The sequence below is a fragment of the Algoriphagus sp. genome, from assembly GCF_030694375.1.
Lineage (GTDB): Bacteria > Bacteroidota > Bacteroidia > Cytophagales > Cyclobacteriaceae > Algoriphagus.
In genome coordinates this window covers 517,941-575,611 of record NZ_JAUXYL010000038.1, presented here as the reverse complement: position 1 = coordinate 575,611, position 57,671 = coordinate 517,941, and the positions used below count along the sequence as shown (strand labels likewise).

At 42.3% G+C, this 57,671-nt stretch carries 50 protein-coding genes and 1 tRNA gene (2 of these 51 cut by a window edge); 22 read left to right on the top strand and 29 right to left on the bottom strand.

Features of this window, described 5'->3' with window-relative positions:
* A protein-coding gene (gene rimO, locus Q8M62_RS14390) for a 30S ribosomal protein S12 methylthiotransferase RimO (protein ID WP_304901936.1) crosses the window boundary here: on the bottom strand, positions 1-1,236 show its 5' portion. It extends 78 nt beyond the left edge of the window; only the first 1,236 of its 1,314 coding nucleotides appear in the window; it begins with the start codon at positions 1,234-1,236; its stop codon lies off the left edge, out of view.
* Positions 1,237-1,707: 471 nt separating this feature from the next.
* On the opposite strand from rimO, the gene Q8M62_RS14385 reads away from it, so the two are divergent.
* Positions 1,708-3,711 (top strand): dehydrogenase E1 component subunit alpha/beta, encoded by a 2,004-nt coding sequence (locus Q8M62_RS14385; protein ID WP_304901937.1) that lies wholly within the window; start codon positions 1,708-1,710, stop codon positions 3,709-3,711.
* 115 nt (positions 3,712-3,826) lie between these two features.
* Here Q8M62_RS14385 and Q8M62_RS14380 read toward each other — a convergent pair whose 3' ends face one another.
* On the bottom strand, positions 3,827-5,062 hold the full coding sequence (locus Q8M62_RS14380) for a HAMP domain-containing sensor histidine kinase (protein ID WP_304901938.1): 1,236 nt from the start codon (positions 5,060-5,062) through the stop codon (positions 3,827-3,829).
* A gap of 295 nt (positions 5,063-5,357) precedes the next feature.
* On the opposite strand from Q8M62_RS14380, the gene Q8M62_RS14375 reads away from it, so the two are divergent.
* Entirely contained in the window at positions 5,358-5,828 is a 471-nt protein-coding gene (locus Q8M62_RS14375; protein ID WP_304901939.1) for a Dps family protein, read from the top strand.
* 98 nt (positions 5,829-5,926) lie between these two features.
* On the opposite strand, the gene Q8M62_RS14370 is transcribed toward Q8M62_RS14375, so the two are convergent.
* The 9 genes from Q8M62_RS14370 to Q8M62_RS14330 form a co-directional block, all read right to left on the bottom strand.
* Positions 5,927-7,237 carry an ABC transporter permease gene (locus Q8M62_RS14370; protein ID WP_304901940.1) on the bottom strand — a complete coding sequence of 437 codons (1,311 nt, stop codon included), beginning with the start codon at positions 7,235-7,237 and terminating at the stop codon, positions 5,927-5,929.
* Entirely contained in the window at positions 7,230-8,123 is an 894-nt protein-coding gene (locus tag Q8M62_RS14365; RefSeq protein ID WP_304901941.1) for an ABC transporter ATP-binding protein, read from the bottom strand. The genes Q8M62_RS14370 and Q8M62_RS14365 overlap by 8 nt, the downstream gene beginning before the upstream one ends.
* Before the next feature lie 7 nt (positions 8,124-8,130).
* On the bottom strand, positions 8,131-9,015 hold the full coding sequence (locus tag Q8M62_RS14360) for a hypothetical protein (protein WP_304901942.1): 885 nt from the start codon (positions 9,013-9,015) through the stop codon (positions 8,131-8,133).
* A gap of 80 nt (positions 9,016-9,095) precedes the next feature.
* Positions 9,096-10,202: a molecular chaperone DnaJ gene (gene dnaJ / locus Q8M62_RS14355; RefSeq protein ID WP_304901943.1), complete on the bottom strand. Its 1,107-nt coding sequence runs from the start codon at positions 10,200-10,202 to the stop codon at positions 9,096-9,098.
* Between the two features lie 6 nt (positions 10,203-10,208).
* Positions 10,209-10,766, bottom strand: coding sequence for a nucleotide exchange factor GrpE (locus tag Q8M62_RS14350; RefSeq protein ID WP_304901944.1), 558 nt, complete (start codon positions 10,764-10,766; stop codon positions 10,209-10,211).
* A 77-nt stretch (positions 10,767-10,843) separates the two neighbouring features.
* Positions 10,844-11,836, bottom strand: coding sequence for a GTPase ObgE (gene obgE, locus Q8M62_RS14345; RefSeq protein WP_304901945.1), 993 nt, complete (start codon positions 11,834-11,836; stop codon positions 10,844-10,846).
* Between the two features lie 76 nt (positions 11,837-11,912).
* A complete protein-coding gene (locus Q8M62_RS14340; RefSeq protein ID WP_304901966.1) occupies positions 11,913-12,485 on the bottom strand; it encodes an adenylate kinase in 573 nt (190 codons plus the stop codon).
* A gap of 8 nt (positions 12,486-12,493) precedes the next feature.
* Positions 12,494-13,039, bottom strand: coding sequence for a hypoxanthine phosphoribosyltransferase (hpt, locus tag Q8M62_RS14335; RefSeq protein WP_304901946.1), 546 nt, complete (start codon positions 13,037-13,039; stop codon positions 12,494-12,496).
* 8 nt (positions 13,040-13,047) lie between these two features.
* The gene (locus Q8M62_RS14330; protein WP_304901947.1) at positions 13,048-13,956 is read right to left on the bottom strand and encodes a M20/M25/M40 family metallo-hydrolase; all 909 of its coding nucleotides are present in this window, start codon (positions 13,954-13,956) and stop codon (positions 13,048-13,050) included.
* A gap of 172 nt (positions 13,957-14,128) precedes the next feature.
* Between Q8M62_RS14330 and Q8M62_RS14325 the strand changes: the two genes are divergently transcribed.
* From Q8M62_RS14325 to Q8M62_RS14305, 5 genes are all read left to right on the top strand, one after another.
* Positions 14,129-15,409 carry an OmpA family protein gene (locus Q8M62_RS14325; RefSeq protein ID WP_304901948.1) on the top strand — a complete coding sequence of 427 codons (1,281 nt, stop codon included), beginning with the start codon at positions 14,129-14,131 and terminating at the stop codon, positions 15,407-15,409.
* A 275-nt stretch (positions 15,410-15,684) separates the two neighbouring features.
* Positions 15,685-16,980 (top strand): OmpA family protein, encoded by a 1,296-nt coding sequence (locus tag Q8M62_RS14320; protein ID WP_304901949.1) that lies wholly within the window; start codon positions 15,685-15,687, stop codon positions 16,978-16,980.
* A gap of 54 nt (positions 16,981-17,034) precedes the next feature.
* The gene (gene upp, locus Q8M62_RS14315) at positions 17,035-17,676 is read left to right on the top strand and encodes a uracil phosphoribosyltransferase (RefSeq protein ID WP_304901950.1); all 642 of its coding nucleotides are present in this window, start codon (positions 17,035-17,037) and stop codon (positions 17,674-17,676) included.
* A 3-nt stretch (positions 17,677-17,679) separates the two neighbouring features.
* A complete protein-coding gene (locus Q8M62_RS14310) occupies positions 17,680-18,633 on the top strand; it encodes a calcium/sodium antiporter (RefSeq protein ID WP_304901951.1) in 954 nt (317 codons plus the stop codon).
* Entirely contained in the window at positions 18,618-19,076 is a 459-nt protein-coding gene (locus Q8M62_RS14305; RefSeq protein WP_304901952.1) for a hypothetical protein, read from the top strand. Before Q8M62_RS14310 ends, Q8M62_RS14305 begins: the two co-directional genes overlap by 16 nt.
* Here the strand turns inward: Q8M62_RS14305 and sdaAA are convergent.
* Together sdaAA and Q8M62_RS14295 are read right to left on the bottom strand one after the other, a co-directional pair.
* The gene (gene sdaAA / locus Q8M62_RS14300) at positions 19,065-19,973 is read right to left on the bottom strand and encodes an L-serine ammonia-lyase, iron-sulfur-dependent, subunit alpha (protein WP_304901953.1); all 909 of its coding nucleotides are present in this window, start codon (positions 19,971-19,973) and stop codon (positions 19,065-19,067) included. The two genes, Q8M62_RS14305 and sdaAA, sit on opposite strands and share 12 nt — an antisense overlap.
* Positions 19,974-20,024: 51 nt before the next feature.
* Positions 20,025-20,429, bottom strand: a complete 405-nt coding sequence (locus Q8M62_RS14295) for an OsmC family protein (RefSeq protein ID WP_304901954.1) — start codon at positions 20,427-20,429, stop codon at positions 20,025-20,027.
* A gap of 70 nt (positions 20,430-20,499) precedes the next feature.
* Between Q8M62_RS14295 and Q8M62_RS14290 the strand changes: the two genes are divergently transcribed.
* Positions 20,500-21,228, top strand: a complete 729-nt coding sequence (locus Q8M62_RS14290) for a hypothetical protein (protein WP_304901955.1) — start codon at positions 20,500-20,502, stop codon at positions 21,226-21,228.
* Between the two features lie 55 nt (positions 21,229-21,283).
* On the top strand, positions 21,284-22,162 hold the full coding sequence (gene lipA, locus Q8M62_RS14285) for a lipoyl synthase (protein WP_092729720.1): 879 nt from the start codon (positions 21,284-21,286) through the stop codon (positions 22,160-22,162).
* A gap of 54 nt (positions 22,163-22,216) precedes the next feature.
* Here the strand turns inward: lipA and gcvP are convergent, their stop codons facing one another.
* Complete coding sequence (gene gcvP, locus Q8M62_RS14280) at positions 22,217-25,111, bottom strand: aminomethyl-transferring glycine dehydrogenase (RefSeq protein WP_304901956.1); 2,895 nt, start codon at positions 25,109-25,111, stop codon at positions 22,217-22,219.
* 190 nt (positions 25,112-25,301) lie between these two features.
* On the opposite strand from gcvP, the gene Q8M62_RS14275 reads away from it, so the two are divergent.
* Positions 25,302-26,798 carry a M28 family peptidase gene (locus tag Q8M62_RS14275; RefSeq protein ID WP_304901957.1) on the top strand — a complete coding sequence of 499 codons (1,497 nt, stop codon included), beginning with the start codon at positions 25,302-25,304 and terminating at the stop codon, positions 26,796-26,798.
* Positions 26,799-26,825: 27 nt separating this feature from the next.
* On the opposite strand, the gene Q8M62_RS14270 is transcribed toward Q8M62_RS14275, so the two are convergent.
* Positions 26,826-28,184 (bottom strand): DEAD/DEAH box helicase, encoded by a 1,359-nt coding sequence (locus Q8M62_RS14270; RefSeq protein ID WP_304901958.1) that lies wholly within the window; start codon positions 28,182-28,184, stop codon positions 26,826-26,828.
* A 47-nt stretch (positions 28,185-28,231) separates the two neighbouring features.
* Between Q8M62_RS14270 and Q8M62_RS14265 the strand changes: the two genes are divergently transcribed.
* The 5 genes from Q8M62_RS14265 (at position 28,232) to Q8M62_RS14245 (ending at position 34,493) form a co-directional block, all read left to right on the top strand.
* On the top strand, positions 28,232-29,575 hold the full coding sequence (locus tag Q8M62_RS14265) for a dihydroorotase (RefSeq protein WP_304901959.1): 1,344 nt from the start codon (positions 28,232-28,234) through the stop codon (positions 29,573-29,575).
* Positions 29,576-29,652: 77 nt separating this feature from the next.
* A tRNA-His gene (locus Q8M62_RS14260) sits at positions 29,653-29,728 on the top strand.
* A 344-nt stretch (positions 29,729-30,072) separates the two neighbouring features.
* Complete coding sequence (locus Q8M62_RS14255; protein ID WP_304901960.1) at positions 30,073-31,989, top strand: amylo-alpha-1,6-glucosidase; 1,917 nt, start codon at positions 30,073-30,075, stop codon at positions 31,987-31,989.
* Between the two features lie 12 nt (positions 31,990-32,001).
* Positions 32,002-33,291 (top strand): glycosyltransferase family 4 protein, encoded by a 1,290-nt coding sequence (locus tag Q8M62_RS14250; protein ID WP_304901961.1) that lies wholly within the window; start codon positions 32,002-32,004, stop codon positions 33,289-33,291.
* Entirely contained in the window at positions 33,288-34,493 is a 1,206-nt protein-coding gene (locus Q8M62_RS14245; protein WP_304901962.1) for a glycoside hydrolase family 57 protein, read from the top strand. Before Q8M62_RS14250 ends, Q8M62_RS14245 begins: the two co-directional genes overlap by 4 nt.
* 69 nt (positions 34,494-34,562) lie before the next feature.
* Here the strand turns inward: Q8M62_RS14245 and Q8M62_RS14240 are convergent, their stop codons facing one another.
* The 5 genes from Q8M62_RS14240 to Q8M62_RS14220 form a co-directional block, all read right to left on the bottom strand.
* On the bottom strand, positions 34,563-36,458 hold the full coding sequence (locus tag Q8M62_RS14240; protein WP_304901963.1) for a PQQ-binding-like beta-propeller repeat protein: 1,896 nt from the start codon (positions 36,456-36,458) through the stop codon (positions 34,563-34,565).
* Between the two features lie 126 nt (positions 36,459-36,584).
* A complete protein-coding gene (panB, locus tag Q8M62_RS14235) occupies positions 36,585-37,406 on the bottom strand; it encodes a 3-methyl-2-oxobutanoate hydroxymethyltransferase (RefSeq protein WP_304901964.1) in 822 nt (273 codons plus the stop codon).
* Positions 37,407-37,410: 4 nt separating this feature from the next.
* On the bottom strand, positions 37,411-37,902 hold the full coding sequence (locus tag Q8M62_RS14230; protein ID WP_092729711.1) for a phosphoribosyltransferase family protein: 492 nt from the start codon (positions 37,900-37,902) through the stop codon (positions 37,411-37,413).
* A gap of 54 nt (positions 37,903-37,956) precedes the next feature.
* Positions 37,957-38,880, bottom strand: coding sequence for a ribosome small subunit-dependent GTPase A (rsgA, locus tag Q8M62_RS14225; protein ID WP_305668184.1), 924 nt, complete (start codon positions 38,878-38,880; stop codon positions 37,957-37,959).
* Between the two features lie 17 nt (positions 38,881-38,897).
* On the bottom strand, positions 38,898-40,124 hold the full coding sequence (locus Q8M62_RS14220) for a 3-deoxy-D-manno-octulosonic acid transferase (protein WP_304899925.1): 1,227 nt from the start codon (positions 40,122-40,124) through the stop codon (positions 38,898-38,900).
* 186 nt (positions 40,125-40,310) lie between these two features.
* Here Q8M62_RS14220 and Q8M62_RS14215 point away from each other — a divergent pair, with 186 nt between their 5' ends.
* Genes Q8M62_RS14215 through Q8M62_RS14205 form a run of 3 tightly spaced genes read left to right on the top strand, consistent with a single transcriptional unit; the run spans position 40,311 to position 42,167 of the window.
* Positions 40,311-40,796 (top strand): low molecular weight protein-tyrosine-phosphatase, encoded by a 486-nt coding sequence (locus Q8M62_RS14215; RefSeq protein ID WP_092729708.1) that lies wholly within the window; start codon positions 40,311-40,313, stop codon positions 40,794-40,796.
* Complete coding sequence (locus tag Q8M62_RS14210; protein ID WP_304899926.1) at positions 40,789-41,661, top strand: fructosamine kinase family protein; 873 nt, start codon at positions 40,789-40,791, stop codon at positions 41,659-41,661. The genes Q8M62_RS14215 and Q8M62_RS14210 overlap by 8 nt, the downstream gene beginning before the upstream one ends.
* Complete coding sequence (locus Q8M62_RS14205; RefSeq protein ID WP_304899927.1) at positions 41,661-42,167, top strand: GNAT family N-acetyltransferase; 507 nt, start codon at positions 41,661-41,663, stop codon at positions 42,165-42,167. The genes Q8M62_RS14210 and Q8M62_RS14205 overlap by 1 nt, the downstream gene beginning before the upstream one ends.
* Here Q8M62_RS14205 and Q8M62_RS14200 read toward each other — a convergent pair.
* Positions 42,164-43,267: a Gfo/Idh/MocA family protein gene (locus Q8M62_RS14200; protein WP_304899928.1), complete on the bottom strand. Its 1,104-nt coding sequence runs from the start codon at positions 43,265-43,267 to the stop codon at positions 42,164-42,166. The two genes, Q8M62_RS14205 and Q8M62_RS14200, sit on opposite strands and share 4 nt — an antisense overlap.
* 89 nt (positions 43,268-43,356) lie before the next feature.
* Positions 43,357-44,625 (bottom strand): aspartate kinase, encoded by a 1,269-nt coding sequence (locus Q8M62_RS14195; protein WP_304899929.1) that lies wholly within the window; start codon positions 44,623-44,625, stop codon positions 43,357-43,359.
* Between the two features lie 56 nt (positions 44,626-44,681).
* Between Q8M62_RS14195 and fbp the strand changes: the two genes are divergently transcribed.
* The 3 genes from fbp to Q8M62_RS14180 all read left to right on the top strand — a co-directional run bounded on the left by fbp (position 44,682) and on the right by Q8M62_RS14180 (position 48,313).
* On the top strand, positions 44,682-45,728 hold the full coding sequence (gene fbp / locus Q8M62_RS14190; protein ID WP_304899930.1) for a class 1 fructose-bisphosphatase: 1,047 nt from the start codon (positions 44,682-44,684) through the stop codon (positions 45,726-45,728).
* Positions 45,729-45,791: 63 nt separating this feature from the next.
* Positions 45,792-46,952 carry a PQQ-dependent sugar dehydrogenase gene (locus Q8M62_RS14185; protein ID WP_304899931.1) on the top strand — a complete coding sequence of 387 codons (1,161 nt, stop codon included), beginning with the start codon at positions 45,792-45,794 and terminating at the stop codon, positions 46,950-46,952.
* A 194-nt stretch (positions 46,953-47,146) separates the two neighbouring features.
* Positions 47,147-48,313, top strand: a complete 1,167-nt coding sequence (locus Q8M62_RS14180; RefSeq protein WP_304899932.1) for a PQQ-dependent sugar dehydrogenase — start codon at positions 47,147-47,149, stop codon at positions 48,311-48,313.
* Between the two features lie 115 nt (positions 48,314-48,428).
* Here the strand turns inward: Q8M62_RS14180 and Q8M62_RS14175 are convergent, their stop codons facing one another.
* The 3 genes from Q8M62_RS14175 to Q8M62_RS14165 all read right to left on the bottom strand — a co-directional run bounded on the left by Q8M62_RS14175 (position 48,429) and on the right by Q8M62_RS14165 (position 51,725).
* Positions 48,429-49,487, bottom strand: a complete 1,059-nt coding sequence (locus Q8M62_RS14175) for an NAD(P)H-dependent glycerol-3-phosphate dehydrogenase (RefSeq protein WP_304899933.1) — start codon at positions 49,485-49,487, stop codon at positions 48,429-48,431.
* Positions 49,465-51,162 (bottom strand): 1-acyl-sn-glycerol-3-phosphate acyltransferase, encoded by a 1,698-nt coding sequence (locus Q8M62_RS14170; RefSeq protein WP_304899934.1) that lies wholly within the window; start codon positions 51,160-51,162, stop codon positions 49,465-49,467. Before Q8M62_RS14170 ends, Q8M62_RS14175 begins: the two co-directional genes overlap by 23 nt.
* An 80-nt stretch (positions 51,163-51,242) precedes the next feature.
* On the bottom strand, positions 51,243-51,725 hold the full coding sequence (locus tag Q8M62_RS14165) for a DUF4199 domain-containing protein (RefSeq protein WP_371134663.1): 483 nt from the start codon (positions 51,723-51,725) through the stop codon (positions 51,243-51,245).
* Positions 51,726-51,879: 154 nt separating this feature from the next.
* On the opposite strand from Q8M62_RS14165, the gene Q8M62_RS14160 reads away from it, so the two are divergent.
* Complete coding sequence (locus Q8M62_RS14160) at positions 51,880-52,854, top strand: polyprenyl synthetase family protein (RefSeq protein ID WP_304899936.1); 975 nt, start codon at positions 51,880-51,882, stop codon at positions 52,852-52,854.
* A gap of 21 nt (positions 52,855-52,875) precedes the next feature.
* Here the strand turns inward: Q8M62_RS14160 and Q8M62_RS14155 are convergent, their stop codons facing one another.
* From Q8M62_RS14155 to thrA, 4 genes are all read right to left on the bottom strand, one after another.
* Positions 52,876-53,952: a glycoside hydrolase family 43 protein gene (locus Q8M62_RS14155; protein ID WP_304899937.1), complete on the bottom strand. Its 1,077-nt coding sequence runs from the start codon at positions 53,950-53,952 to the stop codon at positions 52,876-52,878.
* A 289-nt stretch (positions 53,953-54,241) separates the two neighbouring features.
* Entirely contained in the window at positions 54,242-55,540 is a 1,299-nt protein-coding gene (gene thrC / locus Q8M62_RS14150; protein WP_304899938.1) for a threonine synthase, read from the bottom strand.
* 3 nt (positions 55,541-55,543) lie between these two features.
* Positions 55,544-56,479 carry a homoserine kinase gene (locus Q8M62_RS14145; protein ID WP_304899939.1) on the bottom strand — a complete coding sequence of 312 codons (936 nt, stop codon included), beginning with the start codon at positions 56,477-56,479 and terminating at the stop codon, positions 55,544-55,546.
* Positions 56,479-57,671 carry the 3' portion of a bifunctional aspartate kinase/homoserine dehydrogenase I gene (gene thrA / locus Q8M62_RS14140; protein WP_304899940.1) on the bottom strand. 1,258 nt of this gene lie beyond the right edge of the window, so the window shows 1,193 of its 2,451 coding nt (coding positions 1,259-2,451); the start codon falls outside the window, past its right edge; its stop codon occupies positions 56,479-56,481. The genes Q8M62_RS14145 and thrA overlap by 1 nt, the downstream gene beginning before the upstream one ends.

Sequence of the window (57,671 nt, the reverse complement as noted above, 5' to 3'; positions counted from 1 at the left end):
GTAGAACTTGGAAGCATCGATCAGCACTTCATTATCTACTTCGACAGAGTCAAATTCGGTTCGGCCCACAAAATGTCCGCCTTCTTTTTTATCGATTAGCACTTTGAAGGTTTTGCCGATTTTCTCCTGATTGAGGTCGTAGCTGATTTGCTCCTGTACTTCCATCAGGTGATTGGCCCGACTTTGCTTTTCCTCTTGTGAAAGCTTGTCCTCCATGGAGAAAGCATGGGTATTTTCTTCGTGAGAATAAGTAAACACACCCAATCGCTCAAACTTCATCCGCTCCACAAAGTCCACCATCTCCTGAAATTCCTTTTCTCCCTCACCTGGATGTCCAGCAATCAAGGTGGTTCGAATAGCAATCTCAGGAATCATTTCCCGGATACTGTGAATAAGTTCTTCCTGCTTTTCGCGGGTAGTCCCACGTCGCATGGCCTTCAGCACATCAGTCGAACCGTGCTGTAATGGGATATCCAGATACTTGCAGATATTCGGACGCTCCTTCATCACCTCGATCACATCCATTGGAAATCCTGTAGGATAGGCATAATGCAAGCGGATCCAGTCGATACCCTCCACGTCGGAAAGATTTCGAAGCAATTCTGCTAGGTTTCGCTTCTTATAGATATCCAAGCCGTAGTAGGTGGAATCCTGTGCGATCAAAAGCAGTTCTTTGGTTCCCCCTGCAGCTTTATGCTTGGCTTCTTTGACTAAATCCTCGATCGGTCGTGAAATATGCCCGCCACGCATAATAGGAATGGCACAGAAGGAACATGGCCTGTCGCAACCCTCGGAAATCTTCATGTAGGCATAGTGGGCCGAGTGAGTCAAAAGACGCTCACCCACCAACTCATGTTTATAGTCCGCTTTGAATTTCTTCAAAATCGCAGGCAAATCTCGCGTGCCAAAAAAAGCATCTACCTGCGGAATTTCCTTTTCCAAATCGTCCTTGTAGCGCTGTGAAAGACATCCGGTCACATATACTTTATCCACCAACCCTTGCTCCTTGGCATCGACATATTGCAAAATCGTATCGATCGATTCCTGCTTGGCGTTATCGATAAATCCGCAGGTGTTGATGATGATGATATTGTTGTCCTGAGCGTTAGACTCGTGGAGGGCATTGATTCCGTTGCCTCTGAGTTGGGTTAAAAGCACTTCTGAATCCACCAGGTTTTTGGAGCAACCCATGGTGATGATATTGACCTTGTCTTTCTTTAATGTTCTCGCTTTCACTGATATTCCTTGAATTTGGGTGGGCAAAGGTAGGTAAAATTGGGTTGAAAAGTGAAGAAAGTTGGAAAGTTGCAAAGTTCGGTAGCCTCAACTTTTCAACCTTCAAACCTTACCACTTTCCAACTCCCCGCTTAACACTTTGATAAAACAACCTTAACGTAGGACTTGGCGCTGCGGAAAATGCTTTGTCTAATTTTGAACCGTACAGCAAATACTTTTTAACTCCTTGCATTTACTTTTTGCCCCGACGAAAGTCGGGGCGCTATGCAAGGGAGGCCATTTGTCAGGCTGAGCGAAGTCGAAGCCTCGGATTTCAAATCTTTGAACAAACCTGTTTTTTTAAATCTGTCAAAATCTGTGGTTTTATCTGTGTTCATCTGTGAGAAGTTGGCCTAATCAAATTTCTCCAAATCCAAAATCCTTTTGCCGAATTCAAGCCTTCTCTTACCTTAGATTCGAAAATCGATCTAAATGGAATTCACAGCCCCAAATGCCCAAACATTAACTTTTGACAGAAAGAATCACTCGGATGAAACACTGCTAAAACTTTACGAGTCCCTGATCATGCCACGTCGGATCGAGGAGAAAATGCTCATTCTCCTTCGTCAGGGAAGAATCTCGAAATGGTTTAGTGGTTGGGGTCAAGAGGCAATTTCAATCGGTGCAGTCAATGCACTCGCTCCTGATGAATTCATCCTTCCTATGCATCGAAACCTTGGGGTTTTCACAGGAAGAAATATGCCTTTGGAACGGCTATTTGCACAGTTTCAGGGAAAAAAGTCAGGCTTCACCAAAGGTCGGGATCGCTCATTTCACTTTGGAAGTATCGAGCATCACATTGTGGGGATGATTTCTCACCTCGGTCCTCAGTTGGCGATAGCAGACGGGATCGGCTTGGCAGATAAACTTTACGGGGAAAAGAAGGTGACCTTGGTTTTCTCAGGTGACGGGGCGAGTTCGGAGGGTGATTTTCATGAAGGATTAAATGTCGCGGCAGTTTGGAAGCTGCCCGTGATTTTTGTAGTCGAGCACAATGGCTACGGCTTGTCGACTCCAAGCGAAGAGCAGTTTGCATTCAACTATTTTACCGAAAAAGGCCCCGGCTATGGCATGGAGGCTGTTCGGGTACAGGGAAACAATGTGCTGGAGGTATATGACACCATTCTGAGATTGGCAAAAGACATTCGGGAAAGCCCGAGGCCGATTCTGGTTGAAGCGATCACCTTCCGTATGCGTGGCCATGAAGAAGCTTCCGGAACGAAGTACGTACCCAAGAATTTGATGGAAGAATGGGCTCAGCTTGATCCGGTAGAAAACTTCGAGGCATACCTCGAATCCATCGGCGTGCTCGATGCAGCAACCAAAGAGAAACTGAATAAAAAAGTCAAAAAAGCGATCAACGAAGCCTTGGAGGTCGCATTTGCCGAAGAAGAAATCACTCCAAATCTGGAGGAGGAACTGGCAGATGTCTATGCACCCTTTTCCCAAAAAGTAATTGAACCGGAAGGATCAAGTACTGAAAAGCGTTTCATTGATTCGATCAGTGATGGACTGAGACAGTCCATGGAAAAATACCCGAATCTCATCCTTATGGGTCAGGACATCGGCCAATATGGCGGAGTTTTCAAGATCACGGATGGCTTCAAAACCAAATTTGGTGGAGATCGAGTGAGAAATACCCCGCTTTGCGAAAGCGCCATTATCGGTGCCGGACTTGGGCTATCCATCAAAGGTTTCAAAGCGATGGTCGAGATGCAGTTTGCGGACTTTGTAAGTGTAGGATTCAATCAGATCGTAAACAATCTTGCAAAAATCCACTACCGCTGGGGCCAAAATGCAGACGTGGTGATCCGAATGCCTACTGGGGCAGGTTCTGCTGCCGGACCTTTCCATTCCCAATCCAATGAAGCCTGGTTTTTTCATACACCCGGTCTGAAAATCGTCTATCCTTCCAATCCCCACGATGCTAAAGGCTTACTCAACGCGGCATTGGAAGATTCCAATCCTTACCTCTATTTTGAGCACAAAATGCTCTATCGTTCCATTTCGGGGTCTGTGCCGGACAGCTACTACACAGTGGAAGTGGGAAAAGCGGCTTTGGCAAAAGAGGGCTCACAAGTATCCATCATCACCTATGGCATGGGGGTGCATTGGGCGGTGAAAGCAATTGAAGAATTGGGTATATCCGCTGATATTCTGGATTTGCGAACGCTGTTACCTTGGGATCAGGAAGCAGTCGCTGAGACGGTGAAGAAAACCGGAAAGGTGATTTTCCTTCACGAAGACACGCTTACAGGAGGGATTGGAGCGGAGATTTGCGCCTGGATTTCGGAGCATTGTTTCCGCTGGCTGGATGCTCCGGTGATGCGGGAAGGCAGCATGGATACGCCTGTTCCATTTGCCCCAAAGCTTGAGAAGCAGTTTTTGCCAACCGAGCGGTTTAAGAAAAAACTAAAGGAGTTAGTGGGATATTAAATTCTCAGACAGTGAACACATATTTCAAGATAAAAAACTCCACATAACAAAAAGCTTGCTTTAGGATAGCCCGCTCTTTATAACTTTTGCACCAATCCAAAAAATCTTAATCCAATCAGTATTCTAAAATTCCTTCAGTAACAAACTGAGAGACGTCTTCCATATTACCCAATAACATGATACGAAAAGTAGTCCCCTTTCCGATCTCTGAGCTTTTGACAAAGATTTTACCTCCATGGTAGCCTTCTACGATCCGCTTGGCTAAAGTTAGACCGAGTCCCCAGCCACGCTGCCGAGTAGAAAAACCGGGATTGAAGACCTTGCGAAAGTTTTTCTTTTCTATGCCTTTGCCGGTATCGCTGATATCGACGATTACATATTTATCGCTATCCTGTAAAACATTGATAGTTAGGGTGCCCTTTCCTCTCATGGCATCCACCCCATTTTTACAGATATTCTCGATAACCCATTCAAAAAGTGGCTTATTCATCATGGCTTCCAAATCCTTGGAGTCAGCATGAATATTCATATCGACTTTGGTCGAAATTCTAGGTCGGAGGTAAGTGATCGTCTCCTCGATGACTTGATATAGATTTTCCGGTTGAATGACAGGCTTGCTTCCAATACTACTAAATCGCTCAGTGACCATTCGAAGCTTGACCACATCTTTGTCCATTTCCTGAATGATCTCTCTGTTTTCTTCCCAAACAGGAGAATTTCTCAGGTAGTCAATCCAAGCCATGAGAGATGCAATTGGGGTACCGAGTTGGTGGGCTGTTTCTTTGGTCAAGCCAGCCCAGACACGGTTTTGTTCCGAAATTTTACTTTGGTTGAAAAGTGCAAAAGCCAGAATTCCAAAAACCAAAATCACAGCTAACTGCACATAAGGGTAGAATTTAAGACTCGTCAAAAGTTCAGAGTTTCGATAAAAAACCCGGATATCAGCTTCCTGCAAATAGATCGGTTCGTAAACCGTCTGCATTACTAAAAGTTCTCGCTCAAGGGTTTTAATAGAGTCTCGACCATCCGCATTTTTTTTAAAACTAATATTCCTGAATTCGATTGGATCGCCTTGGGAATCCACCATAATAATTGGAATGGAGTAATTCTGCTGGATTATTTCCTGATTGATAAAAGTGAGATTTTCGGAGGTGGTGGCAGCATACTCCAATGCGGATGACAAGAGTTGAATCTGTCTATTTTCGCGTTCCCGTAATTCCTCTACCAGCAAACTGGTATACCAAATGGAACCGGAACCAATTAAAACAGAGACAAAAAATACCAGCCATTTGACTTGCTTTTTATTCTTATAAAAGTCGATGGAGGTGAGATCCTGGAATCTGTTTTTCATTTAATCTAGACAAGTTTTCAGCAATACTAACTCCTGAATTTTTTAGATAGTATGAGTGGGGAATAAAATTTATCTACTAACAATTAGAGCCTAAATGCGTTTGGATAACAGGTGCCAAATTGTGAAAAATAGCTTACATTAAGAAATAGCGCCTGGATGAGGCATACAGGCAGGTAGCAAGGACAACGCACTCTAGGATATTATCAATCTTGCAAGAAAATCCCAATTGGGGTTTACCTGTGGCAAGAATGTTTTGAACCGGCAATCTCAACTCAAGTAATCAAATTATAATCATATGAAAACAAACGACATTGGATTAGAAATTAAAGAATCTAAGGATCTGATTAAAATGCTAAATGGGCTTCTTGCAAACTATCAGATCTATTATCAAAACCTGAGGAACTTCCATTGGAATGTATCAGGGCCTAATTTCTTTGAACTCCATGCAAAGTTTGAAGAACTTTACACGGTAGCAACTGTGGGAATAGACAGTGTCGCAGAACGAATTCTCACGCTTGGTGCAAGACCTTTTTCTTCCTACGGAGAATATATCGAAAACTCAGGTATCAAAGAGGCAAAAGAAGTAGAAGACGCAAAAAAAATGGTAGAAATCATCCGCGAAAATCTTAATCAGCTCTTGAAATTAGAACGAAAAGCTCTTGAATCAGCTAATGAACATGGGGATGAGGGTACGGCTTCATTAATGAGCGATTACATTACTGAGAAAGAAAAAGTAGTTTGGATGCTATCTGCCTATCTTAAATAAAATAAAAAATCCGCCACTATTTAATTTGCCCGCAAAAGTTGGATGCTTTAAAGATTATTCAGCTTATATAAAAGAGCTCGGTATTGAACCGGGCACTTTTATTGGCTGCTTTTTAACCATTTCCACATGGTCTTGTAAGATGGCTTGGTGCCATGCATCAGTATTCCGATGCGATAAATTTTCCCGGCAAACCATGTAGTTAGCAAAAACCCTCCAATCAAAAGTGTCATAGATAAGGCTAATTCCCAAAAAGGAACCCCATAGCTAATCCTTCCCATCATGGCGATTGGCGAAGTTAAAGGAACAATGGAAAGCCAAAATGAAACAGAACTTGTAGGATCTTGCAACACAAAGACAAAAAGCCCCAGATAAGCAACAATCAAAGGTATAGTTACCGGCAACATGAATTGCTGAGCGTCTGAGGGAGAATCAACAGCCGAACCTATCGCTGCAAACAATGCCCCATATAGCAAGTACCCTCCAAGGAAATAGACGATAAAACTTGAAACTAAAGTGATAAAATCTATACCTCCTATCACTTGAAGAATATTGGCTAATTCACCGGAATCTGGGACATTTTGAGCCAATTCGGGATTTGCTAATTCCAAGGCTTGCTGTTGTGGCATTTGGAGTCCCATCACGCCCATTACCACTGACGAAAGTGTTCCGATCAGGACCACCCAAATCAAAAACTGCGTAAGCCCCACTGCTCCTATTCCCACAATTTTTCCCATCATCAGCTGAAAAGGCTTAAGCGAAGAAACGAGGATCTCAACAATTCGGGTAGATTTCTCTTCAATCACACCCTGCATGATCTGATTGCCGTAGACAAATATGAAAATGTAGATCAGAATACCTGAAACAAAACCCAAGGCATAATTTACAGTAGCGTCATTGATTTTTTCTTCGCCTTTTTCCCCGAGGGTAATTGACTTAATTGAAACAGTAGTCCGGATATCCTTCAAAATTTTAGGATCTATCCCCTTGTCAAAAAGTTTCTGATCCTCAATTTTCCGTTTAAGTGCACTTTCCAAATAACTCATTAAGCTCATGCTCGGGTTTTCCAGTCCATAAAACTGAATCCCTTTTGGATCAGTCAAATCTAACTTTGGAATATGCAAAAAGCCATACCTTTCGCCCTCCTGAACCATTTTTTTAGCAGCATCCAGATCATTTACTGAAGAAGTAAATGCATACTGCTCTGAACTTTCCATGAAAAAAAGATTCGTCTCGTCTATCACTTCAATAATTCGAAGCGATTGATTTTCTTTTTCCTGCATCGCAATCCAAACAAATATTCCCATGATAGCCGGGAAAATAAGTGGGGTCAAAAGGGTTGCGATCAAAAAGGATTTCTTTTTGACTCGTGCTAAGTACTCGCGTTGAATGACAAGGAAAATCTTATTCATGAGTTGAAGCTTGAACTTGATGAATAAAAATCTCCTCAATACTTGGGATTTGCTCTCTAAATGAAAGGATCTCTCCAAATTCCATCATTTCAGACAAAAGCTGATTGGGGGTCTTACCAGCCAAGGGCAGTGTAAATTCCCACACGTCATCCGAGAATTTGGGAGTCCATTCCATTGGAATGTCTCGCTTAAGATAATTCAATGCTATTTTAAAAACCTCGGGACGAAAACTCCTTTTTACGTCCCTAATTGTCCCATCAAGGATTTTTCTGGATCGATTGATCATGGCCACATGATCACAGAGTAGTTCCACCGATTCCATTCTGTGTGTACTCAAAATCACCGTGGTCCCCTTTTCTTTCAATTCCAAAATTTCATTTTTGATGATTTCAGCATTTACGGGATCAAATCCAGAAAAGGGCTCATCCAAAATCAAAAGAGTAGGCCGATGAACAACCGTAGCGATAAACTGTATTTTTTGAGCCATTCCCTTGGATAGATCCTCAATTTTTTTGTCCTTCCAGGAGACCACATCGAGTTTTTCAAGCCAATTTTTTATCTGAACCTTGGCTTCATTTTCACTGAGACCTTTAAGCCTCGAAAAATAAATGAGCTGATCCCAAACCTTCATCTTCTTGTAAAGGCCTCGCTCTTCTGGCAAGTAACCAATCTTCCGAATATCATTAGGAGAAAGTGTGCGGCCATCTAATACGACTGTGCCACTATCCTGCTCAATGATTTGGTTTACGATTCGAATCAGGGTGGTTTTACCGGCACCATTGGGACCCAATAGTCCAAAAATTACACCCTTCGGCACAAAAAGGTCGACATCTGTTAGTGCTCGGTGGTTTTCGTATGATTTATTTACTTGGGTAATTTGAAGCATTATTGTTCTATTCGACTGTAAGCGAACCCATCCCAACATCCAAAATCAATTCTAACAATTTAGGATCAGATGCTTTATATCCCCTTGTGACATATGTCTCGCTGTCGATTGACTTAAGATATTTGGGAAAAATCGTCCGACACATCGGATTTTTTTTCATTCTTATTTTTACGGGATTGGAATCCGGTGGAAGCTTCAAATAAATGCTACCTCCACTCACTGCAGCGATAACTTGGCTGGCGCTTGCCAACCCGTCACTGTAATTCAGGTTAATTTTTCCATAACTCACTTCAATAATGACCTTTTTAGCATTGGTAAAGTTTGCGTTCTGGACCTCGACAGTACCCATATTCAGAGTCACTAAAAGCGTGTCCATCTCAACTTGATTGGGGACTTTTGATCCATAATGAATCAGTATATCTGAACTGGCACTTTTAATTTTTAGCTGCGAGATTGGAATTTGTGACAAGTCGAAATTGCCTTTTCCTATTCCTAGGGTAAAGTCTAGATCATACAAAAAACTTGATCCTAGCCCCAAATCCCATGAATTATCAAACTTTGTATTGTCTGAGAAAAGCTTGGAAGTAATGCTTTTGCTGAGGTTATCTGATTCGACATTTTTATGGACTAAGCTTACGTCCAACAAATTGTCGTGAATGGAATAGCTGAAGTCCGGAAGAATATTCGATTTTAACAAGTGACCATGGATATAAATTGGTTCCGAAGTAATTACCCGCTTGAGCTGAGTTAAACTATTATAAGAGGAGAAATTTAGATATACCAGTTCATAGCCTTTACGCTCCGAGACTTTATACTCTTTAACAAATTGCGCTTGACCGGGGATGGCCTTTACTATGATCCAGAAAAGAAGAAGACACAGTTTTTTAAGCATACGGATAGGTTACGCCGGTCGATTGAAAAGGTTCTTTAAAAATATAAAAAAAGCCGGAATCACTTCCGGCTTTAAATATTTTAGAAAAATTCCTTCATTTTATCTAAAAAGGATTTATCCTGTTTTCCCGGATCAGGCTTGAAATTCTCAGAACTTCTTAATCCCTCGAGTATACTCTTTTCTTCTTTTGAAAGTTCTGTAGGGGTCCAGACGTTAACCATGATTAATTGATCACCTCGATGGTAACCATTGATGTCTTTTATTCCCTTACCCTTCAGACGAAGCATTTTGCCGCTTTGCGTACCGGGATCAATTTTAATTTTCACCTTTCCGTCAATGGTGGGAACTTCTAAGGAAGCACCAAGTGCCGCATCAATAAAAGAAACATGTAAATCATAAATGACATTATTTCCTTCTCGCTGAAGCACATTATCCTCAGATTCTTCAATTACAATCAACAAATCGCCCGGTATGCCTCCAGGGATTTCATTCCCTTTTCCAGACATACTAAGCTGCATTCCTTCTCCCACTCCACCGGGGATATTGATGGAAATCACTTCCTCCTTTATAATCAAGCCTCTAGAATCCGCTTCTGCAGGTTTTTTGTCTACAATTTGTCCACTACCACCACATACTGCGCAGGTGCTGGCAGATACCATTTGGCCAAGCATCGTATTGACTACTTTTTTTACCTGGCCAGTTCCTTGGCAAGTACCGCAAGATTTAAATGATACACCTGCCGCAACGACGTGTCTTTTGACTTTGATCTTCTTCTCAACTCCGTTGGCTATCTCTTGCAGGTTTAGCTTAAGTTTCACCCGAAGATTCGTTCCTTTTTTAGTTCGTCGACCTCCGCCTCCGCCTGAAAAAAAAGAGCCAAAACCTCCTCCTCCGAAAATATCGCCAAACTGGGAGAAAATATCCTCCATGTTCATTCCAGCACCACCATAGCCTCCGTTACCACCAAGGCCTTGGTGACCAAATTGATCGTAGCGAGCTTTTTTATCAGCATTACTTAGAACTTCGTATGCCTCTGCCGCCTCTTTGAATTTGTCTTCGGCCTCAGGATTGTCAGGGTTTTTATCAGGGTGATACTGAATAGCAAGCTTGCGATAAGCTTTCTTTATCTCCTCTGCACTTGCTGATTTTGTGACCCCAAGTATCTCGTAATAATCTCTTTTTGCCATATTCTTTTATGCTCCTGTTACAACCTTGGCATATCTCACTACTTTATCGCCTAGGGTGTATCCCTTTTCGACCACATCGACTACCATTCCTTTTAGTTCTTCTTTGGGGGCGGGGATTTGCGTGATCGCTTCTTGTGTGTCTGGATTAAATGATTTCCCTATCAAGTCATCCATAACTTTAAGCCCTTTAGTCTCGAGGATTCTGACAAGTTTATGGAAAATCAATTGGTTACCTTCTTTGATTTTGACTATATCAGTTTCGATTTCAGAAGCTTTTGTAGCTCGCTCAAAGTCATCTACAACAGGAATTAGGTCCTTGAGAACGTCCTCTGAGGCAGTTTTGATTAAATCAATTCTTTCTTTCGCGGTTCGTTTTCGGAAATTTTCGAAATCAGAATAGAGCCTCAAGTATTTATCTTTCAAATCAGATATCTCAGATTCAAGCTTAGCGCCTTGATTCTCGGTATCAGATAGGTCTTCAATCTCACTTTGGGGAGTTTCCTCCATAATTTGCTCTTCCGCTTGATGATTTAATTCTTGATCCAATTCTTCTTTATTTTTCATAGCAAAAGCCAATAGTTGGTTAATGGGGATTTAACAATGACTTTGCCAGATCTAATTTTCTGACAAAGTGACACTCGTCAAGAATGAATTGCCTGCCAGATCAGGTCCTTGAGTTTGTCTAGGTTGAATTGACTCACAGAAGAAATGAACACATAAGGAATATCTTTAGGTATTTCTTCCTCCATCTCTTTCATCAAATCATTGTCTAACATATCGGTTTTGGAAATAGCCAAAATCCGTTTTTTGTCTAACAATTCAGGATTGTATTTCCCAAGTTCACCAAGCAAAATCCGATATTGGTCCTCAATGCTTGATGCATCAGCAGGAATCATGAACAGTAAAATAGAATTCCGCTCAATATGTCTCAAAAACCTGATTCCCAATCCCTTTCCTTCTGCAGCTCCTTCGATGATACCCGGAATATCTGCCATAACAAATGACTTATCATCTCTATAACTTACCACTCCAAGATTGGGAACTAAAGTAGTAAAGGGGTAGTCTCCAATTTCAGGCCTTGCAGCAGAAATTGAAGAAAGCAATGTGGATTTTCCGGCATTTGGAAAACCTACCAATCCTACGTCCGCCAAAAGCTTTAATTCCAGAATAATCCATTCTTCAATTCCAGGCTCTCCCGGTTGAGCATAGTGTGGCGCCTGATTGGTTGCAGTCTTGAAATGATCATTACCCAATCCTCCACGACCTCCTGATGTTAATATTATTTCCTGACCATTTTCGGTAATTTCAAAACGTTTCTCACCTGTTTCAGCATCTTTGGCTACAGTACCAAGCGGAACATCCAGAATAATATCTTTCCCATCTGCACCAGTTCTTTTTCCTCCTTCACCCCCTTTTCCAGAATCTGCGATGACATGTTTTTTGTATTTTAAGTGAAGCAGGGTCCAGTGTTGCGAATTTCCTCTAAGGATAATATGCCCCCCTCGACCACCATCACCTCCATCGGGACCTCCTTTTGGGACGTGCTTTTCACGCCTGAAGTGAACAGAACCTGCCCCCCCCGCGCCTGAGCGAGAGCAAAATTTTACGTAATCAATGAAGTTGGAATCTGCCATTTTCTAAGAATGAAAAAGGCTAAGCCCGAAAGCTTAGCCAAGTCTTTGTAGTGCAAAATTAAGAATTTGCGTTGAATCAGTAGCTATCAATTGTGACTGATATCTCTTTAAAGATTTCATCAATCTCACCTACACCATTGATTTTCTTAAATTTGCCTTGTTCTTCATAATAATTCGCGACGGGTAAAGTTTCATCCAAATAGACCTTTATTCTGGTATTTATTTTTTCCTCGTTTTGGTCATCTGCACGATTAGAAGTTTTTCCTCTTTCCTTAATCCTTTCTTTTAGGATTTCCTGTGGCACATCTAGCGCAATCATCCCGGAAATTGCCATTCCATGATTTTTCAGCATTCTATCAAGTGCCTCAGCCTGTGCTGTGGTTCGAGGAAAACCATCAAAAATAAATCCTTCGCAACGTTTAGAATTGCTGATTTTATCTTCCACCATGCTGATCACGACCTGATCAGGAACAAGGTGCCCTTCATCCATGTATTTTTTGGCAAGGGTTCCGAGTTCAGTTCCTTCTCCCAAATGTTTTCTAAAAAGGTCACCTGTAGAGAGGTGTGTCAGCCCATATTTTTCAATCAGCTTTTCACTTTGGGTGCCTTTACCCGCACCCGGAGGACCAAATAGCACTATATTCCGCATTCCAGAAGTCATTTTTTTGTTGTACTTAGTTGATAAAGATCAGGAAGGTTACGCCCTAATCCATCATAATCTAGACCGAAGCCCACGACAAATTTATTGGGAATTTCAAAACCCACATAATCCAAACTGTAATTAAACCTGAATGCATCTTTTTTAAAGAGGAGGGTAAAAATGGTCAAAGTCTTAGGATTATGCTTTGACAGCTCAGAAAGCAGATAATCCATGCTAATCCCCGTGTCCACAATATCCTCAACAATCAACACATTTTTTCCTGACAAATCTGCAGCAAGCCCAAGGACTGACCTTACTTCACCTGTAGTTGAGGTACCTGAATAAGATGAAATCTTCAAAAATTCACAACTCACTGAAAGATCAATCAGCCTTGCTAAGTCAGCCATTACAATAAATGAACCATTTAACACCCCTAACAGAACCAATTCTTCTGATTGAAAATCTGAAGAAATTTCTCTTGCCAACTCAGATAATCGATCCTTGATATCTTTTTCGGGAATAAACAGTTCGAAGGTCAGATCTTTAATTTGCGTTTTTTTCATTTTTAAATTTAAAGCTCGCTCAATAGAAATTGGTACATCTTGATCATGGAATCCAGATCAGATAAGGAAACTTTTTCATTTGGAGTATGAACAAAATCCTCGGCTGCACCAATAAAACACCAGTCAATCGCATAGGGAGAGAATTGAATTTCTCGCCCGTCACTACCTCCATAGGCTTCAACCTCAATTTGATAAGGAACACCACTTTTTTCGGCCAATTTGACCACCTTATCAATAAACTTTTTTCGAGGGATAAATTTATCCCGAGCAGAAATCACAACCCCTTTGTGGTGTTCGACCCCCTCAGTAATCCAAGTAATATCAGATATCAGCGCTTGCTTTACAGGTGCATTTTCTTGGATAAATTTGATTAAAAAAGGCATGCTACCGCCACCGTGCTCTTCATAAGTTGTAAATACAACCCACCCATTTTCAATGGTTTCACATAATTTTAATGCACTGTAAACACCCAAACGATTATCTAAATAAGCAGCTTGAATATATTCATCATCTACTCTGACATCTTGATCAAAAGATAGGCGAGTACCAGGCTCAATTCCTCTTGGGAAATCATGATAACATGCGTCTTCAGCGCCAATCAACTTACAAAATACCTCTCCTTTAGTATCTCTACCCGTTAACCGTATTCCATCCATTATTTCTGGACCCCCCACTGGAATAAGCTGATTCTGATACCGGGTCATAAATCCAACCGTATCGATATGAGCAAATACAGCAGTTCTTGGAACTCCAAATTTTAAAAGTATACAATCATGAAAATCTTCGCCAAAAAACATCTCAGGCCGAACCTTCCACCCGATTGATCGTTCTTTGACATGTTGAAGTATGAATTTTGAAATATCAGATTCATCTCCCGAAACACTAAGTTTAGACAATAATTCGAAAAGGAATTTCATTTTGGCATTGAATGTGTTAACAAATGTTATGATAAGAATTTAAAAATTATCATAAATTTCAAGTCAAAGATTGTGATTAAAATAAAACGTCTAGATTTGCAGTAAATAAAAAGTTTATAAATTTGCAATTACATCTATCAATCACTCAAAATCTGAACAAAAATTTTTTGTCATGAAAAAATTTATACTCTCATCCCTTATGGCTGGAGCCTTGGTTTTAACAGCCAACGCCCAGGAATTTAACAAATGGTCACTCGAGGCAACCGGAGGTTTTAATAAGCCTATGGCCCCTCTAACTGGCGGCTTCCTATCTCCCACTCTAAACATTGGCCACGTTGATTTCGGCGTTCGTTACATGTTTAATGAGAAATTCGGTGCAAAACTGGATTACGGATTTGGTTCCTTCAAAGAGGTTGATGGTGAAAGCCCGTCATTCGACACAAAATATAATAGATTGAATCTTCAAGGTGTGGCCAACATCGGCCGAATCATGAATTTTGAATCATTCAGTAGATCATTTGGTTTGTTACTCCACGGTGGAGCAGGTATTGGTCTTGTCAATCCTGAAGAGAATGCATTTAATGATTTCGATGACAATGTTTATACATTGATTTTTGGATTAACCCCTCAGATAAAACTGAGCGAAAGAGTTGCTTTAGTTGCAGACATCTCAACTATCCTTAATGGTCGTCAAACAGTTACTTTTGACGGTGCTACAGCGATTCGACCTGATATTAGCAATGGATTTTACGGTGCAAATGGGACATGGTGGACTGGTACCGTTGGTCTTAATTTCTACCTAGGTAAAGCAGCTCAGCACGCGGATTGGTATATTGCAGCTGATAAGTACGCCACTAAGGAAGAACTTGCTACTCAAATTAACGGCATAAAAGACATGCTGAAAGATTCTGATGGTGACGGTGTTCCAGATTACTTAGACAAAGAACCTAATACTCCAGCCGGGGCAAGAGTAAACTCTTCTGGGATGACGCTTGACTCTGATGGTGATGGTACACCAGATCATTTGGACAAATGTCCTTTCCAGCCAGGGCCTGCTTCGACCAACGGATGTCCTGCAGAAGTAGAGGTTGTAGCTGAGGTTGATTACCTCAAGAAGGCTATTAACGATGGATATGTCAACGTATACTACGCTTTCGACAGCTCAAAACCACTTGGTTATTCTGTAAGTGCTGCACATTATGTTTCTAATTTCATGAAGAGAAATCCTAGTGTAAATGTGGAAATAAAAGGTTTTGCAGATGAAATTGGACCAGAAGATTACAACATGAAACTTTCTGAAAGAAGGGCAAAAGCTGTATATGACCTACTAATTTCTTCAGGTGTTAATGCATCAAGACTTTCTTACAAAGGATACGGAGAAGACACTTCAGTAGACAAAGCTTCAGCAGATGCTCGTCAGTTGGCAAGGAGAGCAAGCTTTGAGGTTAAATAAATACTAGCACATTAAATTTTGAAAGCCCGATTTTTAAAATCGGGCTTTTTTTTTTCGTAGCTCTATTTATAGCAAACCTTCTTGCAGTAGGCAGGTTTTCACGAAAAAACAACCAAACTTCCTTGTAAAAGGCAGATGTTTCAAAAAATATATTCTATTTCCAATGATTATTTCCCTAAGTGAATTCCCTTAATTCATGAAAGTTTTATGGAGATTTTCACATAAGCTTATTTAACTTTACCTCGGTACAATTACTCAATCACTATTTCTCTAGTATGAAAAAACACCTTATCGTAATCCTTCTACTAGGAGCCGCATTGAAAGTCTCCGCCCAAAAAGAATTTAACAGATGGTCAATCGAATTAAATGGAGGCTTTAATAAAGCAATGGGACCTTTAACCCCTGGATATCTATCACCAACTTTAAATCTGGGACATATTGATATCGGAGCACGATATATGATCAATGAGTATGTGGGGTTTAAAGGAAACTTAGGGACGGGAAATTTCAGGGAAGCCAAGGGAAAAAGTCCGGAGTTTACAACTAACTATCAAACCATAACTCTTCAAGGAGTTGGCAACTTTGGAAAAATGTTAAACTTCGAATCTTTTTCTAAGAAGCTAGGTTTACTTGGCCATCTTGGCGCAGGTGGGGGTAGAATTGATTATAAAGAACCTGCGACATATTCTTTAGAGCCAGAATATTACTACCTTATCACTACTGGTTTAACTTCATTATTTAACCTATCTGATAGAGTAGCTTTAGCTGGAGATATTTCTGTAAATATCAATGGAAGACAAACTTATACATTAGATGGGAATTATTACAATGCTTTGGACCAACCAAATCCCCCAAGTAATCCATTTGTCCACGCTACAGGAACTTGGTGGACAGGTACGCTTGGATTGAATTTTTATTTAGGAAAGGCTGAAAAACATGCAGATTGGTACTTCGCCAATGAAAAATATGCTACCAAAGACGAGTTGAACGAAGCAATAACTGAAATCAAAGATATGCTCAAAGACTCTGATGGAGATGGTATTCCTGATTACTTGGACAAGGAGCCAAATACTCCCTCAGGAGCAAGGGTTAATTCTTTAGGAATAACACTTGATTCAGATGGAGATGGGACTCCTGATCACCTTGATAAATGCCCATTTCAGCCAGGGCCATCTTCTCTTAACGGCTGCCCCTCAGAAGTAGAGATTTTAGATGAAGTTGACTACCTGAAAAAAGCAATTAATGATGGGTATGTAAATGTTTACTTCGCATTTGATAGCTCAAAACCATTAGGTTACTCCATTAGTGCAGCCCAATTTGTGTCTAACTTTTTGAAGAGAAATCCAGGGGTTCGTTTGGAAATTAAAGGTTATGCCGATGAACTTGGAACGGAAAATTATAACATGAAGCTTTCAGAGAAGCGAGCAAAAGCAGTATATGATTTGTTAGTTTCTTCAGGAGTTGATGCTGCAAGACTTTCATTCAAAGGTTATGGGGAAGATACTTCAGTGGATAAAGCATCACCTGAGGCTCGCCAATTGGCACGAAGAACGAGTTTTCAAATCCTATAAATCAAATACTTAGTCCGGTTTAGGTAAATCGGACTAAGTATTTATACTGATATCATGTTTGTTTTAGAAGAATTCAACTCAATTGGAAATCAATTTATTGCTGAGCTTCGTGACATTACGATTCAAAGTGATAGATTAAGATTTCGGAAAAATTTAGAAAGAATTGGAGAAATTTTGGCCTATGAAATTTCAAAATCCTTCCCCTACCAAGAAAAGGAGATTCAGACACCATTGGCTAAAACAAAAATAAAAACGCCAAGTATTGACCCTGTCATCTTTGCAGTTCTTCGGGCTTCGATCCCCTTTTACCAAGGATTCTTAAATTTTTTCGACAGAGCTGAAAGTGGATTCATAGGGGCTTTTCGAGAGGAGGGATCGAATGAGGTGGTAATAAATTTAGGCTATCACGCAAGCCCAAATCTTGAGGGGAAAACGGTAATCTTAGCAGACCCAATGCTGGCGACAGGTAAATCATTTGTTCGCTCCATCGAAACAATTTTGACCCATGGCACTCCTGAAATTATTCATATTGTAGCGATTATTGCCTCTCCAGAAGGTGTAAAGTACATCCAGGAAAACGTAAAAGTTCCTTATAAATTATGGCTTGGAGCCTTGGATCTATCTCTGAATGAAAAGTTCTACATCGTCCCAGGACTTGGTGATGCCGGAGATCTTGCATTCGGAGAAAAAATCTAAGCGATGATCATTTATTTTTTATTAGCCATAGGATTACTGATCCTCCTCCTTGGCGGGAAGCTTTTGGTAGATGGTGCCTCTTCCATTGCTTTAAAGCTGGGAATGAATGCAGGTTTAATTGGACTAACTGTGGTTGCTTTTGGCACCTCAGCTCCCGAGCTTTTGGTTAGTATAAATGCTTCACTTAAGGGAAATAGCGACATTTCTATTGGGAATGTCGTAGGCTCAAATATTTCTAATATAGCACTGGTTTTAGGTTTAAGCAGTTTATTCTACCCGATCCTTATTCGCCAAACCCACATTCGATTTGACTATAGCATGATGCTATTAGTTACATTAATTTTTTATACCCTAAGCCTAGATCTCATTATTTCAGTTTGGGAAGGAATTTTCCTGGTTATTTCCTTCATAGCTTTCAATGCCTACCTTTTAAGGAATCTAGGTAAGGGAATTGAGAAAAGCCAAGAGGGTAATCCTGAAGAATTTGGCCCTGTGGGAAATTACAGCTGGGCAGCTTCCATCGGTCTACTTGTAGGAGGGACCATCGGCTTATACTTTGGTTCAGAACTCTTGGTGGATAATGCTATACTTATATCTAGACAATTTGGAGTTTCAGAACGAGTAATCGGGGTGACAATCGTTGCTATTGGTACTAGTCTACCAGAACTCATCACATCTATCATCGCAGCTTTATCAAAGCGAACGGATCTTGCATTAGGGAACATCCTTGGAAGTAATATTATGAATATTCTTTCGATCATTGGAATCACGGCGATTATAAATCCGATCAATATTTCCGAGGCTTTTATCCAATCCGACTATCTGTGGATGATTGGAATCTCTTTACTTCTTTTTCTTTTGATGAGAAGAAAAATGCGAATTTCGCAACTTGAAGGATCAATACTCCTTTTAAGCTATTTCGCATATTTGTATTTCCTCTTATGGGTGAATCTATAATTACATTCTTCGGTATATATTTTCTTTGTCTATTTAAATTTGTCGCTGGACCAATCCTCGGTTCAGCAGCAGGTTATGGATTTTGGAAAATAATGCTGGTGAGCGTTTCTGGAATGATGACCAGCGTTTTCTTGTTTACCTTAATTGGAACAAGACTTAAAGAATTTCTTGCACTTCGAATCAAAAAGAAAAGAACCGTTTTTAGTAAAAGGTCTAGATCAATTGTGACGCTTTGGAAAAAATATGGTGAAATCGGTATTGCATTTGCAACACCGATATTTTTAACTCCAATAGGTGGGACTTTGATATTAGTTTCTTTTGGGACTAAAAAGCGAAACATCTACTTTCATATGCTGTGGAGCGCAATATTTTGGGCATCCATTTTCAGTCTTACCATTGAGCAAATACTTCAAATTCCCTTTTTTATTCGATTACTCGGGTAAATTTTCGTCAGGCAAGATCTCAATATCCTGAATCAAAACCCGCTTGGATATTTCTTGACCCGTCAATGTAGCAGCTAGTCCACCCATAGCTGTTTCCTTGTAACGGCTTTCCATTGATGCCCCTATTTCGCCCATTGCCTCGATGCATTCATCCACTGGAATTACAGCATTCACATTGGCTAAAGCAATTTGCGCCGAACTGAAAGCTATCGCTGCTGCACTTGCATTTCTTACAACACAAGGCACTTCTACAAGACCAGCAACAGGATCACAAACTAACCCGAGCATGCACTGAATAGTAATGGCAACTGCGTTAAAAACCTGATCAATTGTCCCACCCAAACAGTAAACAATCCCTCCTGACGCCATGGCTGCTGCTGAACCAGTCTCTGCCTGACAGCCTCCTACTGCTCCTGCAAGACTCGCTTTTTCTTCGATGATCAAGGCAATTCCAGCGCCAACCAAAAGCCCTTCCAATATTTTTGAGTCGCTCAAGCCATGGATTTCCTGTAAGGTGACCAGTGTTCCAGGAAGTATGCCTGAAGCACCCGCAGTTGGCGCCGCAACCACTCTTCCCATACAGGAATTAACTTCTTTGGCTGCCAAAGCCCTTGAAATCAATTTTTGGAATTCAGGAGAAAGTACCGCTAGGGGATGATTGAACACTTTTTTTGCTCCATTATTGATCATCCCTGATCTTGATGTCATTTCATCTTCCAGTCCTGTTTTAACTGCGTCTTTCATGACTGAATAGGCGTGCTGGAGTCCGGTCCAAATTCTTTCTTCAGAAGAATTCTTTTGTTCAATCTCATATTCAATCACCGATTGAACTAAGCTGACATTTTGGCTTTCACAGTATTCTTTCCAGCCTTTGAAACTTTCAAAGAGATAACACATCATTAATTGGGTTTATAGACTTACAAAGAACCGAAAAAGAATTCGATTCGCTTAGAACTTGAAGTTTATTGTCTGCTTAATGGCCGGATCAAGGCTAAGCGCTACAGGACAAGTTCGCGCAGCATTCTTAAGTTTTTGTATAAAAACAGAATCATCAATGGGATTGTCCCACTCAAAATCCACAACTATTTCTTGAATCTTTCGAGGAGAGGCTTGCATGATCTTCTTTACTTGCCAGGTCAGACCATTCAGAGAAATACCTTCCCTATCTGCTACTATACCCATAATTGTCACCATACAGCTCCCCAAAGCACTGGCAACCAGATCAGTCGGAGAAAAAGCTTCACCTTTCCCGTTGTTATCGATAGGCGCATCGGTAAGGAGCTGAGTACCGGACTGAAGGTGCTCCGACTGGGTTCTCAAATTCCCTAAATATGAACTTTTTATAGTGGGCATAAACTCTTACTTTTAAAATACAGTTAAACACTTATAACCAAAAATAGAGCAATATTTTCGACCAACTCGAATGAGCAAGCTGAAATTAATCTTACCCGTATTTTTCTTCTTCATATCCCTGACCGCTTTTCCTCAAAGAGAGGATGTGGGAAATTATGAATATGATAAGGAATACCTGTTTGGTGTTAATAAAAACACAAATGGAGGCCTTATTGGAGGAATTGTTTTCAAAGCAGGAACTCGAATAGACGATTCACAATTTTCATTTTGGGGGATTGAATTGTCTAACGTGAAAAGCCAAAAAGAAGCCAGATACAATACGGTTCTAGGCAATAGCTACATTTTCGGAAAATCAAACTATCTCTACGCGATAAGACCTCATTACGGGCGTGAAATAGTGCTTTTTAAAAAAGCGCCAAACCAAGGCGTTCAAGTAAGTGCTTTAGCTGCTGCGGGCCCTACCATTGGCTTGATTGCTCCTTATTTTATTGAATACGCAGTAAGCAGAGTCCAAACTGTTACTGAACAATATAATCCGGAAGTCCATCAAAGCAGATTTAATATTTTAGGATCTGGAAGACTGTTTCAAGGGATTGGACAATCTGAAATTGCAGTTGGGGCTACCTTGAAAGCCGCACTTATGTTCGAGTTTGGAGTCTTTAGAAGCAGCGCTACTGGATTGGAAGTCGGTTACATGCTAGAAGGCTATAGCAAAGAAATACCTCTCATCCCCACGGCAGAAAACAACCAGTTCTTTCAGTCTGCTTATTTTACCTTTTTCTACGGTTTCCGAAAATAAACCCAATTGGGTTTTTGAAATCTTCACAGTTACCTTTGTACCAAATCCGAAAGTAATGATTGAATTGCCAGTAATCTCAGAAGAAGCAACCCGCCGCAAGAAGCCAGATTGGCTTCGGGTGAAGCTTCCCGTGGGAAAAGAATACGCCAAAGTCAGAAAATTAGTCGACGAACATAAGCTTCACACCATCTGCGAAAGTGGGAATTGCCCTAATATGGGAGAATGCTGGGGAGCAGGCACAGCGACTTTCATGATTTTGGGAAATGTTTGTACGCGTTCCTGCTCTTTCTGTGCAGTAGCGACAGGAAGACCACCTGAATATGACACCGACGAGCCTCGTAGAGTAGCTGAAGCGATCAAATTAATGGGTGTAAAACATGCCGTCATCACCTCAGTAAATCGGGATGAATTAAAAGACAAGGGTGCTGAAATCTGGTATCAGACCGTAGTTCAGACCAAAGAACTTTCGCCAGAAACAACCATCGAAACGCTAATCCCTGATGTGAAATCAAATTGGGATGCACTTTATCGAATGATCAGTGGAGGACAAGAAGTGGTGTCTCACAACATGGAAACAGTCGGAAGTTTGTATCGAAGAGTTCGCCCACAGGCAAAATATGAGCGTTCCTTGGAACAGATCAAGTTGACAAAAGAATTTGGAAAACGGACAAAAACTGGGATCATGCTTGGTCTTGGGGAAAAAAAAGAAGAAGTCCTGACTGCTATGGATCATCTGGTTCAACATGGGTGTGATATTCTCACTCTGGGTCAATACCTGCAACCCACTAAAATGCACATAGAAGTCGCAGAGTTCATTCATCCTGATCTCTTTGCCGAATATCGGGAGGAAGGATTAAAAAGAGGTTTAAAATATGTGGAATCCGGACCTTTGGTTAGATCTTCCTATCATGCGGAGCGACATGTTAACATTTAAAACAAAAATGGCTGCCAATTGGCAGCCATTTTTGTTTTCATTCAACTTTTTTATTTAAGCTAATTCAGTCTCAGTTGCATACTCTTCAACAGGAATACAGCTACAGACAAGATTCCTGTCGCCATATGCAGAATCAATCCTTCTTACTGTTGGCCAGAACTTTCCTTCCTTTACAAAGGCTATCGGGAATACCGCTTTTTCTCTGGAGTAAGGCATCGTCCATTCTCCTGTAAGCACCATTTTAGCCGTATGCGGAGCATTTTTCAACACATTTTCGACACGGTCAGCTTTTCCTTCCTCTATTTCACGGATTTCTTCACGAATAGATAATAAAGCATCACAGAATTTATCCAATTCAGCTTTTGTCTCTGATTCGGTAGGCTCGATCATCAAAGTTCCTGCAACCGGGAAAGAAACTGTCGGTGCGTGATAGCCATAATCCATCAATCGCTTGGCAATATCTTCCACCTCTACTCCGACTTCTTTGAATGCTCTGCAATCCACGATCATCTCGTGTGCTGCGCGACCTTTGGAACCGGTATATAGAATCGGATAATGTCCAGCTAGTCTTTCTTTGATGTAGTTCGCGTTTAAGATTGCCATTTTAGTAGCATTTGTCAATCCATCTCCACCCATCATCGCGATGTAAGCGTAAGAGATCGGTAAAATACTAGCACTTCCGTATGGAGCAGATGAAATAGAGGAAACTGCAAGTTCTCCACCTGTTTTCACCAATGGATTTCCCGGAAGGAAAGGTGCCAAATGACTTGCTACACAGATTGGCCCCATACCTGGTCCACCTCCACCGTGAGGAATACAGAAGGTCTTGTGCAAATTCAAGTGACAAACGTCAGCTCCAATTCTACCCGGAGAAGTTAATCCCACCTGCGCGTTCATATTAGCGCCATCCATATAAACTTGTCCGCCATACTGATGGATGGTCGCACAGATTTCCTGAATCACTTCCTCAAAAACTCCATGCGTCGATGGATAAGTTACCATCAGGCAAGAAAGATCGTCCTTGTGTTCTGTAGCTTTTGATTTCAAGTCCTTGATATCAATATTTCCTTTTTCATCACACTTCACCAAAACGACTTTCATCCCTGCCATCACGGCGGATGCAGGATTAGTTCCATGCGCTGATGTTGGGATCAAAGCCACATCTCTGTGTCCTTCTCCACGATTCATATGATAGGCTCTGATTACCATCAAGCCAGCATATTCACCCTGCGCACCTGAGTTAGGCTGCAAAGAAGTGTCCGCAAAACCGGTGATTTCAGTCAGCCAAGTTCTCAGGTTGGTGAACAGCTCCTGATACCCCAAAGTCTGATCCATTGGAGCAAACGGGTGCAATTGACCGAATTCTGGCCAAGTCACCGGAATCATTTCAGCCGTTGCATTCAGTTTCATGGTACAAGAGCCCAATGAAATCATGGAATGAACAAGAGAAAGATCCTTATTTTCTAATCGCTTGATGTAGCGAAGCATCTCATGTTCGCTGTGATAATTATTAAATACTGGGTGCGTCAGATAGTCGGATTTTCTAGCTAAAGCTGCCGGCAACTCCAACTGAAGCCCTTCAACTAGCTCATCCAAATTCAGCGTATGCTTTCCTTCCTCTGTGGCAAAAATATTCACGATAGATTTGACATCCTCTAGTGACTTCGTTTCGTCAAAGGAGATGAAAATGGAATCAGTTTCGTATCTGAAATTCATATTTGCTCCCAAAGCCAGTCCACGAACTCGTTCTCTGGAAACTTCATTCATTTTGATCTGAATGGTATCGAAGAAGGCATGGTCCGCTACATTCAATCCAACCTTGCTCAATGCAGTGGCGGTCAACTTGGCTAAGCCATGTGCACGCAAAGCAATATTTTTCAGACCTTTTGGTCCGTGATAGACTGCATAGAAGCTGGCCATCACACTGAGGAGTACTTGTGCTGTACAGATATTTGAGGTCGCTTTTTCGCGCTTGATATGCTGTTCACGAGTTTGAAGTGCCATTCGATAAGCCTTGTTTCCGGCACGGTCGATGGACACGCCAATGATTCTACCCGGTATTTGCCTCTTGAATTCCTCTTTTGTAGCAAAAAACCCGGCATGCGGTCCACCGTAGCCCATAGGAACTCCAAATCGCTGCGCAGAACCGACTACTACGTCTGCTCCCATTTCTCCGGGAGAAGTCAAAAGTGTCAAGGCTAGCAAATCAGAGGCAAAGGCAGTCAAAACTTTATTTTCTTTTGCGGCAGCTACAATTGATGAATAATCGGAAATTGCCCCATCTCCATTTGGATATTGGAACATCACACCATACAATTCCGGATCTGTTAAATCCAAGGAAGAAATTGGGCCAAATACCAACTCAATCCCAATCGGCTCCGCTCTGGTCACCAAAAGTGCTTTGGTCTGAGGAAATACTTTCTCGTCTACAAAATAGCGGTTGGCATTTTTCTTTTCCCTAGGCTTCACCGCGTGAAGCATCGTCATCGCTTCAGCAGCAGCTGTTCCTTCGTCAAGAAGAGATGCGTTTGCCAATTCCATTCCTGTGAGTTCCATCACCACCGTCTGGAAATTGATCAATGCCTCCAATCGACCCTGAGCGATCTCAGCCTGATATGGTGTGTATGCGGTGTACCATCCTGGATTCTCCAGGACGTTTCTTAAAATGACTCCAGGTACGATGGTGTCATAGTATCCCAATCCGATAAAGGACTTGAACACTTTGTTTTTTGATGCAAGTACTTTGAAGTCTGCCAGAAATTCAGATTCCAATTTCGCTTTTGGTAAATCCAAAGGCCTAGTCAACTGAATCGATTCGGGAACTGTTTGGTTGATTAATTCCTCCAGAGAAGAGGCACCGATTTTCTCCAACATCTCCGCGATTTCCGCCTCTGTCGGGCCATTGTGTCTGCTCTCGAATTTGACAGCATTTGAAAGATTGATCTGCATAAAGAACGCTTAGGATTATGATGTATTTGGGTTTGAAACCATCCTGTTTTTACGATCGCAAAGGTACTATTTCTTAGAGGAAAAGGTTTTGCGGACGAAGAATAATTTACCACTAAACCTCCGTTCTTGACAAACGGTTTTTCCAAGGGTTAAAAATTTGTCTAGTTTAGCAGCCTAAATTTAAAACTGTATGCATAAAAAATTAATATTAAGCGGAGCAATAGCCTTAGGCTTGGCTTTTCCAACCCTTGCTCAAACTCCTGCACAGGTGAAATACGCCAATACAATCAGCGTAGAAGACCTTACCAAGCACCTAACCTACCTCGCCTCCGACGAAATGCAAGGACGGGACACCGGTTCTGAAACGGGGAAACTTGCTGCACAGTATTTGGCGGATTTCTACAAAAATATCGGCTTGACGGCTCCTGTAAATGGGAGCTACTTCCAGACTGTGCCTTTGGTAACTGCAAATTTTAGTAAAGTCACGCTACAAATCGGAAAATCTAAACTTGTCGAAAATCAGGATTTCGTCTTCACTGGTGATGGAAATATGGCCAAAGCTGCTAAAGCTGATTTGGTGTTCCTTGGCTTAGTCACAGACGAAAATCTGGCAAAAGTTGACGTCAAAGGTAAGCTTGTAGGCCTGTGGGCTGTGGGCGTTAGAAGCAATGATCTAGTGACCAAAGTAATGGACGCAGGTGCAGCCGGAATTGTGATTGTGACGATGGAAGGTCAAGCTAATTTTGACAGAATTGCAAATCGCTACAAGACCTTAGCAGGAAGGGGAAGAATTGGTTTTGATAAAGAAACTGCTCAGCGACCGATCTTCATGGTGAGCTCTGATAAAATGGGGCAGCTTTTCAACACTCCTGTTGAAACCTTAAAAGAAGCTGCAAAGTCTACACCCGAAACCATCACTTCGCAAAAAGCAACGTATCAGATCGTAAAAACCATAACACCTGTTGATGCAGTAAACGTAATGGGTTTCTTGGAAGGAACTGATAAAAAAGAGGAAGTATTGGTAATCTCTTCGCACTACGATCACGTAGGCGTGAGCTCAACGGGCGAGGTATTCAATGGTGCGGATGATGACGGCTCTGGAACCGTCTCTGTGATGGAAATTGCTGAGGCCTTTGCTCTTGCTGCAAAAGACGGGATGAAGCCAAGAAGAAGTATTCTTTTCCTGAATGTAACCGGTGAAGAAAAAGGACTTTTGGGTTCGGAATATTATGGTGATCATCCTGTTTTTCCATTGGCAAACACAGTAAATAACATCAACATTGACATGGTCGGTCGTATCGACTACGAATACGACAAAGAGGAAAACAAAGACTATGTCTATGTGATCGGTTCGGAGATGCTTTCTTCCCACTTGAAGAAAATCAACGAATACAATAACATCACCTATACCAATCTGATTCTAGATTATCGCTATGATGCCGAAGACGATCCAAACAGATTCTATTACAGATCGGATCACTACAACTTCGCGAAGCACAACATCCCGGTGATCTTCTTCTTCAATGGAGTGCATGATGACTATCACCAAGTAACGGATACGGTCGATAAAATCGAATTCCCACTGATGACCAAACGTGCACAGCTGATCTTCCATACGGCTTGGGATCTAGCAAACAGAGAGCAGCGAACTCCAGTGGATGGCACAAACACCAGAACTGACAGATAATAAAAATGGTCCCGATTGGGACCATTTTTATTTTCCTTTATTCTTCTGATTCTTTGTCTTCATTTGGTTACGGTTCGGCTTTTTCACATGTTTTTTGGCTCGAACCTTTTCCCCTTTACCAATATTAGCTTTGGGCGGAGCTTTTTTCTCGTGGAAAGCGCCTTTGTAATCCGGATTATCGCGTTGCTTAAGCCGATCCAATTCACGCTCATATCCTTGCTTTTCTTCAAAGGGTGTATCCGGAACATCCACTACTCCCGGGATTGGCAATAAATCCACGCGCATTCGAATGATGTCCTCGATTCGATCGAAGTGATAGATCTCTGCTGGATTGACAAAGGTGATGGCTTTGCCTTCCTGTTCAGCTCTGCCAGTTCGCCCAATTCGGTGCACATAATCTTCATAGATCAGCGGCACATCAAAGTTGATTACATGCGAAACCATTGTCACATCCAAGCCTCGGGATGCCACATCGGTTGCCACCAGGATTCTGACTTCGCCACCTTTGAAATCCTCCATGGAGTTGATTCGGGTATTTTGACCCTTGTTAGCATGAATGACACGAATCTCGCCTAAGTGTTTCCGCTCCAAAAAGCTAAATACTGATTCGGCATTTTTTCGGCTTCGGGTAAAAATTATCGCCCGATTGATTTCTTCATTTGCAAGCAAATGCTCCAGGAGATTGATCTTGGTTTTGATATTTGGGACGTGATATTTGACTTGACCGATGGTCTCGGCTGTCGTTGCAGAAGGTGTCACTTCGACTCGCTCAGGAAATTCAAGAAACTCTGAGGCTAGGTTTTCCACCCGCGCACTGAAAGTTGCAGAGAAAAGCAAATTCTGTCTTTTCGACGGAATTACTTCCAAAATTGACCGAATCTGGGGCATAAAGCCCATGTCCATGATTTTGTCCGCTTCATCCAAAACCATGGTTTTGATGTCTTTGGTATAAATAGTGCCCTTTCTATATAAATCCATGAATCTTCCAGGTGTAGAAATAATAATATCGACACCAGCCGTAATGTTTTCAATTTGGGTTTTCGGACCCAATCCTCCATAGAGGCTGACGATTCGTAGATCGGTATTCTGAGCTAATTGCTTGGCTACTTCTTCGATTTGCATCACCAGCTCGCGTGTGGGCGCGAGGATTATCCCTCTGGGATGAACACCTTGGGCATATTTTACTTTCATCAGAAGCGGAAGCACATAGGCAGCAGTCTTACCTGTACCGGTCTGTGCAATTCCAAGCACATCGTGACCAGCTAAGGCTAGGGGAATCGCTTTCTGCTGAATAGGTGTTGGTAGGGTATAGCCTGCAGTTGCCACAGCCTCGAGCAGTTGTTTATTTAGCTTAAATGCATCAAAACCTAGGGCCTCATCACTCATGTTTGTTATTTTTGGAAAGAAATCGGTAATCGAAAATGAACGAAAAGATGAAAAGTATCCTAATCACCGGGGCAAATATAGTCAATGAAGGCCGGATTTGTCCGGGAGATGTTTTGATCAAGGCTGGACGAATCGCTAAAATCGGAACGGACCTCAGTGCGGAGATTGCTGATATTCATATAAATGGGTCGGGAAAACATCTACTGCCGGGATTAATCGATGATCAGGTTCATTTTCGGGAACCTGGATTGACCCACAAAGGAGAGATCTACACTGAGGCCAAAGCAGGAGTGGCAGGAGGAACCACTACCTACATGGAAATGCCAAATACCGTCCCTCAAGCGGTGACGATTCCTCTTTTGGAAGAAAAATACACACGCGCTTCGGAAGTGTCATTAGCCAATTATTCATTCTTTTTCGGTGGTACAAATGATAATCTTGAAGAAATCCTGAAATTAGACCTCCACAATGTTTGCGGACTGAAAGTTTTTCAGGGGTCCTCGACCGGCAATATGGTGGTGGATAACATCGAATCTCTGGAAGGAATTTTCAGCAATTACAAGGGACTTTTGGCGATCCATTCTGAAAATGACCATATCATAAAAGCTAATTTAGAGGAGTTTAAAGCCATCTATGGGGAAGACATCCCCGTAAAATTTCATCCGAAAATCCGATCAGAAGAGGCTTGCTATGACGCATCTAGTCGGGCAGTCGCTATGGCGAAGAAATATGGAACTAGGCTTCACATCCTCCATATCAGCACGGCCAAGGAATTGGAGTTATTTGACAATTCCATTCCTTTGGAAGAAAAGCGGGTCACAGCTGAGGCATGCATACATCACATGTGGTTTTCTGAGGAAGACTATGCCACCAAAGGAAACCTGATCAAATGGAATCCGGCGATAAAATCGGCAAATGACCGGGATCAAATATTTCAAGCGATGCTGGATGACAGAATTGACGTAATAGCTACTGATCACGCACCACATACCTTGGAAGAAAAATCACAATTGTATACCAAAGCTCCCTCAGGTGGTCCTTTGAATCAACATAGCTTGGTGGCTATGCTGGATTTTTATCATCAGGGAAAAATTTCACTTGAAAAAATCGTCCAGAAGATGTCTCACAATGTCGCGACGCTTTTTCAAATCGAAGAAAGGGGCTTTATCCGAGAGGGGTATTTTGCAGATTTGGTTTTGGTCGATTTGAATTCACCTTGGACAGTATCTAAAGAAAATATTTTATCCAAATGCGGCTGGTCGCCTTTTGAGGGCCATACATTTGGATCAAAAGTGTCTCATACGATCGTATCCGGACATTTAGCGTACGAAGAGGGAAAGTTTCACGAAGAAAAAAAAGGAGAAAGAATTACTTTTTTGAGAAATATTTAAATCTCGCCTTGCGCTAAGTGAGCTAAATTATTACTTTTGCAGACCGTTTGAGAATTCCACACACAAATGGTCAATATGGTGATTGTAGCTCAGCTGGTTAGAGCGCTGGTTTGTGGATCCAGAGGTCGCCGGTTCGAACCCGGTCTTTCACCCAAACCCCTCTTTTAGAGGGGTTTTGCTGTATATAAGGGTGCGAGTTGGCACAAGATTTGACAAGACTTAATCAAACTAAACCACGCTCAGATGTTTACATTGTTCAAATCCTCACCGAAATTTCCGGTGGTCAAACCAGTGAACATAAGATTAGTTCACAATTATTTTATCAAGTTTGAGGAATCACTGAAAAACTTCGAAGAAATTCAGCGGGAACTGATTCATTCTTAACGCTTCTCATCTTGGACTAGGAAAGGTTATGGAAACATAACCTTTTATTTTTTCTACATAATTTTTCTTATCAAATCAAAACTCTATTTTTAAATTCTTACAATTTTCCTCCTATGAGTTATATCCACTTTGATAAAACCCAATTAATCAATCTGAATTATTCTCTTGATCGAGAGATTATTCGGACGAATCGATCCGGCACCTACACGAGCACTACAATTATTGGATGTAACACCCGTAAGTACCACGGTTTGCTGGTAGTTCCACAACCACAGATCGATTCACAAAATCACGTCATGCTTTCAACAGTCCACGAGACGGTGATTCAGCATGGGGCAAGCTTTCACCTTGGGATCAGCAAATTTCCTGGAAACTATTTTCCAAGAGGACATAAGTACCTTGAGGATTTTGATTCAGAGCCAATTCCCAAACTGACTTATCGAGTGGGTGGGGTCGTATTACAGAAAGAACTGATTCTGGATACCAATCGGGATCGCGTGATGATTCGATATACACTTTTGGATGCCCATTCGCCTACAAAAATCCAAATTCAGCCCTTTTTGGCTTTCCGTGGATATCATAGCTTATGTAAGGAAAATGAGGCTATCAATAAAGGATTTACAAAGGCTCCTAGTGGTGTAAAATTCCAATTATACCCCGAGTATGACCCGCTTTTCCTCCAAATTTCCAAGAAAAATGAATTTGTTTCCAAGCCTGATTGGTACCACAACGTTGAATACATCCAAGAAAGGGAGCGAGGATACGATTATCAGGAGGATCTATTTGTGCCCGGCCATTTTGAGTTTGAAATAACCAAAGGCGAATCAGTCATCTTTTCTGCAGGGCTGACTGAGGCAGATCCAAAAACCCGAGAAAATGCCTTCCAAAAAGAAATCTCCCGGAGAATCCCAAGAAATAATTTTGAAAACTGTCTTAAAAATTCCGCAGGTCAATTTATCCGAAAAAGAGATGGCGACACAAGAATCATAGCCGGATACCCTTGGTTTGGCTGGTGGGGAAGAGACACCTTCATAGCCGCTCCGGGATTAACGCTATCAAATGGTGATACGGAGACGTTTCTTGACATAATGGATACCATGTCCAGAGATCTCAAAGGCCCCCTTTTTCCAAATATCGGAAGTGGCGATTTTACCAACATGACTTCCATAGATGCGCCGCTGTGGTTTTTTTGGACACTCCAGCAATATATTGTCTATACCGGAGACAAGAAGACGATCAAGGATCGCTACTTGGAAAAACTTCGCGGTATAATCGAAGGGTATAAAAAAGGAACTACCTATAACATCCATATGATGGAAAATGGCCTTATTTGGGGAGGTCAGAAAGATGTGGCCTTGACCTGGATGGATGCTATCACACCCGACGGACCAGTCACACCACGCATAGGATGCCCAGTGGAAATCCAGGCACTTTGGTACAACGCCCTTTTATTTTTCCATGAATTGAGCGGAGAGGAAGAATATGCCATTCTAGCAGCTCAGGTCAAAGATTCCTTTGATCGGGAGTTTTGGGATTGGGACAACGGCTATTTGGCGGACGTAGTAGATGGAGCGGAAAAAGATTGGTCTATCAGGCCCAATATGCTATTTGCTACCTCGCTACCATACACGATGCTCAGCGAGGAAAAAAATGATATGATCCTAGAGATGGTTAAATCTAAACTATTGACGACTCGCGGACTCCGTTCACTTTCTCCCGATGATCCAGGATACAAAGGCTACTACTTTGGCAACCAAATCAGTAGAGACAATGCCTACCACAATGGTACCGTATGGGCATGGCTTTTAGGCCATTTTGTCGAAGGGTATTTGAAACTTCATGGTAAAGCCGCTAAAAACTTTGTGCAAAAAATAATTAAGGGTTTTGATGGTGTCATGACCCAATATGGAATCGGAACAGTCGCAGAAATATATGACGGTGATCCTCCTCATCGACCTAAAGGCTCTGTTTCCCAAGCGTGGAGTGTGGCAGAACTGCTCAGAATGATGGACTTAGTCAACAGAATATAAAATGACTTTTTTATGAAAGTTTTAATGTTTGGATGGGAATTCCCTCCTCATATTTCCGGGGGATTAGGCACTGCCTGTTATGGATTGGTTAAAGGTATGAACCACCACAATCAGGAAGTGATATTTGTGGTACCCAAACTATGGGGCGATGAGGAACCCTTGGCGGACTTTGTCAATGCAAGTGCAGTGACGATCGATTACCGTGAAAAACGATTCAAGAAATTCTGGAAGAATCTAACCTATCTCGAGGTCAGCAGCTTTTTAGTTCCGTACCTGGGACCCGAACAATTCAAAAAATTCACTGACTACGCCATCCATGACCGGACGGATGTGGACGAAAGTATTTTCTCCAATAAATTTGAGTTTAGTGGAAAATATGGGAAAAACCTCATGGAGGAAGTTTCCCGTTATGCACTCGTTGCCGCTCAGATCGCCCGTGACAAAAATAACTTCGACATCATTCATGCACATGATTGGTTGGCATTCCCTGCGGGAATTGCCGCAAAAGAGATAAGTGGAAAACCACTGGTAGTGCATGTCCACGCTACAGAATACGATCGCTCAGGAGAAACTGTAAATCAGCCCGTCTACGACATCGAACGCGCTGGAATGCATGCCGCTGATCACATCGTAGCCGTGAGTCAGCTCACCAAAAACATCATCATTCGAAAATACGGAATCCCTGCCAGCAAAGTGACGGTACTTCACAATGCGGTATTGGATGCCAGTATCATCAAGTCGGAATATGAGAAGAAAGTCCCGGAAAAAATTGTGACATTCTTAGGAAGAATCACCTTTCAAAAAGGTCCGGAATACTTCGTCGAAGCTGCAAAAATAGTCATCGATCGCGATCCGAATGTAAGATTTGTAATGGCTGGCAACGGAGACCTTTTAAATAGAATGATTGACCGAGTAGCTGAATTGAGAATGGCAACCAAGTTCCACTTTACCGGATTTTTAAAAGGTGATGACGTGGATCACATGTATGCGATTTCTGACGTCTACGTGATGCCTTCTGTATCGGAACCTTTCGGTATTGCCCCACTTGAAGCTGTACGTCATAATACACCGGTTATCATTTCCAAACAATCCGGCGTTGCTGAAGTACTCAGAAATGCCATCAAGGTGGATTTTTGGGATGTGGACTCAATGGCTGATGCCATTTTTGCACTGCTGCACTATGAGGGGATATCCAAAATGTTTAAGGAATTGGGAAGTGAAGAATTGAAAAAATTGAAATGGGAGCATGTGGCTGCCAAACTAGTTACTGTCTACGAAAAAACTTTAGCCGAACGATCATGAGAACCATCTGCTTTTATTTTCAGGTGCACCAGCCTTTTAGATTGAAACCTTATCGGTTTTTTGATATTGGAGAAGATCACCATTATTGGGATGACTACCTAAATCGAAATGTAATTCGTAAAGTAGCCCAAAAGTGCTATTTGCCAATGAATTCATTACTTCTGGAACTCATCCAAAAGTACAATGGAAAATTCAAAGTGGCATTTTCACTTTCCGGAACTTTCCTGGACCAAATGGAAGCTTATGCGCCGGAAGTTTTGGAGAGTTTTCAAAAGCTCGTGGCCACAGGACATGTAGAACTACTCAATGAAACCTACACGCACGCCCTGGCTGCATTAAAAAGTAAAGAAGAATTTACCAGTTTGGTGAAAAAGCACCAAGATCGAATCAAAGAACTTTTCAACGGATACACTCCTAAAGTTTTTAGAAATACCGAATTGATCTATTCAGATCAGATCGGTGCAATGGTCGCTGAACTAGGATATGAGGCAGTTTTAACCGAAGGTGCTAAACACATTCTGGGCTGGAAGAGTCCGAATTATGTCTATTCCAATGCCATCGAGCCCAAACTAAAAGTCTTACTCAAAAACTTCCTGCTCTCCGATGACATCGCTTTTAGATTCAGCAATAAAACCTGGGCGGATTATCCTTTGACTACCGACAAATTCATCAATTGGATCAATGCCATTCCAAAGGAAGAACAAGTGGTCAATTTATTCATGGATTATGAGACTTTTGGAGAACACCAATGGGCAGAAACAGGAATTTTTGAATTCATGCGGTATTTACCGGAGGCCGTGCTGAATCATTCCAGCTTTACGTTTTCCACTCCTTCAGAGGTCGCAGCTGCAGTTCCCGCAGTAAGTAAAATTCATGTTCCGGTACCGATTTCTTGGGCTGATGAAGAACGGGATTTGACTGCATGGCTAGGAAATGATCTTCAAGACGAGGCATTTGACAGATTGTATGAAATGGAAAAATCGGTAAAGCAAATCGACGATCCTGAAATTCAGCGGGACTGGGGATATCTGCAAACATCGGATCACTTTTACTACATGTGTACCAAATTCTTTTCAGATGGATCCGTTCACGAATATTTCAGTCCTTATGACACTCCTTATGATGCATTTATCAACTACATGAATGTTTTGAGCGATTTTATGCTTCGCGTAAAGCAAAAAACCGAGGAGATGAAACCTTAATTTCAAAAAAGTAAAAACAAAAAAATCCCAAAAACGGGATTTTTTTGTTTTACAATTAAACCACACAAATCAGAACACATATCCATAAACCTCCTTTTTGGTGGGTTTATAAAAAATCATTCCATTTTCGGGATCTGTGTCGTAAACAGGCTCTTTGTCGTTGAGGACAATCTTTCCCGTTTCCTTACCACTGACTTTATCCACTTTGACCAGCCCGACTCCTCCGCCTACGTCAGTCAGAACGAAGGAATAAATCCCTTTTGATGAGGAGGCTTTAAAGCGCTGATTGGCTACTTGACCAAAAGCCCCGGACATGTCTTCAAAAAATTCCCGCTGAATACCATATTGTCTGCTAGCCATGCTTTGATATCCCATCGGACCGGTACTTGCACCTTCTGCATACGCATTGGCTGCCGCCATTGCTACCATGGCCACTTGCATTGTGCGCATAGCAATTCTACCTGCTAGGCTGATCTTTGGCGAGGCCCAATGCTGCTGAAACTGCACCCGACCGCTTTCATCGAACCCGAGCATATTTTGGCTGGAAGACAAGACAAAATTAGACCCTGTAAATTCCAAGTTATCTGGGGTTTCCTTCTCATTGAAATCCACTTTGCCGATGATCTCTTTTTTCTCTCCGTTCACTAGATTGACATGAAACACTTTGCCATCTGCATAAAATATTTCTGAATCCAATGCCGACTTAGCTCTGAGTATACCGGGACCTTTGATCATGTCTTTATTACCCCACTTGAGATTGCCGTCAAAATCAATCAATCCGATACTCCCTTCCTCATTCTGATACATGATTCCTGCACCTGTCATTTGGTCAATTTGGATTCCTTTGATTTTTTGGGACCACTTTTCAGCTCCTGTGTTCTTATCCAAAACGGTCAAATACTTGCCTTTTTCACCCACAGCGATTCCACGATCCCTACCCAAATCCACCACAATTCCAGAAAGCTTTTTAGCTGTCCATTTGGTATTGCCAGATTCTGCCTCCATTAGGGTGAAATTCTTTTCGTCAGCGACGATTACGCCAAAATTCTCAGCTTTAAGCATCGGTGCATCTTTGGTAGATAGCGGTTTCTCCCACAGAACCTTACCACTTGTCAACTCCACAGCAGACACAACCCCCTGATTCCCCTTTTTCTGATAAAAATACCCTTCTGTCAATCGGATATTGGCATCAAATGCCTCGAAATTATTTTTCTTGTCTGCGACCTCAAATGTCCAAACAGGTTCTCCTGTTTTCGCATTGATCTTAGCAGAAGTTTTTTCACCAATGAATAGGAGATTGTTATCACTTGTCACAATGGGAAGGAAAATCGAAGAAAATTGATCACTTTCCCATGCCACTTTTCCACTTTCCAAATCAATGAATTTAGTGATTTGGGTGTAAGGCTTCCCGGCTTTGTACATGTCAACAAAACTTGCCGTAAGAAGCACACCCTTGAGTTCAGAAATATACCCCGAACCGTCATAATTGAACGTAGCCTGTTCGGGCCCGATGATTTTCACCACTGGCATTCCTGCCATTTTAGGATTAATGACCAGCTCGCCGGTACGAATGTTGATCACTACAAAATTTTTCACCATTATGTTGTCCGTGTACTTGACCATGGCAAAATCTGAGACTTTGGGATCATTGGGATCTTCCAAAACCTGAATCAAATCAGCAGTGTAGCCCAGCTTTTTCCCATCCGGTCCCTTGAGCGCTTTGGCGGAATTGTACAGGTCAGCATTCGACCAGAGGAGTTGGCCAGTTGAAGCATCTACTCCATGTAGCCCCCAATCGGAACTTCCGACCAAAAGAATCTTGTTTGGGGTATACTTTGTCCATTCGACTCCTTTTTCCAGGCTTAGTTTCCATGCTGGCTCCTGTGCGTAACTTTCTAATCCTGTCGCCCATGCCAATAGCATAAACAGGAAAAATTTTGGGGTGTTTTGTGTTAGCTTTTTCATGATTATATGAATTTTAACCAAAGCTATCGACTACCCTATCGGTGGGAAATACGCCATTTGTCGTATTTAATTGGCATAAAAAAAGCACCTCCGGAGACGTGCTTTAATAAGGATTATATATTTCTATCAATAACTCTCCGATTCGTTCGGGAAGTCTCTTGCTTTCACGTCTGAAATGTAACGCTTAAAGGCATCCATCATCACCCCTTGCAAATCGGCATATTGCCTCAGAAATCGAGGCTTGAATTCCTGTGTAATCCCCAACATGTCATGCATCACCAAAACCTGTCCGTCTACATCTCCGCCTGCACCAATTCCAATGACAGGAATACTTACCGTTTCAGCTACTTTTTTCGCCAATATGGCTGGGATTTTTTCCAAAACCAGAGCATAACAACCGCACTCCTCTAAGGTCTTGGCATCCTCCAAAAGCTTTTGGGCTTCAGCTTCCTCCTTAGCTCGCACGGTATAAGTACCAAACTTATATATCGACTGCGGAGTCAGGCCCAAATGCCCCATTACCGGTACACCGGCACTAAGAATTCGCAACACAGACTCCCTAATTTCAGATCCTCCTTCTACTTTGACAGAATGTGCACCGGATTCTTTCATGATTCGGATCGCAGACCGCAAAGCTTCGGAGCTATTCCCCTGATAATTCCCAAAGGGAATATCCACCACCACAAAAGCACGCTTCACCGCTCGCACAACCGCGGAAGCATGGTAGATCATTTGATCCAAAGTGATGGGAAGTGTGGTCTCATGTCCCGCCATTACATTGGATGCAGAATCCCCCACCAAAATAATGTCAATTCCTGCCTCATCCACAATTTTGGCCATGGAGTAATCGTAGGCCGTGAGCATGGAGATTTTTTCACCTCTTTGCTTCATTTCCTGAAGTGTATGGGTGGTGATTCTCTTGATATTCGCAGAGGAATGTACAGACATGATATTAGTGAAGCTGAACAGAATGTTGATTACCGGAGACATCTACCAGGATGTGCTCGTTGAGTGTGGTGGAAAGTTCGTAGCCGGTATAGTCAGGCCTCAAGGGGAAAAGTCCGTGACTTCGGTTGACTAGGACTGCAATTTCCATTTTAAGGATTTCCTGATCCAAAAAAGGCTTCATTGCATAAACCAATGTTTTTCCGGTATTCAGGACATCATCCACCAAAATGATTGTTTTATTTATCAAATCAAGCTTTTTAGAAAGCTCTACCTCAGATTTAGAGACTTCTTTTTTATCCAAAATGACTTCTACCACTTCCACATCGATTGGTGAAATTCGCTTCAGCTCTTCAGCTAGTAAAGTTGCCATGCTCATGCCCATTCCTGTAATCCCGGCAAATACCACTCCGGCCGAATTGACATTGCGCTCATAAATCTCGAAGGCCATCCGGGTGATTTTTTGCCCGACCTGCTTATGGTTGAGTACTTCGCTCATAGGATAATTTTGAAAAATGAAAATTAGGCCAAATTGCCATGGATTCAAAGCCTGTCAACGATGACTATCCTCCTCATGCAGAATATTCACATAGCTTTGGTAGCGATAGGGATGAATGAATCCCTCTTCAAGCTTTTTCAGCACGACACATCCCGGCTCATTGATATGGGTGCAATTGTTGTATTTACATTGTCCCAAAAACTTCCGCATCTCCGGAAAATAATGGGAAAGCTCATTGTCTTCCACATCCAAAATCCCAAACTCCTTGATCCCGGGTGTATCAATCAAATCTCCTCCCTCAGGAATAGCAAAAAGTTCTGCAAAAGTCGTCGTATGAACCCCCTTGGCACTGAATCCTGAGATTTCTTTGGTGCTCTGTTTTGCTTCGGGTACCAAGGCATTTAAAAGTGTCGACTTTCCAACTCCCGAATGACCGGAAATCAAACTTGATTTCCCTTGGATCAGAGGTAAAAATTTTTCTTTCAACCCCGCCTCTTTCAAAGCTGAAACCTCGAGCACAGGATAACCCAAGGGTTCATAGATCTCATGAATATCTTGTAGCCACTCCTCTTCCTCCTCCCCTTCCAACTGATCCATTTTGTTCACCACCAGGATCGCAGGAATTCGGAAGCTCTCCGTACTCACCAAAAACCGATCTATAAAGCCCAAAGAAGTGCGTGGATTCTTCATCGTGATGACTAAAATCGCCTGGTCCAGATTACTGGCAATAATGTGGGAAAAATGCTGCTTCCGGGTGGATTTCCGGATCACATAATTTTCCCTGGGCAAAATCTCCGAAATCACGGCAGTCTCTTGGTTTGCCTCGCGCTCCAACTCGACCCAATCACCCACCGCAATCGGATTGGTCAACTTGAGTTCATCTTGCTTAAATTTACCTTTCAACCGAGCCGAGATCACCTTTTCCTCCACTTGGACGATGTACCAGCTCCCTGTCGACTTGATAACTCTTCCCCTCATATTTTTGAAATCAAAGGCTAAATTTTTTCAATAATCCGATCTGCCGCGCCAAGGTTCGATTTTACCCATTTTTGAGCGGAATAAACTGCTTTTTCATAAAAATCGAGATCCTCCAACCTTTTAAATTGCTCAAAAAGCTCTTTTTCATTACTCACTGAAAAGCCACAGCCTTCCAGTTCGCTTTGTTCAGCCTCTGGAAACTTCGAAGCTTTTTTAACTTTCCCAAAAATTACCGGGACCTCAAAACCCAGAGGCTCAAGAATGTTATGTAGCCCTTTTCCAAACGCCCCACCGACATAGGCCACTCTGGCAAATTGGTACAGTGAAGACAGCATCCCGATATTGTCAATAAAAAGGACAGCATTCGAATCAGATGATTTCCAAGCTGAATATTTTTTTGACTCCAACTGAATCCGAGTTGCCCAACGATCCATGACCGCGTCACTCAAGTCATGCGGGGCAATAATCCACCTGTAATTTGGGCGGGAATTAATCAGGGGAATCAGGAGATCCATATCCTCTTCCCAAGCCGATCCGATCACTATGACCGGTTTCTCAGCTATCCAAGCATTAATGTCTGGAAGAGATTTCGGAGAAGATGCGGTAGCGGCGACCCTGTCAAAGCGGGTATCCCCGGCAAGACTCGCATGAGTGAACCCAATCGACCTTAATAGCTGGATACTTTTTTCATTTTGAGTAAAAATCCAGTCCATTGCAAAGAGATTCTGCCGAAAAAAAGCTCCCAAAATTCCAAAAAAAGATTGATCCTCCCTTAAGCTTGCCGCAATCAAATACACTGGGATTTGTCTTTTTTTCAAAGCCTGGATGTGGTGAAACCAAAGATCGTATTTGACAAAAAAAACGAGTTCAGGCCTCAAAAGATCAATAAATTGCTCCGCAAAACTTTTTCGGTCAAGCGGCAAATAGGTGATGAAGTCAACATTCAGTTGGATTTTTTTAACCACATGATCAAAACCTGAAGGACTGAAAAAACTTACAGCAATTGCCAGATCGGGCCGTTTCATTTTTAATTTACCGATTACAGGTCGGGCCTGTTCGAATTCCCCCAAAGAAGCCACATGAAACCAGGCAATAGGTCCAGAATAAGAGACCCGAAACTTTTTAAGTTTTTCTGATACAGATTTTCTTCCTTCCAAAAAATGATTCAGCTTTGCAGAAAATGGACTGAAAAGATTCAAAATCCCCGTGACCAAAAATAAAACGAAGCGGTAAATCAAATTCATCCCTCAAAAATAACCATTCAATTACAAATCCTCATTTTTTCTTAAAAAGGAAGGATGGATTAAAGAACGAATGAAAAAAAAATGAATAAAATTGAAATTGCGCTTATGCATTTACTCCTAAAATAAGTAATTTCAAGACTATCTTTTTTTAGAAATCCAACCTTCGGTAAAAGTTGATTTATTAAAATGATCAAAGTTCTATTCGTCTGTTTAGGCAATATTTGTCGTTCCCCGCTTGCTGAGGCTATTTTTAACCAAAAGACTCAAGCCTTAGGATTATCACATCAATTTCAGTCTGACAGCGCAGGGACATCCGACTTTCATATTGGAGAACTCCCCGACGAACGGTCGATTAAATGTGCTCAACAAAAAGGTCTTAAAATCAATCACAGAGGGAGACAAGTCAATCGAACTGATTTTAGGGATTTTGACTATATCATCGCCATGGATGACAATAATCTGCGTAACCTCAACAACCTGAAAATTCGGTACAATTTCTCCGATAAGACGATTTACTTGATGCGTGATTTTGTAGTAGGCTGGGAAGGATTGTCTGTCCCGGATCCTTATTATGGTGGAGAAGAGGGGTTTGAGGAGATTTATCAAATTCTGAATCAATCTATCGATGAGTTTCTTACCAAGATCAAAGAGGTTCACCAGATCTATGCTTGATCAGCATGAAATCTACCAACAAGTAATTTTTGAAACGTTGGGCCCAATGGCCCAGTTGAATTCCGCCGTTTTAATTGCTGCCGGAAATCAAAATCAGGGGATTAAGTTAGACACCTCAGAAGGCACTTTTTTCCTCAAACTTAATTTCAATCACGAGCCAGACATTTTTGCAAAGGAATCTGAAGGACTTCAAAAGTTACGAAAGGCCACCTTTCTAAAAGTGCCTCAAACCTATGGATACGGTCAAGTTGAAGATTACAATTATCTGCTTTCAGAATTTATACCAACATCCAGGCAGCAGTTGGATTATTGGGAAGATTTGGGATTGGGACTTGCCCAACTACACCTGACCCACAGCAAACAGTTTGGGTTAGATTCCGACAATTTCATCGCATCATTGCACCAAAAAAACGATCAACATGACAATTGGCCGGATTTTTTTATCAAACAAAGATTAGAGCCCATGCTTGGAAAAGCATATTTTGACAGACTGATTCCACTGGATTTTCTGAAAAAATTCCAAACTATTTACTCAAAAATGAATTCTATTCTCCCCAAAGAAAAGCCCTCCTTACTTCATGGAGATCTTTGGTCGGGAAATGTGATTTGCGATCAGGAAGGAAAGCCTTGTCTGATCGATCCGGCGGTTTACTTTGGACATCGGGAAATGGATTTGGCCTTTTCGAAGTTGTTTGGAGGTTTTGACTCGCGGTTTTATGAAGCCTACGAATCAATTAACCCTTTGGAACCTGACTTCGAAAGCCGAATCGGGATCTACAATCTGTACCCCTTACTGGTTCATTTAAACCTTTTTGGGGTTGCTTATCTCCCAGGAATTGAAAAAATTATCAAGCACTTCCAATAATGTCTTTTTTGATCAGAAACTATCAGGAAAGTGATGCGCCGGCAATTCTGGAAATTATCAACGATTCCATCCTGAATACAGCACACAACTACGACTATGAACCCAAATCACTGGGAGAAATCACCAGTCAGTTTGGGGTGAAAATCCAAGAGGGGTTCCCAATTTTAGTTGGCGAAGTAAATGGAGAAGTTCTTGGCTATGCGACTTTTGGAAAGTTCCGCGCCAAACCCGGATACAACAAAACCATTGAGCACTCCATTTATTTGAATAAAAAAGCCCAAGGCAAAGGCTTGGGCTCTGAAATGATGCGACAGTTGATTCAAATCGCAAGCGACAAAGGTTATCATGTGATGATCGCTGGAATGGATTCAGAAAATTCAGGTAGCTATCGATTTCATGCAAGATTTGGATTCAAGGAGGTCGCTCGGATGCCGGAAGTAGGTTTCAAGTTTGGGAAATGGCAAACTTTGGTGTTCATGCAATTGACTTTGGAACTGAAACTTTAAGCTAGCTTAATCTTTTTCCCGGTTTTCATCGCCTCATAAATCGCATCTACAATCACCAAGTCCTTCAGACCCTCTTCTCCATCTACGGGAATCATCGGCTTTTTCCCATCTAAAATGATCGCTGCCATTTCGTCCATCTGAGTGGTCTGGTGAGTCACATGTTCGGCTTCGATTGGGCCTTTATTCGTCCAGGCTTTGATTGGTCCGTAACCTGTGGATGGCTGCATTTCGGCAAAACCTTTGGTCCCATTCAGGTAAAACTTATCCAGATTATTCAGCGCATAAGTGGAAAGACAGGAAGCCACTGCTCCTGAGGGGAATCCCATCTGGAATGTGATCGTCTCATCCACGCCTTCCTTGAATTTGACCGGATCGGTTTTTACTTCCTGAGCAGTCACCCAGATCGGCTCCTCGCCCAGCATGTAGCGCGCACCGTTGATGGAATAGATTCCAATATCCATCATCGAGCCTCCCCCAGCTAGCTCATAATTTAATCTCCATTGCGTAGGATCACCGATGATAAATCCGCTCAGTCCCTGAAAAAACAAAGTTTTACCAAATTCTCCGGCACGCTGCTGACGCACCACTTCCATGGTTTTAGCCTCAAAGTGCATTCGATAGCCAACCAACAAATGAACTCCAGCAGTCTTGCACGCAGCTACCATTTCCCGACCTTCGGCCGCATTGAGCGCCATGGGTTTTTCGCAGATCACATGCTTACCTGCCTTGGCTACGCGAATGGAATAAGGTTTATGCAAAGAGTTAGGAGTAATCACATAGACTGCATCGATATCTGGATTATTTTTGATCTGATCAAAATTCTCATAATTGTAGCAATTTTTGTCTGGGATGCCATATTTCTGCTTCCAAGTCTCGACTTTAGAAGGTGTGCCGCTGACCAAGCCGACTAATTTTGCCCGTTTGGAATTCACCATCGCTTCAGCTACTCTACTACCATAGCTACCTAGTCCCATGATGGCCACTCGGAGAATTTTATCGTCTTTTTGAGATTCCATAGCAGCTAGTGTTTGTGATAAGGGGAGACTTAAGGCCAAGCCAGAGAGCCCAGCTCTGCGAAGAAATATTCTTCTTGAGTTCATAGTGTTTAAGAGGTTTTGGGTTTGATTTCCTCAAGATAGAAATTTCATTTGGGAAAAGGCTAAGACAACAAGAGATCGATACTTCAGGATTACATTTTTCTGCGTACTACCTGGAACGTGTTTCGAGAAGCTTGCTCCAAAAGGACTTCATATCCTTCTAAGAAGGCACCGATCTCATCCTGCTTATGATGCAGAATCGTCAAGAGCTCCAATCCTTCATTGTATCGAATTTCAAATTCAGATTTCAGCTTTTCGAGTAATTGCTCCAATTTGAAAAGCTGAACATCAATCACGATCGAAATACTGATTGCCGAAAGCTGAAGCATATTCACCCGAAGCTTCAATTCTTGCAATTGCTCATAGACACGATGAATGTGCTTTTCCTCTATAAAGGTGAAATCAGTTACCTTGAAACTTACCAGGACTTGATCCTTTTTGAGAACGATGGTCGGAACCTGATGAGCAGGCGCATTTTCATGAATTTTAGTTCCAGCGGCCTCAGGATCAAGAAACGATTTGACAAAAAGCGGAATTTTGGCGTTGGCGAGGGGCTTAATCGTTTTAGGATGAATTACAGAAGCTCCAAAATAGGTCATTTCAGCTGCTTCCTGATAGCCCAATTCCTCAAACTTCCTGGTATTCGGAAAAAGTTTTGGGTCCGCATTTAGCACTCCAGGTACATCCTTCCAAATCGTAACAGAACTTGCATCCAAACTGGTCGCCAAGATTGCAGCTGTAAAATCCGATCCCTCTCTCCCCAAGGTGGTAGGCTTTCCTTTGGAATCAGATCCAATAAACCCTTGGGTCAAAATCGGGAATCCCGCAAGTAGTGGTTTCCATATTTTTTGGGCAGATTTTTTAGTTTTTTCCCAGTCAATTTTAGCGAAGCGAAAGTAAGAATCAGTATGAATGACTTCTCTGGCATCCTTCCATAGTACGATCAACTCTTGGTGGCATAAAAATTCCGCCACAATACGGGAAGAAACCAACTCTCCAAAACCCACAATCCTGTCATAGTATTCGTCGTAATTCAGTCTACTTAAGGGCTTCTCCAAATCATTGTCAAGCTGAGTAAACAGATTGTCAAGCTGGGAAAAAATAGGATGAGCCGCTGGGAAAAGTTCTTGACAAATCGCATGGTGAAAGTTTTTCAAAATTGCACTATTCCATGAAAAACCTTCTCCTTGAAGCTTTTTTGACAAGATCGCCTCAAGTTCATTTGTGGTTTTCCCCATCGCAGAAACGACAATTATCATATCTTTCCGCAATCGATTACGAAGAATTTCAGCTAGGTTTTTAACCGCAAGGCTATCTTTGACAGAAGCACCGCCAAATTTATAAATTTGAATTTTTGTCATAAGAAATAATCCGTACTTTTCGGAAGTATAAACCCAATAATTGCATTTTTCAAATAATGAAAACTGACCCGTATCAGCCAAATCAGGGAAACTTAGCCTATTCAGTAGGCGTGACCCTAGACAGATTTATCAAACTCAAGCAAAGTGATTTCCCCTTTGCATCAGGAGAGCTCTCCCAAATTTTGAGAGACATTGCACTTGCTTCGAAGATAGTAAATCGCGAAACCAACAGAGCCGGATTGTCAAATATCGGCGGTGCTTTCGGACAAACCAACGTCCAAGGAGAAGAGCAACAAAAATTGGACGTGATCGCCAACATTCGATTTATGCGGGCACTCAGCAAAGGCGGCGAAGTCTGCGCTATTGTTTCGGAAGAGGAGGATTGTGTCATCGATCTACAAAACAACTCAGGTAAGTATGTTGTCGCCATTGATCCCTTGGATGGCAGTTCTAATATCGATGTGAATATCAGCATAGGAACTATATTTTCGATTTATAGAAGAAAAACTCCAGTTGGGAGTCCGATCACCACAGAAGATGTGATGCAGCCGGGAAATCAACAAGTGGCTGCCGGCTATGTGCTTTATGGTTCTTCGACCATGCTGGTGTATACCACTGGATGTGGTGTAAACGGCTTCACTTACGAGGCAAGTTTAGGAGAATTTTTTCTTTCTCATCCCAGCATCAAGGCTCCCGAAACAGGAAAGATTTACTCCATTAATGAAGGATTGGAACTGGAGTGGGAAGCCGGAGTCAAGTCTTTTGTGAAGGATTGTAAAGAAAAAAAGTACCAATCCCGATACATTGGGAGTTTGGTGGCGGATTTTCATCGCAATTTGCTCAAAGGCGGCATCTACCTATATCCTGCTACTTTTAACAACCCAAGCGGAAAGCTCCGACTCCTCTATGAGGCAAATGCATTGGCTTTTATTATTGAGCAGGCAGGCGGAAAAGCAAGTGACGGGGAGAATCGAATTTTGGATATTCAGCCGGAATCACTCCATCAGCGGACTCCCCTTTTGATCGGTTCAAAACACATGGTGGAAGAAGCCGAGGAATTATTTCGAATTTCCGAATCGGAAATCAACACTTTAAGCCGTTAAACAAGATTTTATTCTGATTCTGGATCTTTCGCTTTACCTTAGAGGTCGAAAAATCCTGAAACTATGTCTTCAAACAAACATTATCTTACTCTTGCAATTTTGGCCGGTACGATTTCGCTTTGGACCTCATGCGGACCAAAAGAACCCGCTGTTGAACCGATTGACGAAACCTTCGCTACCCAAACGGATAAGTTGCTGATCAAAGTGGATACCCTTTACAGCGAGCTTGAAAACCCTTGGGGAATGACCTGGCTTCCCGATGGAAGAATGCTGGTCACAGAGCGAAAAGGTGAAATCCTAATATTCAAGGATGACAAATACACCGGAGAAAAAATCCAGGGGCTTCCTGCCGTGCATAATGTGAATCAGGCTGGATTACTTGATATCGCACTTCATCCAAAATTTGCCGAAAATGGATGGATCTATATCGCTTACGCAAAACACTTCGAAGACAGCACTGCCGCTACTACTATCATGCGATTCAAGCTAGAAGGAAACACAGCTGTAAATCAGCAAGACTTAATCACGGCCGGGCCTTCGTGGAAAGGTGGACGTCACTTTGGAAGTAGGATCATCTTTGACAATGACGGATTCCTTTATTTCTCCAATGGAGACAAAGGAAATATCCCGATGAATGCCCAGGATTTGACTAACGCACATGGGAAAATTCATCGCGTGAAAGATGACGGAACTATCCCTTCGGACAACCCATTCGTTGATTCAGTAGGCGCTGTGGCCTCCATCTGGACCTATGGCAACCGAAATCCTCAGGGATTAGTGTATGACAAAGTAAACAACCGAATATGGGAAGTAGAACATGGACCAATGGGAGGCGATGAACTGAACTTGATCGAAAAAGGAAAGAACTACGGCTGGCCGGTGATCACTTACGGTCAAAATTACAATGGAACGCCTATCACTGACATCACCGAGAAAGAAGGAATGGAGCAACCCAAGCATTACTGGGTTCCTTCTATCGCTACTTGCGGCATGACGCTAGTCACTTCGGACAAATACCCAACTTGGAAAGGGAACATTCTCGTAGCGGCACTTGCAAAACAGCATATTGCACGTGTTGAATTGAATGGAACTACCTATGTGGGCGAAGAAAAACTCCTTCAGGATATCGGACGGGTACGTCAGGTGGCTGAAAGCCCTGATGGATATATCTATGCAATCACCGAAGCGACCGGGCTGATGGTGAAGCTTTTGCCAATCAGATAATATTTAAAGAAACCAGAAGAAAGACTTTGTGGGAAACCATGAAGTCTTTTTTTTTGTCCAATCTTTCCGAGACTAAATTTCGTAGATAGTTCATTCATTCCTCGAATCTGACCATTTATACCAAGGAAATTAACATCAAAAACTACAAGACACTTTTCGTCGTTTAGAAGATGTACACTTTTACCTCATTGAATATGAACCTGATCCAAAGATTTCTACCATTACTGCTCATTATGGGAATTTCAACCCTCGGCAAATCCTGTACTCCAAAAGATGAAGATGGAACCCCAAACGAGTCAATCACTGAAATAAAGTTCACGACCAAAACCGAAAAATTAACAGTTAAGGTAGATACCTTGTATTCAGCTTTTCAGAACCCTTGGGGTATGACTTGGATTGGTGATGGAAAAATGCTGGTTACAGAGCGCAAAGGAGAAATCCTTATTTTCAAAGATGACAAATACACCGGGCAAAAAATCCAAGGCTTACCGGCTGTCTATGCTAATGGACAAGCAGGCCTATTGGATATCACAGTACACCCCGACTTTGCCCAAAACGGTTGGATTTATATAGCTTATGCCAAACCCGTGCCTGGTGGTGGAGCCACTACTGTTGCGCGATTCAAGTTGAATGGAAATACGGTGGCATCTTTTGAAGAACTTATCGTGACAACTCCGGCATGGAATGGAGGCACTCACTATGGAAGCCGGATCGTTTTTGACAATCAGAAATTCCTCTATTTCACCAACGGAGAAAGAGGAAGTCAAAATAACGCACAAAACCTTACCAATTCACATGGTAAAGTTCATCGGATTCACGACGACGGTAGAATCCCGGCAGATAATCCCTTTGTGAATACCGCTAATGCAGTACCATCCATCTGGACCTATGGCAATAGAAATCCTCAGGGAATGATCTACGACCAAACTAACAATCGGATATGGTCCGTAGAGCACGGCCCAATGGGAGGTGATGAACTCAATCTGATCGAAAAAGGAAAAAATTACGGTTGGCCAGTGATTACCTATGGCCAAAACTACAACGGCACTCCGATCACCAATATCACCGAAAAAGAAGGAATGGAACAACCGGTGAAGTATTGGGTACCTTCTATCGCTACATGTGGAATGACCTTGGTCACCTCAGATAAATATCCTGCCTGGAAAGGCAACATCTTGGTGGCAGCACTGGCAGGAACACACATCTCCCGAGTCGAAATGAATGGTACAAAGGCAACCGGCGAAGAAAAATTACTGCCCGGCATCGGTCGAGTGAGACAAGTTTCTCAAAGTCCGGATGGCTTCATCTATGCCATCACCGAGGGGACGGGATTACTGATCAAACTTTTGCCAGCGTCATAAATGACTAAGAGGGCTTCAATCAGCCCAGTGTGTGATCCTCTGAAAATCCGGGATCATGCTAGATTTCTTCTTTCGCCAGATAGCCTATTCCCATATTCTAATTCAAAGCTATTTCCTAAACAAAGTCCACATCTACGCTGAATGGATACTTCATTAGAAATTGAAGTGCATCCTCTATCGCCAAGTCTTCGAAAAGCACCCGGTGAAGATTCTCGGTAATTGGAGCACGGATACCCACAGTTTTTATAAAAGCGTCCATCACTCGAATTGTGTTAATCCCTTCTGCCACTTCATCCATGGAAGCTAAAATCTGATCAAGCGACTCACCCTTTGCCAGTCTAAACCCTACGGTAAAATTCCGGGAATCAACTGAATTGCAGGTAGTCACCAAATCTCCGATTCCAGCCAATCCCATCACTGATTGGACACTGCCCCCGAGTGCTTTACTCAAGTGTACCATTTCCACCATTCCTCGGGAGACCAGCAATCCTTTTGCATTTTCACCCAATCCCAACCCTGCCAAAGCGCCGGCAGCAATGGCAATTATGTTTTTCAAAACCCCGCTTAGTTCTACTCCGATGATGTCTGAATTACCATATACCTGGAATTTTTCAGAACGAAGTAATCGCTGCCCTTCCAAAATCACTTCATTGTACTTACTAGCAATAACAGTTGCTGCAGGAAAGCCCACGCTCAGTTCTTTTGAGATATTAGGACCTGCAAGACAACCAACTCTGACGGCTACAGTCTCTTGCAAGATCACCTCACTCATGGTGAGAATTTGACTTCTTTTCAGCTTTTGGACTGTATCCAGACTTTCACCTTTACCAAGATTCAATGCAAGACCTTTGGTGCCATGAATAATCAAATGATAAGGATATAGAAATGGTCCAAAATTCCTGACAACTTCCAGAAAGGCTGCCGAAGGGATCATGAAAAAAAGAATGTTACACGACTTACAAAGTTCCTCAGGACTGAAAGTAGCGCGGATACTCGGATGAATTTCCCGACCGGAAGTACGATGGACAGTGTTGATTTCTTCAACGACCTCTTCTTTCCGGGCGTAGACCATGACTTCATTTTTTTCAGCAAGCATATTGGCAATGGCAGTTCCAAAGCTCCCAACGCCTACTACACCAATTCTCTTGGTTTTAGAAGAGTTTCTCAAGGCCATATCCGTGAAGTCTATTGTGATAAAAATAAAGCAAGCTCATGTCTTCGGTAACGATATCACCTTGCTTATCCCTAATCAAAGGACGCTTAGCATGATACATCCCCACATTGTCAATGCCATGAGTAATGATCTCATCCATGGACCTTTTCATATGTGGAGCAATGTCAATCATTCCCTGAGATTTTAACTCTAAAACCCGATCCATTACCAACTGACAAGCTGTTTTAAATTCTTCATAGGGAATGGAAATATCCTCCTCGGGCAATCGGATTAGGTCAAAAATATCCAGCTTGTTATTCTTGGCTTTGATGGATTCGAATGCTACAAAGGCGACTAAATGGGAACTGAATACACGGTTGATTTTATGAAACTCTTCCACAATTCGCTTTCCCAACATATGGGTATACTCTTCTTCCCGTTGCTGATCTACCGTGATTTTCCCATCCGAAATAAAATAATCCCTGGTTTCAATTTGTCTCCCACGCTTATCCAAGCTTTTCCCATCCTGATCCACGTAGTTCCCAAGCACATCCATCGCCCGACCGATGGAAACTGAGATGTCAGAGCCTTTGGTGAAGAATTTCAGCAAAAACTTGGAGATCTTATAAGAGGTTGAGAATTCGTCGTTTTCCTTATAGTATCGCTCCTGCCCGGTGATGCTCAGGTGCTCCCGGATCAAACTCGGAGCCTCCAACACAAAATGGTAATTGATCGTCACAGGAACGATGAAAATTTTCCCTGAACTATCATTGAATCCATTCTGAAAATTTGCCCGTTGAGCTTCGATAGCAGTACTCAATAGTCCTAATTTAAGTCTGGATTCGATCATTCCACTTCGGGATCGAGTCCCACCTGGGAAAAACAAACTATGACAACCAAACTGAATGGCTTCCTTGGAGTAAGTCTTAAGCGTCTCCAAATACATCAGATTTTTCTTTCTCCGATCGACTTTATACGCGCCCAAGGCATTCATGAAATAGGCAAAAATAGAGATATTGAAAAGATTCATGCCTGCACCATAAATGAATGGCGGCATGCCTAATACCGAGATGATCCACCCGATCAAAATGCTATCGAGGTTGGAGAAATGGGTCGGAACCATCACGATCGTTCCCTTTGTTGCCAAATCCCGTATCTGATCTGTTTGTCCCGTAATCTGGATTTTATCCTGAAGTGTATATTGATTACTGAAAATAGACTTAATGCCTTTCACCCGTGCTGCATTGAGCAAACGGGAAAAACCATAGGTCACCACACTTCTGGTAAACTTGTAATGGGATGCTTTAAAATTAGAAGCGATCTCCTCCGCATAACGGGAGGTGATGCGATGAAGTACTTTTTGGTAGGCTTGAAATCTTTTGCTTTTATCCAGAGATAAATCCGTATTGATTTGGAGCAAGGAAGATTTCACTTCGCTCCAAAAAGAATTCTCATCATCGGGATCGACCGCCCAAGGGTTTTGCTTTATCCTCAGTTTTTCGCGGTAAAGGGTAGTTTCCAACTCTTCCTTTATGATCTCGGGATTTTTCCCTGTCAATCCCAAAACCCTAGCTTCAGCCAGATCTGCCACTTTTTTTACAAATTCTTTTCGCTCTCTGGCCAATTTCACCACCGGCCATTCATCCTTGCTGGGAATAATGGGGGCATACCGATGCTTTATGTATTTCTCGTCCAAGGTGGAATGTAGGTTAGAAAAGGTCCTAAAGATAGCTAAATTGCCCTTTCTAACTGAATACTATTAGAAAGGGCAAGTAGTCAGGATTTTGTGCGGACAAAAAATGCAACAATCGCTGCAGTTATCAATCCCATTATCGCAGCTCCTATCATCGACTGCATCATGTAACTTTGAAGATTGAAATAATCTTCCGCTGCCTGCCGCTCCATTTTTCCGGAGGAAACAGAATAATCGATAGCATTATTGAAATAATCCGGAGTAATATATGTGCTCGTGATGTATTGACTTAGTGGGCTGAGCAGGAACACTACCAGCGTAATTATCAATCCGGCAATAAAACCCTGCTTATAGGACATTTTTCCTCCGAAGAAATTCCGTTTTTTGTCCAGAAGGGCAAAAACATAGATTGATATGGCAATCGGGGCCATAAACAACGTGTATGTTTCATGTTTATCGATGTGAACATCATGCCATCCCATCGCTTTTTCGAAAACCATCCAAATCAATCCAACAAGGACAAAGAGGATTCCCCATTTAATTTCAATTTTAATACTTTTCATCATGTTCAGGCTGTATTTGGTTTAGAATTAGGGGTGATTGATACAAATTACAAAAAAACCGAAAACGATTCTCAAATTCACAGTGTTTGATGAACAGTATGAAGAGATTCCCTTGCCCAAGAACGAAAGGGTATTATTTTTACGACATCATTCACTGATGAAAAAAGACCTCAAACAAATACAAGTCCCCATCGAAGCCGAAATGGCCCAGTTCGAGCATAAGTTCAGAAACTTCATGAAAAGTAAGGTCAAGCTTCTGGACCACATCACCAATTACATCGTCAAGCGAAAAGGCAAGCAGATGCGACCTATGTTCGTTTTTTTGACAGCAGGGGTATGCGGTGAAATAAACGAATCGACGCATCGTGGAGCGGCATTGATTGAATTGCTGCATACAGCAACACTTGTACATGATGACGTTGTCGATGATGCCAACTACAGACGCGGCTTTTTTTCAATTAATGCCCTTTGGAAAAACAAAATCGCAGTTTTAGTCGGTGACTACCTACTCTCGCGTGGGCTGTTGTTGAGCGTGGATCATGGGGACTTTCATCTTCTTCGCATCGTGTCCAACGCTGTCAAAGAAATGTCGGAAGGTGAACTCCTCCAAAGCTACAAAGCGCGAAAACTGGACGTGGATGAGGAAGTATACTATGATATCATCCGGAAAAAGACCGCGAGTTTGATTGCTTCCTGCTGTTCAGTTGGGGCTTCCAGCGTAGGAAATGATGATTCAGCAATTGAAAAAATGCGCCTTTTTGGAGAGAAAGTAGGGATGGCTTTTCAGATAAAGGATGACCTTTTTGACTTTGGAGAGGATGAAATAGGTAAGCCTGTTGGGATCGATATCAAGGAGAAAAAAATGACCTTGCCGCTGATCTATGCACTTAGAAATACGGATTGGCTGACAAAGCAAAAGATCATTTATCTAATTCGAAACCGCTCTGAGGATAAAAAAGCCGTCAATGAAGTAATTGATTTTGTAAAAAAGAGCGGTGGCTTGGATTACGCCAAAGGAAAAATGGACGGATTCTATCAGGAAGCCTTGACGATTTTGAATGATTTCCCTGATTCCGAATACAAATCATCTCTGAGCGATTTGGTGAGCTACACTATCGAGCGAAAAAAATAAAGCAGAAATCTCTGCTTTATTTTACCTCATAGCCTTGACCGTTTGAATCTTACCATCTTCCTGATGGATCAGCTCAGCCATTTTAATATTTCGGAGTGGCGTTTTTCCCGATAATTCCGTGTCGTGGTAGAAGAGATACCACTTGCCTTCAAACTCCACAATCGAATGGTGATTGGTCCAGCCTTCTACTGGATCTAAGACGTTTCCCTGATAAGTAAACGGGCCATATGGATTATCTCCAATCGCATAAGCGATGAAATGTGTGTCTCCCGTGGAATAAGACAAGTAATACTTGCCCTTATACTTGTGCATCCAAGCTGCTTCAAAAAATCTTCGGTTATTGTCCCCAGCTTTGATCGGTTCACCACTTTCATCGAGGATCAAGAGTTCTTTTGGCCTTTCTGCCAAGTCTTTCATTGAATCTCTGAGCTTGGCGATATAAGGCATTAAGGCTTTTTCTCCAGCTGCCGGAAGGCCATCTGTAGGACCTTTTCTTCCTGCTACCAATTTCTGATCGTCGTACCACTGAAGCTGACCACCCCAAATTCCACCAAACAGCATATAGTATTCTTCCCCTTCCTGAAATACTGCCGGATCCATGCTAAAAGTACCCTTTATAGGCTCTGGTTCAGCTTTGAAAGGTCCTTCAGGCCGATCTGAAACAGCCACTCCAATCTTGAAAATATCATTTTTATCCTTTGCAGGAAAATACAAATAGTACTTCCCATCTTTTTCAGCCGCATCCGGTGCCCAGAGCTGCCGACCTGCCCAAGGAACATCCTCCAACTTGAGTGCAACACCATGATCCGTAACTGCAGCGCCAGGCTTTTCCATCGAAAAAACATGGTAATCCTTCATGTCAAAGTGCGAACCCATGTCATCTTCCGCTACTTCTGTCTCGGTATCATGAGACGGATAAATGTAAATTTTCCCTTCAAAAACATGGGCCGAGGGATCGGCTGTGTAGATCTTTTCTACTAAGGCTTTATGAAGAAATTTAGAGACTTCAGGTTCAGCTTCGACTTGAACTTCATCTTTTGGCTGGGAACACGAGAAGACAGAACCAAGGGCCACCAAAAAGAGAAATGAATATTTCATAAATAAAATCGGTTTGGGAACACTCGAAAATAGTAAAGTCGCGGAAAAAAGACTCAAGAATATTTTTGTGTTTCAATTGATTAAAGTCGTGATGCTATCATTTATGTATGTCCGCTTTCTTACCAGTAGCAAAATAAAATAAGGTTTGAAGTTCCAAAAAACGAGCTACGCCACGGCGCACAGGTGTGGACTGTTTACAGTCGTCTGTGGACGATTATCCGCTATTTTTCTGGCTTATTTTTTCTTACTGGCAGAATTGCGGATAATCATAATATCATTAATCAAATTTTCAATCCAAGCCCTCCAAAAACTCCTTAAACTCCTCAAAGCTTTTTCCTAGCTCAATTACCTTTTTTTCGCCTTCCAGAAAAGCTGCCAATCGCTCGGGCAGAATCAATTTTTCACCCAAAGCTTCTTCCACTACATCACGGAATTTTCCGGGATGCGCTGTTTCCAAGAATACCCCGACATAGCCGGGATATTCATTCCTAAACTCTTTCAAACCCAAATACCCCACAGCGCCGTGCGGGTCTAAAGTATATCCCTGAGGTTGAACTTTTTGAATCGCCTGCACCGTCTCTTCGTCGTCGTAGAAATAGCCCTTCACCTTCTCTCTGAAAACATTTTCGTCTCCGCGATAGAGTGATCCCAATCTTGGAAAATTGCTTGGATTACCTACATCCATGGAGTTGGACACTGTCTGTATCGACGGCTGTGGCTGGAATCCGGCACCTTGAAGGTAGTCCGGCACAATTTTATTTACATTCGTCGCGGCGACGAAATGATCGACTGGTAAGCCCATTCGCTCCGCTAAAATTCCCGCACCCAGGTTACCGAAATTCCCGCTTGGTACGGCGAAAACAACTTTTTTTCCATTTTTCAGAAGTCTTGAATACGCATAGAAATAGTACAAACACTGCGGAATCCATCGTGCAATATTGATGGAATTGGCAGAGGTCAAGAGTAATTTTTTATTCAAGTCTGCATCCAAAAAAGCCTGCTTAACCAATGTCTGACAATCATCAAAAACTCCATCCACTTCCAAAGCCGTGATATTTTGACCCAGTGTCGTAAACTGCTTTTCCTGTAGGGGGCTGACTTTTCCTTTCGGAAAAAGTATAATAACCTCCACCCCCTCTACTCCCAAAAAACCATTGGCTACAGCACTTCCGGTATCTCCGGAAGTCGCCACAAGCACTCGAAGGGTTTTGCTTGATTTTTCAACCAACATGCTCATCAACTTGGAGCAAAACCGTGCACCAAAGTCTTTGAACGCCAATGTCGGTCCATGAAACAACTCTAAACTGTAGACATCCTCTTCAACTTCCACAAGCGGCGCATCAAAGGTCAATGTATGATCGACCAATTCCCTGATCTGACTTTCGCTCAAATCCTCAGAAAATAAAGCTCCAATCACAGCGTAACCGATTTCCTGAAAACTCATTTGAGAGAATTTCTCAATCAATTCTTTTGGCAAAACAGGGATTCGCTCTGGCATATACAGACCGTTATCAGGAGCAAGGCCTTTGATGACTGCTTCAGATAGCGAAACTTTATGATTCGGATTATTAGTGCTGAAGTACTTCATAAATTAGGTGGATTCGAGGACGTATGCTCCTCGGATATTGATAGCAGAGTGGTAGGTATCTACTCCAAGACCGATGGCATCATAGACTTCCTGTGCGGCTTTGATGATGGATTCGGAGGCTTCTGCCCCTTTGGAAAGTGTAAATAGTGTAGGGCCTGAACCCGAAATCCCCATTCCCAATGCTCCGGCAGCTTTTACAGCTTCCTTCACTTCGTAAAAACCGGGGATCAAAGTAGCGCGATAAGGTTCGGCAATTACATCCCGAAGCGATCGGCCGATTAAGTCAAAGTCTTCCTGAAACAATCCTGCAATCAGTCCAGCCACATTGCCCGATTGTATTGTGGAATGCTTCAAGGACACCGAATCTCTCAAAACCGACCGGGAATCGGAGGTTTTCAATTCAAAATGCGGATGAAGCAAGGTGCAGTGCAAGCCTTGGGGCACGTGTAGTTTGATCACATCCAAAGGATGGTAATCCCGAATCAAGACAAATCCACCAAGCAAACTCGGAGCGACATTATCCGCATGACCTGCACCACAAGCTGCTTTTTCAGCTGCTATCGCAAAAGGAAGCAAGTTTTTCTTTTCAAAAGGCTCACCAAGTAAATGATTTGCTGCCACCAAAGCCGCAACTGCACTAGCTGCACTGGAACCCATTCCTGAGCCCAAAGGCAGTCCTTTTTTCAGTATGATATTCATCCCTACTTCCTGCCCCAATTCATCCAACATCGCTTGAATCGCAACGGTACAGGTATTTTTTTCAACCTCATAAGGTAGCCTGCCTCCGTCCCCTTCAATGGAAATAACACGCAGTCCTGGCCCATCTTTGAGTTGGACTTCAACTACATCACCCATCGCATCGATGGCAAATCCGAGAATATCGAATCCGCAGGACACATTGGCCACAGTGGCGGGAGCAAAAGCTTGGACCGATTGCATTATTCCCGAGTATAGTTACCGATTCGGATCACATCAGCAAATACACCTGCGGCAGTCACGTCCGCACCAGCACCCGGACCACGGATGATCATCGGTCGATCGTGGTAGCGTTCCGTAGTCAGCAAAATCATGTTGTCACTTCCTTTCAGACTGGAAAAAGGATGTGACTCTGGCAATGACTTCAAGCCGACCTTGGCTTTCCCGTCTTCCAATGTTGCCATAAAGCGGAGCTTTTCTCCCTTTGCCTTGGCATCCGCTAGAAGCTTGGCGAAATCAACATCGTGTCCTTTTAGCTTTTCGAAGAATTCATCCACGGAAGATGTCGTCCGACAATCTGCCGGAACCATACTTTGGATGGTAATGTCATCAAATTCCAATTCCTGTTCTGCTTCACGACCTAGGATAAGGATTTTCCGAGCCACATCCATTCCACTGAGGTCATCTCGGGGATCTGGTTCGGTATAGCCTTTTTCCTTTGCGATTTTTACGACTTCTGAAAAAGGAGCCCCGTTTTCCAGTTCAGAGAAAATAAAATTCATTGAGCCACTCAATACGGCTTCTATTCGAATTACCCGATCGCCTGAAAGCATCAAATCCTGCAGCGTATTGATCACAGGCAGTCCGGCCGCTACGTTGGTTTCGTATAAGAAATTCACTCCCCGCCGTTTGGCAATTCGTTTTAATGCGCGATACTGATCCATTGAACCGGAATTGGCCTTTTTATTCGGCGTGACGATTCCAACCTTTGCTTCCAGTATTCGGGAATAGGTATCAGCTACTTCCAAACTTGCAGTGCAATCCACAAATACCGAGTTGGAGAAATTCATCTCTTCCATCGTTTGGATGAACTTATCCAGATTCATTTTTTGATCGGATTCGTTCAATTGATGTGGATTTTTCAGATCAAATCCATCCTCGTTAAAAGCCATGAAACGGCTATTGGCCAAACCGTGTATCTGAATGTCCAATTCATTGGCTCGGAGCAATTTATTTTGCTGGGACTTAATCATCTTAATCAGGGCTTGACCGATAAGGCCTGTCCCAACCAAAAAGACGTGAAGTACTTTATTTTCTGACAGGAAAAATGCTTCATGGAGCGCATTGAGTGCCTTCTGCAAGTCTGGTTGAGGAATGACAGCAGAGATATTCAGCTCCGAACTTCCCTGAGCAATTGCGGCTACGTTGATATTAT

Bases quoted from the DNA above. Each gene is read 5' to 3' on its own strand.
- Q8M62_RS14385 (WP_304901937.1), top strand. From the start codon at position 1,708: ATGGAATTCACAGCCCCAAATGCCCAAACATTAACTTTTGACAGAAAG.
- Q8M62_RS14380 (WP_304901938.1), bottom strand. From the start codon at position 5,062: ATGAAAAACAGATTCCAGGATCTCACCTCCATCGACTTTTATAAGAAT.
- Q8M62_RS14375 (WP_304901939.1), top strand. From the start codon at position 5,358: ATGAAAACAAACGACATTGGATTAGAAATTAAAGAATCTAAGGATCTG.
- Q8M62_RS14370 (WP_304901940.1), bottom strand. From the start codon at position 7,237: ATGAATAAGATTTTCCTTGTCATTCAACGCGAGTACTTAGCACGAGTC.
- Q8M62_RS14365 (WP_304901941.1), bottom strand. From the start codon at position 8,123: ATGCTTCAAATTACCCAAGTAAATAAATCATACGAAAACCACCGAGCA.
- Q8M62_RS14360 (WP_304901942.1), bottom strand. From the start codon at position 9,015: ATGCTTAAAAAACTGTGTCTTCTTCTTTTCTGGATCATAGTAAAGGCC.
- dnaJ (WP_304901943.1), bottom strand. From the start codon at position 10,202: ATGGCAAAAAGAGATTATTACGAGATACTTGGGGTCACAAAATCAGCA.
- Q8M62_RS14350 (WP_304901944.1), bottom strand. From the start codon at position 10,766: ATGAAAAATAAAGAAGAATTGGATCAAGAATTAAATCATCAAGCGGAA.
- obgE (WP_304901945.1), bottom strand. From the start codon at position 11,836: ATGGCAGATTCCAACTTCATTGATTACGTAAAATTTTGCTCTCGCTCA.
- Q8M62_RS14340 (WP_304901966.1), bottom strand. From the start codon at position 12,485: ATGCGGAATATAGTGCTATTTGGTCCTCCGGGTGCGGGTAAAGGCACC.
- hpt (WP_304901946.1), bottom strand. From the start codon at position 13,039: ATGAAAAAAACGCAAATTAAAGATCTGACCTTCGAACTGTTTATTCCC.
- Q8M62_RS14330 (WP_304901947.1), bottom strand. From the start codon at position 13,956: ATGAAATTCCTTTTCGAATTATTGTCTAAACTTAGTGTTTCGGGAGAT.
- Q8M62_RS14325 (WP_304901948.1), top strand. From the start codon at position 14,129: ATGAAAAAATTTATACTCTCATCCCTTATGGCTGGAGCCTTGGTTTTA.
- Q8M62_RS14320 (WP_304901949.1), top strand. From the start codon at position 15,685: ATGAAAAAACACCTTATCGTAATCCTTCTACTAGGAGCCGCATTGAAA.
- upp (WP_304901950.1), top strand. From the start codon at position 17,035: ATGTTTGTTTTAGAAGAATTCAACTCAATTGGAAATCAATTTATTGCT.
- Q8M62_RS14310 (WP_304901951.1), top strand. From the start codon at position 17,680: ATGATCATTTATTTTTTATTAGCCATAGGATTACTGATCCTCCTCCTT.
- Q8M62_RS14305 (WP_304901952.1), top strand. From the start codon at position 18,618: ATGGGTGAATCTATAATTACATTCTTCGGTATATATTTTCTTTGTCTA.
- sdaAA (WP_304901953.1), bottom strand. From the start codon at position 19,973: ATGTGTTATCTCTTTGAAAGTTTCAAAGGCTGGAAAGAATACTGTGAA.
- Q8M62_RS14295 (WP_304901954.1), bottom strand. From the start codon at position 20,429: ATGCCCACTATAAAAAGTTCATATTTAGGGAATTTGAGAACCCAGTCG.
- Q8M62_RS14290 (WP_304901955.1), top strand. From the start codon at position 20,500: ATGAGCAAGCTGAAATTAATCTTACCCGTATTTTTCTTCTTCATATCC.
- lipA (WP_092729720.1), top strand. From the start codon at position 21,284: ATGATTGAATTGCCAGTAATCTCAGAAGAAGCAACCCGCCGCAAGAAG.
- gcvP (WP_304901956.1), bottom strand. From the start codon at position 25,111: ATGCAGATCAATCTTTCAAATGCTGTCAAATTCGAGAGCAGACACAAT.
- Q8M62_RS14275 (WP_304901957.1), top strand. From the start codon at position 25,302: ATGCATAAAAAATTAATATTAAGCGGAGCAATAGCCTTAGGCTTGGCT.
- Q8M62_RS14270 (WP_304901958.1), bottom strand. From the start codon at position 28,184: ATGAGTGATGAGGCCCTAGGTTTTGATGCATTTAAGCTAAATAAACAA.
- Q8M62_RS14265 (WP_304901959.1), top strand. From the start codon at position 28,232: ATGAAAAGTATCCTAATCACCGGGGCAAATATAGTCAATGAAGGCCGG.
- Q8M62_RS14255 (WP_304901960.1), top strand. From the start codon at position 30,073: ATGAGTTATATCCACTTTGATAAAACCCAATTAATCAATCTGAATTAT.
- Q8M62_RS14250 (WP_304901961.1), top strand. From the start codon at position 32,002: ATGAAAGTTTTAATGTTTGGATGGGAATTCCCTCCTCATATTTCCGGG.
- Q8M62_RS14245 (WP_304901962.1), top strand. From the start codon at position 33,288: ATGAGAACCATCTGCTTTTATTTTCAGGTGCACCAGCCTTTTAGATTG.
- Q8M62_RS14240 (WP_304901963.1), bottom strand. From the start codon at position 36,458: ATGAAAAAGCTAACACAAAACACCCCAAAATTTTTCCTGTTTATGCTA.
- panB (WP_304901964.1), bottom strand. From the start codon at position 37,406: ATGTCTGTACATTCCTCTGCGAATATCAAGAGAATCACCACCCATACA.
- Q8M62_RS14230 (WP_092729711.1), bottom strand. From the start codon at position 37,902: ATGAGCGAAGTACTCAACCATAAGCAGGTCGGGCAAAAAATCACCCGG.
- rsgA (WP_305668184.1), bottom strand. From the start codon at position 38,880: ATGAGGGGAAGAGTTATCAAGTCGACAGGGAGCTGGTACATCGTCCAA.
- Q8M62_RS14220 (WP_304899925.1), bottom strand. From the start codon at position 40,124: ATGAATTTGATTTACCGCTTCGTTTTATTTTTGGTCACGGGGATTTTG.
- Q8M62_RS14215 (WP_092729708.1), top strand. From the start codon at position 40,311: ATGATCAAAGTTCTATTCGTCTGTTTAGGCAATATTTGTCGTTCCCCG.
- Q8M62_RS14210 (WP_304899926.1), top strand. From the start codon at position 40,789: ATGCTTGATCAGCATGAAATCTACCAACAAGTAATTTTTGAAACGTTG.
- Q8M62_RS14205 (WP_304899927.1), top strand. From the start codon at position 41,661: ATGTCTTTTTTGATCAGAAACTATCAGGAAAGTGATGCGCCGGCAATT.
- Q8M62_RS14200 (WP_304899928.1), bottom strand. From the start codon at position 43,267: ATGAACTCAAGAAGAATATTTCTTCGCAGAGCTGGGCTCTCTGGCTTG.
- Q8M62_RS14195 (WP_304899929.1), bottom strand. From the start codon at position 44,625: ATGACAAAAATTCAAATTTATAAATTTGGCGGTGCTTCTGTCAAAGAT.
- fbp (WP_304899930.1), top strand. From the start codon at position 44,682: ATGAAAACTGACCCGTATCAGCCAAATCAGGGAAACTTAGCCTATTCA.
- Q8M62_RS14185 (WP_304899931.1), top strand. From the start codon at position 45,792: ATGTCTTCAAACAAACATTATCTTACTCTTGCAATTTTGGCCGGTACG.
- Q8M62_RS14180 (WP_304899932.1), top strand. From the start codon at position 47,147: ATGAACCTGATCCAAAGATTTCTACCATTACTGCTCATTATGGGAATT.
- Q8M62_RS14175 (WP_304899933.1), bottom strand. From the start codon at position 49,487: ATGGCCTTGAGAAACTCTTCTAAAACCAAGAGAATTGGTGTAGTAGGC.
- Q8M62_RS14165 (WP_371134663.1), bottom strand. From the start codon at position 51,725: ATGATGAAAAGTATTAAAATTGAAATTAAATGGGGAATCCTCTTTGTC.
- Q8M62_RS14160 (WP_304899936.1), top strand. From the start codon at position 51,880: ATGAAAAAAGACCTCAAACAAATACAAGTCCCCATCGAAGCCGAAATG.
- Q8M62_RS14155 (WP_304899937.1), bottom strand. From the start codon at position 53,952: ATGAAATATTCATTTCTCTTTTTGGTGGCCCTTGGTTCTGTCTTCTCG.
- thrC (WP_304899938.1), bottom strand. From the start codon at position 55,540: ATGAAGTACTTCAGCACTAATAATCCGAATCATAAAGTTTCGCTATCT.
- Q8M62_RS14145 (WP_304899939.1), bottom strand. From the start codon at position 56,479: ATGCAATCGGTCCAAGCTTTTGCTCCCGCCACTGTGGCCAATGTGTCC.